Genomic DNA, 57,671 nt, shown 5'->3' with positions numbered 1-57,671 from the left:
ACGGAGCCTTCTTCCACGATCACGCCTTCTACCACTTCAGAACGTGCGCCGATGAAGCAGTTGTCTTCGATGATGGTTGGGTTCGCCTGCAGCGGCTCCAGAACACCGCCGATGCCTACGCCGCCGGACAGGTGAACGTTTTTACCGATCTGGGCACAAGAACCAACGGTTGCCCAGGTATCCACCATTGAGCCTTCATCAACGTAAGCACCGATGTTGACGTAAGACGGCATCAGTACGGTATTACGAGCAATAAACGCACCCTGACGCACGCTTGCTGGCGGCACTACACGGAACCCTTCACGTTGGAAGCGGGCTTCGTCATAGTTCGCAAATTTCATCGGCACTTTGTCGTAATAACGCGTTTCCGAACCTTCCATCACCTGGTTGTCGTTAATACGGAAAGAGAGCAGTACGGCTTTCTTCAGCCACTGATGGGTAACCCACTGGCCGTCGATTTTCTCTGCAACGCGCAGAGCGCCGCTATCCAGCAGGCTGATAGCCTGATTGACGGCTTCACGCGTAACGGTATCTGCGTTTGCCGGAGTGATTTCAGCGCGGCGCTCGAAAGCCGTCTCAATGATGTTCTGTAGTTGTTGGTGCATCCTGATTTCTCTTTCCTGATTGTAAAAATTAACTCAATGGTACTTTATCGTTTGGGTTAAGGGCTTCTGTCAACCGTTCTTGCAATTTAAGGCGTAATTCCGGCTTTAATGCCCGTCTGTCACTGTCGGCCAGAATGAAAAGATCCTCCACCCGTTCACCGATCGTAGAAATGCGAGCGCCGTGCAACGACAGGTTGAGATCGGCAAAAATCTCACCAATACGTGCCAGCAGCCCCGGTTGATCGAGCGCGCTAAGCTCCATATAGCTGCGTCTGTCCGTATGTGTCGGCAGGAAGTTGACTTCTGTTGGCACACTAAAGTGGCGCAGCTTAGGCGACGGTCGGCGTACGCGTGGGTGTTGATAATGCCGCTGTGTCAGCGCCTGTTCCAGCGCGTGGCGTATCATTTCATGCCGATCCTGCGCCAGCGGGCTGCCGTCGGGTTCCAGTACGATAAACGTATCCATTGCCATGCCGTCACGGCTGGTAAAAATCTGCGCGTCGTGCACGCTGAGGTTACGTCGATCTAACTCGCCGGCGACCGCCGCGAAAAGATAGGGTCGATCTGGGCTCCAGATAAAGATCTCTGTACCGCCACGGCTGGCCTGATGACTGATCAGCACCAGCGGTTTGTTGACATCATGCTCCAGCAAGTGGCGCGCGTGCCAGGCAAGTTGGTTTGGCGAGTGGCGTAGGAAATAATCAGCTCGACAGCGGCTCCAGATGTGGTGCAACGCTTCTTCGTCAATGTTATCCATACGCAGCAATGCTAGCGCCTGCAAGCGGTGGTGTCGGACGCGTTCGCGTAAATCCGGCGTATTTTGCATGCCGCGGCGCAGCTGTTTCTCCGTCGCGAAATAGAGTTCACGCAACAGGCTTTGCTTCCAGCTATTCCACAACGTTTCATTGGTGGCGCAGATATCCGCAACCGTCAGGCTGACCAGATAGCGCAAGCGGGTTTCGCTTTGCACTTCCGTAGCAAATTGCTGAATCACGGTAGGATCCTGAATATCGCGACGCTGGGCGGTGACGGACATCAGCAGGTGGCAGCGCACCAGCCAGGAAACCAGTTGTGCTTCGCGTGAGTTCAGCCCGTGTAGTGCGGCAAATTCCAGCACGTCCTGCGCACCCAGTTCAGAGTGATCGCCGCCGCGGCCTTTCGCAATATCGTGGAACAGGGCGGCCAGCAGCAATAATTCGGGCTGAGGCAGGCGAGGGTAGAGTTCTACGCACAGTGGATGCTGTGGCCGCGTTTCCTCGTCGGCGAAGCTTTCCAGCTTGAGTAGGACGCGAATCGTGTGCTCATCCACCGTATAGGCATGGAACAGATCGAATTGCATTTGACCGACAATGTTTCCCCACAGCGGCATGTACGCCCACAGCACGCTGTGGCGATGCATTGGCAGCAGCGCACGGCTCACCGCATGCGGGTGGCGCAGAATATTCATGAATAGCTGACGCGCTTCCGGGATGGTGCAGAGCGGGCTGGCGAGGTGACGACGTGCATGGCGCAATTGGCGCAACGTGGTGGAGTAAATACCGCTGATGTCACGGTTACGCACCATCAGGTAGAACATGCGCATGATGGCTTCTGGTTTTTTAATGAACAGGTTTTCATCACGCAGATCCACCAGATTCCCGCGTAGCTGGAATTCATCGTCAATCGGACGAGGCTTCTCGCTCGCATCCAGTGCCAGAATCGCTTCGTCAAAGAGCTGCAACAGCATCTGGTTCAACTCGCTGACGCGACGCGTCATACGGTAGAAATCCTTCATCATGCGCTCTACTGGCGTGTTGCCTTCGCCCTGATATTGCAACAGCTGTGCGACGTTAAGCTGCCTGTCGAACAGCAGCCGGTTGTCGTAACGCGGCAGGATCAGATGCAGAGCGAAACGGATGCGCCACAAAAAGCTTTGGCATTCGTTCAGCTCTTTACGTTCGGCCTCTGTCAGGAAGCCGAACCCCACCATCTCATTCAGCGAGGTGGCGCCGAAGTGGCGTCTTGCGACCCACAGCAGCGTGTGAATATCGCGTAGCCCGCCTGGGCTGCTCTTGATGTCGGGCTCCAGATTGTAGCTGGTGCTGTGATAGCGTTGATGGCGTTCCTGTTGTTCGGCGATTTTTGCCGGAAAAAACGCGGATGACGGCCAAAACTCATCGCTGAATACGTGTTTTTGCAGCGTGAGAAACAGGGCGACGTCGCCGCATATCATGCGTGATTCGATCAGATTGGTTGCGACGGAAATATCGGCACGCCCTTCCTGTAAGCACTCTTCCAGCGTTCTGACGCTATGACCGACTTCCAGTTTCAGATCCCACAGCAGGGTGATGAATTGGCCGACGCGTTGGGAATGTTCCTCACTCAGCGCCGTCTGGCTTAATACCAGCACGTCGATATCAGAAAGTGGGTGCAGTTCACCGCGGCCATATCCGCCTACGGCGACCAGCGAGGTTTGGGCGATATTTTCAAAACCGTAGAAGTACCACAGCCGCTGCAACAGGCGATCGATGAACAAGGTTCTGGCATCAATGAGCTTTTCCGCGCTAACGCCGGAGCGGAATTCTGAACCGAGCCAAAGCTGAAACAGTTCCAACTGCTGTTTTAGCGTCTGGCAGTTCAGCATGTCATCCGCGTAGGTCAGCGGTGATGCGGGGAGCTGTACGGATGCTATGATGTCTGCAGGGCTGTTTGGTGAGGACACGTCAGGTGGCGTACTGTCTGGCGAAAAGCGGTTATCTGTCATAGCGCAGCCCAAAAAAAAGCCGGCATTGCCGGCTTAGTGTTTACTGTTCATGCGTGATGATGTTGGGGATGGTGTCATCCTTTCGCAACGTCATTATTTCGCAGCCGTTATCGGTTACCACAATAGTATGCTCGTACTGTGCCGACAAGCTGCGATCTTTGGTTTTTACCGTCCAGCCGTCTTTCATCGTACGAATACGGAAATCACCGGCATTGAGCATCGGCTCGATCGTAAATGCCATACCCGCCTGCAGCACCACGCCGCCGTCATCCGCATCGTAGTGCAGAACCTGTGGTTCTTCGTGGAACCCCTTGCCGATACCGTGACCGCAATACTCACGCACTACAGAGAAGTTGTTCCCTTCCGCAAACTGCTGGATCGCTTTGCCCAGCGTGCGCAGGCGAATACCAGGTTTAACCATTTTCAGCGCCAGATAGAGGCTTTCCTGCGTGATGCGGCAGAGGCGCTCGCCCAGAATAGTTGGTTTGCCAGCGATGAACATTTTTGATGTATCGCCGTGGAAGCCGTCTTTGATGACAGTGACGTCGATATTGACGATATCGCCATCTTTTAAAATACGCTCGTCGCTAGGAATTCCGTGGCATACCACTTCATTGATAGAGATGCAGACGGACTTCGGGAAACCGTGGTAGCCCAGGCAAGCAGAAATGGCCTGCTGCTTGTTGGTGATATGATCGTGGCAGATTCTGTCTAATTCAGCAGTACTCACGCCCGGCACCACGTGGGGTTCGATGATTTCCAGGACTTCGGCAGCCAGACGGCCAGCGACGCGCATTTTTTCGATGTCTTCAGGAGTTTTAATTGAAATTGCCATTGGTGGTTGTCCGCAGGTGCCATTTAAGACACGAGAATTAAGATGAATAACTAATAACTTATGTTACCAGTCATGCCGCTGGCTTGCCAAACTATCATTCTGATTCGTGGACTAATGAATAACAAATGTTGGTGTCGTAGGGGGATTTATGGTATAAAGCGCGCCGATGATCCGGCTGGTTATCAGTTATACGGTACCCAACCACATCGACTAAACTCACTTTGTGTAAATAACACACACATGTCGGCACGTTCGCCGGGGTGCTCCTGAGGTGTTTCACCGGATGGGGTCGGCGCAATGGGACATGTGGAGGCATAACCCCATACTTAATTAATAGAGGTAATCATGGCAACTGTTTCCATGCGCGATATGCTCAAGGCTGGCGTACACTTTGGTCACCAGACCCGTTACTGGAACCCGAAAATGAAGCCATTCATCTTCGGTGCGCGTAACAAAGTTCACATCATCAACCTTGAAAAAACTGTACCAATGTTCAACGACGCTCTGGCTGAACTGAGCAAAATTGCTTCTCGCAAAGGCAAAATTCTGTTCGTTGGTACTAAGCGCGCAGCAAGCGAAGCGGTAAAAGATGCAGCCAACAACTGCGATCAGTTCTTCGTGAACCATCGTTGGTTGGGCGGTATGCTGACTAACTGGAAAACCGTTCGTCAGTCCATCAAACGTTTGAAAGATCTGGAAACCCAATCTCAAGACGGCACGTTCGACAAGCTGACCAAAAAAGAGGCGCTGATGCGCACTCGTGAACTGGACAAGCTGGAAAACAGCCTGGGCGGTATCAAAGATATGGGCGGTCTGCCAGACGCGCTGTTCGTTATCGACGCCGATCACGAGCACATCGCAATCAAAGAAGCTAACAACCTGGGTATTCCGGTATTCGCAGTGGTTGATACCAACTCCGATCCAGATGGCGTTGACTACATCATCCCTGGTAACGATGACGCAATCCGTGCAGTTAGCCTGTACCTGAGCGCTGTTGCTACTGCTGTCCGCGAAGGCCGTTCTCAGGATCTGGCTGTGCAGGCAGAAGAAGGCTTAGTAGAAGCTGAATAATAAGTCTGGCTCGCTGAGCCCTTATTAACCAGGTAGTACTAGTTTGGTTAGGGGCCTTTTTATGGCCCCTTTTTCACTTTTAAAGCTGTTTGGTCGTGACGACCGGGCAGAACAAATCTTCCGAGGATTTTAGAATGGCTGAAATTACCGCATCCCTGGTAAAAGAGCTGCGTGAGCGTACCGCTGCGGGCATGATGGAATGTAAGAAAGCGCTGGTTGAAGCTAACGGCGACATCGAGCTGGCAATCGAAAACATGCGTAAATCCGGCGCGATCAAAGCGGCGAAGAAAGCAGGTAACGTTGCTGCTGATGGCGTAATCAAGACTAAGATCGACGGTAACTACGCTGTGATTCTGGAAGTTAACTGCCAGACCGACTTCGTTGCTAAAGATGGTGGTTTCCAGGCATTTGCTGACAAAGTACTGGACGCTGCAGTTGCAGGCAAAATCACTGATGTTGACGTGCTGAAAGCACAGTTCGAAGAAGAGCGTGTTGCGCTGGTTGCGAAAATCGGTGAGAACATCAACATTCGTCGTGTTTCTGCTCTGGAAGGCGAAGTTCTGGGTAACTACCAGCACGGTGCGCGCATCGGTGTTCTGGTTGCTGCTAAAGGCGCTGACGAAGAGCTGGTTAAACACCTGGCTATGCACGTTGCTGCAAGCAAACCTGAATTCGTTAAGCCTGAAGACGTGTCCGCTGAAGTGGTAGATAAAGAGTACCAGGTTCAGCTGGAAATCGCGATGCAGTCTGGCAAGCCGAAAGAAATCGCAGAGAAAATGGTTGAAGGCCGTATGAAGAAATTCACCGGCGAAGTTTCTCTGACTGGTCAACCTTTCGTTATGGATCCAGCCAAATCTGTTGGTCAGCTGCTGAAAGAGCACAATGCTGACGTGACTAACTTCATCCGTTTCGAAGTGGGTGAAGGTATTGAGAAAGTTGAGACTGACTTTGCTGCTGAAGTTGCAGCGATGAGTAAGCAGTCTTAATCAGTAAAAAAAAAGAGCCGCCAGTTGGCGGTTCCTTTTTATCCAGCCCCAATAGTTTTAGTTCGCTTGGCTTCCTGCATTCAGATAGGGAGTCGGGTGGAACAGTTTTGATGTTTACAACCCCCCAATACGACGACAGCCTGTAGGATAAGAACACCATGGCAACCAATGCAAAACCCGTCTATCAACGAATCCTGCTGAAGCTCAGTGGCGAAGCTTTACAGGGAACTGAAGGTTTTGGTATCGATGCGAGCATTCTGGATCGCATGGCTCAGGAAGTGAAAGAACTGGTTGAGTTAGGCATTCAGGTCGGTGTGGTTATCGGCGGTGGTAACCTGTTTCGTGGCGCGGGTCTGGCTAAAGCGGGTATGAACCGCGTTGTGGGCGACCACATGGGAATGCTGGCGACCGTCATGAATGGTCTGGCAATGCGTGATGCGTTGCACCGTGCCTATGTGAACGCTCGCCTGATGTCTGCGATTCCCCTGAATGGCGTCTGTGATAACTACAGTTGGGCGGAAGCGATCAGCCTGCTGCGTAATAATCGCGTGGTGATTTTCTCCGCCGGAACAGGTAACCCTTTCTTTACCACGGATTCTGCAGCTTGCCTGCGCGGCATCGAGATTGAAGCGGATGTCGTATTGAAAGCAACCAAGGTCGATGGCGTCTATTCTGCCGATCCGGTAAAAGATCCTTCAGCAACGTTATACGATTCACTGACCTATCAGGAAGTGTTAGAACGTGAACTGAAAGTGATGGATCTTGCTGCGTTCACGCTGGCGCGTGACCATAATTTGCCGATCCGTGTTTTCAACATGAACAAACCGGGCGCACTGCGTCGTGTTGTCATGGGTGAAAAAGAAGGGACGTTAATCAGCCAGTAACGTCAATTATGGGGTAATATATTGTCAGTATTGCTCCATACGTCAGCCGAGCGCTGGCATTAATTATTCACCGGATCGTGTCCTGACATGGTCCGCCAGGCAACCAGTTTTCAAGGGTTCACAACGTGACTAATGAAATCAGAAAAGATGCTGAAACGCGCATGGACAAATGTGTTGAAGCGTTTAAAAACCAGATCAGCAAAATCCGCACCGGCCGTGCATCGCCTAGCATTCTCGATGGCATCCAGGTTGAATACTATGGCAGCGCAACGCCACTGCGTCAGGTTGCTAACGTTGTCGTAGAAGATTCCCGCACGCTGGCGATCACGGTATTCGATCGTACGCTTGGCCCGGCGGTTGAGAAAGCAATCATGGCCTCCGATCTTGGCCTGAATCCGTCTTCTGCTGGCACCGTAATCCGTGTTCCGTTGCCACCTCTGACAGAAGAACGCCGTAAAGATCTGATCAAGGTCGTCCGTGGTGAAGCAGAGCAGGGTCGTGTTTCTGTACGCAACGTGCGCCGTGATGCTAACGATAAACTGAAAGCGCTGTTGAAAGATAAAGCGATCAGCGAAGATGAAGAACGTCGCGCACAGGACGACGTGCAGAAACTGACTGACAACTTCATCAAGAAAGTAGATACAGCACTGGCAGAAAAAGAAGCGGAGCTGATGGAGTTCTAATCAGCCTGTTAGATATTGCGTCGCAGGAAACGTGTGGGCTTGCCCCTTTTTCCGGCGGCGCTTTATTTTTTGTACAAGGAATGGGTGAAGGCCAGCCCCTCTGGGTAGTAAACAATTTTTTGCTATGTATAAGTCTGCAGCTGTCGTGACTGTGATCGATAGCAGAGATATATCATGGTAATCGTCTCAGACTCGTGTACCTTCCTGTCATCAAATCCGGTTATTCAGAGCATTTTTAATGAAGCAACTGACAATTCTTGGTTCCACTGGCTCTATTGGCGTCAGTTCTCTGGCAGTCATTAAAGCCAATCCCGATAAGTTTGCTGTACGCGCGTTATCTGCCGGGTACAACGTCAAGCTGATGCTGGAGCAGTGTCTCACTTTCCAACCTGCCTACGCCTCAATGGCCGATGAAGTTTCTGCAACAGCCCTGCGCCAACAGTTGGCGGAATACGGTTGCAAAACAGAGGTTTTGGCGGGGGAACAAGCGGCGTGTGACCTTGCTGCATTGGATGGTGTCGATCAGGTCATGGCCGCGATTGTGGGGGCGGCAGGATTATTGCCGACGCTGGCGGCAATCCATGCCGGAAAACAGGTCTTGTTGGCGAATAAAGAATCACTGGTTACCTGTGGACGTCTCTTTATGGACGCCGTAGCGCAAAGTGGCGCACAGCTTTTACCGATTGATAGCGAACATAATGCGATTTTTCAGAGTTTACCTGAGCAAATTCAGCGTCAATTAGGCTACGCTTCATTGTCGCAGCATGGTGTCGAACGGATTATTTTGACTGGGTCTGGCGGACCGTTTCGTGAGACAGCGGTGTCGGCGTTGGCGGACATGACGCCGGATCAGGCGTGTGCACATCCAAACTGGTCAATGGGGCGCAAAATTTCGGTTGATTCCGCCACGATGATGAACAAAGGGTTGGAATATATCGAAGCGCGCTGGTTGTTTAACGCTTCTGCCGAGCAGATGGAAGTCATCATTCATCCGCAGTCAGTGATTCACTCGATGGTGCGTTACCGTGATGGCAGCGTTCTGGCACAGCTAGGATCGCCTGATATGCGTACGCCGATTGCTCATGCGATGGCTTATCCCGAGCGTGTGACATCTGGCGCAAAAGCGTTAGATTTTTGCCAGATTGGTGCGTTGACATTTTTGGCACCGGACTATGCGCGCTATCCTTGTTTGCAGTTGGCAATTGATGCCTGTAATCAGGGTCAGTCGGCCACGACGGCATTGAATGCCGCGAATGAAATTGCGGTAGCTGCATTTTTGCAGTCGCAGATTCGCTTTACGGATATTGCGGCGGTAAATCGACATGTTATTGAACAACTTACATTACCAGAGCCCGACAGTGTTGATGATGTTCTTTACATCGATCGCTGGGCCAGACAGGCCGCAACACAGATCCTGACACACTACGCGCGATAGCCGGATAGACCATGGCACAATTTGTTCATGTGCGGTGGAGGTGGTATAGTCTGCGCCACTCAGTGGTTGATTATGCGAACGATTGTTTAATCGACTAATGAAGCTAAGCCGTGATCGTTCACGGCTTTTTTTGCGCTAACGGGGTCTGATGTTACGGAAGGACTGTTGTATTTCTTGCTTGAGGAAATAAGTACGCGTTATGCCGTCCGATAATCAAAAAAATACTAACGATCTGCCACCCGCCGGGCCGCGGCATGTTGCCATTATCATGGATGGCAATGGTCGCTGGGCGAAAAGCCGGGGGAAAATGCGGATTTTTGGCCATCAGGCTGGTGTAAAGGCTGTTCGACGTTCAGTCAGTTTTGCAGTAAGCCAAGGGCTGGACGCACTAACGCTTTACGCATTTAGTAGTGAAAACTGGAACCGCCCTGCGCAGGAAGTATCCGCACTCATGGAGCTGTTTGTTCGGGCGCTGGATAGCGAAGTAAAAAGCCTGCACAAGCACAATGTTCGCCTGCGGGTGATCGGAGATATCGGTCGCTTCAGCCCGCGTTTACAAGAACGCATTCGCCGTTCAGAGGCGCTGACAGAAAAGAATCAGGGGCTCACACTGAATATTGCCGCGAATTATGGCGGCCGTTGGGATATTATTCAGGGAGTACGGCAACTTGCAGAGCAGGTCCAGGAAGGCATTCTGCGCCCTGATAGCATTAATGAAGCGTCATTATGTCAGTACATCTGTCTGAATGATCTGGCTCCGGTTGATTTGGTGATCAGAACCGGTGGAGAACACCGCATCAGTAATTTTCTTCTGTGGCAAATTGCTTATGCTGAACTTTACTTTACTGATGTCCTCTGGCCTGATTTCGATGAACAAGTCTTTGAAGGTGCGCTGAATGCTTTTGCACAACGCGAGCGCCGCTTCGGGGGAACAACACCTATCGATGCTGATGCATCCTAGGGGGAACTTTTGCTGAAGTATCGCCTGATTACTGCTTTTATTTTAATCCCGATTGTTATTGCGGCACTTTTCTTGCTGCCTCCTCTGGGATTCACGCTTGTTACGTTGGCCGTTTGTATGCTGGCTGCATGGGAATGGGGTCAACTGGCGGGGTTTGCCTCTTATGGTCAACGCCTGTGGCTCGCGATTCTGTGTGGTTTCTTGCTGGCGCTGATGCTGTTATCACTTCCGGCCTACCATTATTCCGTTCATATTCCGCAGATCAGTATCGCACTCTGGTCATCGCTGGCGTGGTGGGGTGTGGCGCTTCTGTTGGTTCTGTTCTATCCGGCTTCCGCTTCATTCTGGCGCCATTCGCGCGCATTGCGGCTGGTGTTCGGCATCATGACGATCGTGCCGTTTTTCTGGGGCATGGTCGCGCTTCGTCATTATAATTACGCGATTAATCCGTTCTCGGGTGCCTGGTGGCTGCTCTACGTCATGCTGCTGGTGTGGGGGGCGGACAGCGGTGCCTACATGTTCGGTAAACTGTTTGGTAAGCGTAAACTCGCGCCAAAAGTCTCGCCGGGCAAAACCTGGGAAGGCTTTCTCGGCGGTCTGGCAACTTCAGCGCTCATTTCTGTGCTGTTTAGCCTTTACGCGCCATTAACGGTGGCACCATCGACGTTGCTGATATGTTCTATCGCTGCTGCGTTGGCCTCGGTACTGGGTGATTTGACGGAAAGCATGTTCAAACGCGAGGCGGGCATCAAAGACAGTAGCCATTTGATTCCGGGGCACGGTGGTGTGCTCGATCGTATCGACAGCCTGACTGCTGCGGTTCCTGTGTTCTCTTGCCTGATGCTGCTGCTGTTTAAAGTGGCTTAGAATAAAGCGGTAGAGCTATTTATGCTGAGTTTTCTCTGGAATCTTGCCGCGTTTATCATCGCACTGGGTGTGCTGGTCACCGTCCATGAGTTTGGGCATTTCTGGGTGGCTCGCCGCTGTGGTGTGAAGGTCGAACGCTTCTCCGTTGGCTTCGGTCGCGCAATATGGCGTCGTCGCGATCGTACCGGTACCGAATTCGTGATTGCGCTGATTCCACTTGGTGGCTACGTCAAGATGTTGGATGAGCGTGTCGACACGGTTGCGCCAGAATTCCGTCACCAATCATTTAACAGTAAAACGGTCTGGCAGCGTGCGGCGATCGTCAGCGCCGGTCCGATTGCCAATTTCCTGTTTGCCATTGTGGCGTATTGGCTGGTGTTTATTCTCGGCGTGCCGGGTGTGCGCCCGGTAGTGGGTGAAATACTGCCCAACTCCATCGCGGCGCAAGCGGAAATGTCGGCGGGAATGGAACTAAAGTCAGTAGATGGTATCGAAACGCCTGATTGGGATACTGCGCGTCTGGCGCTGATCGGTAAAATCGGCGATAGCGAGGTTGTAATCGGAAGCGCACCGTTAGGTTCTGACCGTGTCGTTCAAAAAACGCTGGATTTACGCGATTGGCAGTTCGAGCCTGATAAGCAAGATCCGGCCGCCTCGCTCGGGATTATTCCGCGCGGTCCGCAAATCGAGCCAGTACTGCATCAGGTACAGGCAGGGTCGGCGGCGGAAAAAGCAGGTTTGCAAGTCGGAGATAGGATCGTTAAAGTCGACGGGCAGGTACTAGCGCAATGGCGGGATTTCGTCATCGCCGTGCGTGATAACCCCGGACAATCTATTGCTCTGGAGGTGGAGCGAAACGGTGCCGCAGTACCGTTGACGTTAACGCCGGACAGCAAATCTGTGGGGAGTGGCAGAGTTGAAGGGCTGGCGGGCGTTATGCCAAGTGTGACGCCACTGCCTGAAGAATACAGAACTGTGCGCCAGTATGGGCCGTTTAGCGCAATCTACCAGGCAACAGATAAAACCTGGCAACTGATGAAATTGACCGTCAGTATGTTAGGGAAACTGGTTATGGGTGATGTTAAGCTAAACAACCTGAGTGGTCCCATTTCGATTGCTCAGGGCGCAGGAATGTCAGCAGATTATGGATTGATTTATTACCTGATGTTTTTGGCCTTAATCAGCGTCAATTTGGGGATCATCAATCTGTTCCCTCTGCCGGTATTGGATGGTGGACACCTGCTCTTTCTTGCGGTTGAAAAGCTGAAGGGCAGGCCGGTTTCTGAGCGTGTGCAGGACGTTAGCTATCGCATTGGTACAGTGTTGCTGATGTTGTTAATGGGACTCGCACTTTTCAATGATTTCTCTCGTCTCTAGGCGCGGGATTAGGTTAGGAAAAACGCATAACAACGATGGCGATCAAAAAGTTGCTCATAGCGTCGCTGCTGTTCAGCAGCGCAACCGTATACGGTGCAGACGGGTTCGTAGTGAAGGACATTCATTTCGAGGGCCTGCAAAGGGTTGCCGTCGGAGCGGCACTACTCAGTATGCCAGTCCGCGTTGGTGATACCATCGGCGACGATGATATCGGTAACACCATCCGTGCCTTGTTTGCGACCGGAAATTTTGAAGATGTTCGCGTCCTGCGCGATGGCGGCACCCTGATTGTGCAGGTGAAAGAACGTCCGACAATCGCCAGCGTCACGTTTTCCGGCAATAAGTCCGTCAAAGACGACATGCTGAAAGAAAACCTGGAGGCCTCTGGCGTGCGCGTCGGTGAAGCGTTAGACCGCACCGCGCTCACTAGCATCGAAAAAGGACTGGAAGATTTCTACTACAGCGTGGGTAAATATAGTGCGTCGGTTAAAGCCGTTGTCACGCCACTCCCGCGTAACCGCGTAGACCTGAAACTGGTCTTCACGGAAGGCGTTTCCGCCAAGATCCAACAGATTAATATTGTCGGTAATAAAGCGTTCAGCTCCGACGAATTGATCTCCCGTTTCCAACTGCGTGATGAAGTGCCGTGGTGGAACGTGGTTGGCGATCGTAAATATCAGAAACAAAAACTGTCTGGCGACTTGGAAACTTTGCGGAGTTTCTATCTGGATCGCGGCTATGCGCGTTTCAATATTGATTCCACACAGGTGAGTCTGACGCCAGATAAAAAAGGCATCTACATCACCATCAACATGACGGAAGGCGAGCAGTACAAGCTGTCCGGCGTGACGGTGAAAGGCAATCTGGCTGGTCACTCTGCGGAAATTGAAGGGCTGACGAAGATTGAACCGGGTGAACTCTACAACGGGACGAAAGTGACCCGGATGGAAGAGGACATCAAAAAACTGCTGGGTCGTTATGGCTATGCCTATCCGCGCGTGGTAACACAGCCGGAAATTAATGATGCAGACAAGACGGTGAGATTAAACATCAACGTTGATGCCGGTAACCGTTTCTATGTGCGCCATATCCGCTTTGACGGTAACGACACGTCTAAAGACGCTGTCCTGCGCCGTGAAATGCGCCAGATGGAAGGTGCCTGGTTAGGCAACGATCTGGTTGAACAGGGCAAAGAGCGTCTAAACCGACTGGGATTCTTTGAAAGCGTTGACGTAGAAACGCAGCGTGTTCCCGGCGTGGCCGATCAGGTTGATGTAACGTATAAGGTCAAAGAGCGTAATACGGGTACCTTCAACTTTGGTGTCGGTTTCGGTACCGAAAGTGGCGTGAGTTTCCAGGCTGGGGTTCAGCAGGACAACTGGCTGGGAACGGGTAACTCCGTTGGTATCAGCGGGACGAAAAACGACTACCAGACGTATGTCGAATTGTCACTGACCGACCCGTACTTTACCGTCGACGGCGTTAGCCTCGGTGGTCGCATCTTCTATAACAAATTTGAGGCGTCTGACGCCGATCTGTCCGACTATACCAACGTGAGTTATGGCGTTGGCAGCACGCTGGGCTTCCCGATCAACGAGAATAACTCACTGCGTGTCGGCCTGGATTATGTGCACAACGACCTGTCGGATATGAGACCGCAGGTGGCGATGTGGCGTTATCTGGATTCTGTGGGAGTTAATCCCGCAGTAGTTCAGGAAGGTAATAAATCTAGCGCGGATTTCAAAGCGAACGATTTCTTCCTGAATACCGGATGGTCGTATAACAATCTGGATCGCGGCTACTTCCCGACAAAAGGAACGCGTGCGTCGGCGAATGCCAAGATCGCCGTGCCGGGTTCGGATAACGAATACTACAAGCTGACGTTTGATTCGGCGAGCTACTACCCGTTGACTGACAGCGGTAAATGGGTGGTGATGGGCCGTACGCGTGCGGGCTTTGCTGACGGCCTTGGCGGTAAAGAAGTGCCGTTCTACGACAACTTCTATGCTGGTGGTTCCAGTACGGTGCGTGGCTTCCAGTCGAACACGATTGGTCCTAAAGCGGCGTATTACAAATGTGCTGTGGGCGCAACGTCTTATTCCAATTGCCCGATTGATTCAACCAATCTGGATGATGCGGTGGGCGGTAATGCGATGGCGGTGCTGAGTGCGGAACTGATCGTGCCGACGCCGTTTATCAGCGATAAATACGCGAGTTCCGTCCGTACTTCCTTCTTTGTAGACGGCGGTACGGTATGGGATACCAACTGGGAAAATACCCCTGCAACGATTGCCGCAGGCGTACCGGATTACAGCAAGGCGAGCAACTTCCGTGTTTCCAGCGGTATCGCGTTGCAATGGATGTCTCCGCTTGGGCCATTGGTCTTCTCCTATGCCCAGCCGGTTAAAAAGTACGATGGAGACAAGTCGGAACAATTCCAGTTTAACATTGGCAAAACCTGGTAGTGTGACGTCAATAGGTCGTATGCAGGGAATGTCGCCTCGTTGTTCGTAAATATGAACGGTTGAACATAAGCCGTTCATACTACGACGCGATGCTCATAATAAAGTGTTAAGACACAAATAGGTTAGGTTGAGGAGTTTATAGTGAAAAAGTGGTTATGTGCCGCAGGCCTCGGTTTAGCATTGGCTGCTTCAGCCAGCGTTCAGGCTGCTGACAAAATTGCCGTTGTTAACGTCTCCAGCATTTTCCAACAGCTGCCGCAGCGTGAAACCGTTGGCAAACAGCTGGAAAACGAGTTCAAAGGCCGTGCTTCTGAACTGCAATCTATGGAAAACGATTTACAGACCAAGATGCAGAAGTTGCAGCGTGATGGTTCTACCATGAAAGCGAGCGATCGCAGCAAAATGGAGAAGGACGTCATGGCGCAGCGCGAGCAGTTCTCTACTAAAGCGCAGGCTTTTGATCAGGACAACCGCCGTCGTCAGATGGAAGAGCGCAACAAAATCCTGAGCCGTATTCAGGATGCAGTAAAAGCTGTTGCAACCAAAGAAGGCTATGATGTTGTGATTGACGCTAACGCGGTTGCGTATGTCGCCAATGCGAAAGACATTACTGCTGATGTGCTGAAACAGGTTAAATAATACATGTATTCAATTCGACTGGACGCGTTAGCTCAACAGTTGGATGCACAATTACACGGTGATGGCGATATCGTCATCACCGGTGTTGCTTCTATGCATTCAGCAAAAACTGGGCAAATTACGTTTCTTTCCGACAGTCGTTACCGTGAGCAACTGGCTGGGACGCAAGCGTCAGCGGTTGTGCTGACGGAAGCGGATTTACCTTACTGTCAGGTTGCTGCGCTGGTAGTGAAAAATCCCTATCTTACCTATGCGCGCATGGCACAGCTGCTGGATACCACGCCACAACCGGCAACCGATATTGCGCCGAGCGCGGTTATTGCGCCAGACGCAACGCTGGGGCAGCAGGTATCCGTTGGTGCAAATGCCGTCATCGAATCTGGTGCACAGTTGGGTGATGGTGTTGTCATTGGTCCCGGCTGCTTCATCGGCAAAGATGCCCGCATTGGTGCTGGTACCCGTTTGTGGGCAAATGTAACGATTTATCACCGCGTTGAGCTGGGTGAGCATTGCCTGATCCAGTCGGGAACGGTTATCGGTTCAGACGGTTTTGGTTATGCCAACGATCGCGGTAACTGGGTGAAAATCCCGCAGTTAGGCACGGTTAGAATTGGCGATCGGGTTGAGATCGGCGCAAGCACGACCATCGATCGTGGCGCGTTGGATGATACGGTCATTGGCAATGGTGTTATCATTGATAACCAATGTCAGATTGCGCACAACGTCGTGATTGGCGACAATACCGCGGTAGCGGGTGGCGTTATTATGGCGGGGAGCTTGAAAATTGGTCGTTATTGCATGATCGGCGGTGCCAGCGTAATCAACGGGCACATGGAGATTTGCGATAAAGTGACGGTAACGGGAATGGGGATGGTCATGCGACCAATCACAGAACCTGGGGTATACTCTTCGGGCATTCCTTTGCAACCCAACAAAGTATGGCGTAAAACCGCAGCGCTGGTGATGAATATTGATGAGATAAGCAAACGGTTGAAAGCCGTTGAACGAAAAGTCGATAACGTTTAATCACTCGCGTTTTTATTTGCGGCCTGCCTGAAGACACCTAATTTAGGGTCTGCGCAGGCCGTGTTGTTGATGGCATCAGTTTTTATGGACAGGAAGAGTATTTTGACTACTGACACTCATACTCTGCATATTGAAGAGATTTTAGAACTATTACCGCACCGTTTCCCATTTTTACTGGTTGATCGGGTACTGGATTTTGAAGAAGGGAAGTTTCTGCGGGCGGTGAAAAACGTCTCTTTCAACGAACCCTTCTTCCAGGGCCATTTCCCGGGCAAACCGATTTTTCCCGGCGTGCTGATTCTGGAAGCGATGGCTCAGGCCACCGGTATTCTGGCGTTTAAAAGCGTGGGAAAACTGGAGCCGGGTGAGCTGTACTATTTCGCCGCTGTTGACGAAGCGCGCTTTAAGCGCCCTGTACAGCCAGGCGATCAAATGATCCTTGAAGTTGAATTCATCAAAGAGCGTCGCGGCGTTGCACGCTTTAAAGGTGTTGCCAAAGTTGATGGCGAAGTGGCCTGCGAAGCGTCAATGATGTGTGCTCGCCGTCGGGAGTCCTGATAACGTGATTGATCAAACCGCCTTTATTCACCCAAGTTCGATTGTTGAAGACGGTGCCATCATTGGTGCTGGCGTTCATATTGGCCCGTTCTGCTATATCGGTTCTCAGGTTGAGATCGGTGCAGGTACGGTGCTGAAATCACATGTCGTCGTCAATGGCGTCACTAAAATTGGTCGCGATAACGAAATCTATCAGTTCACGTCAATTGGTGAAGTGAACCAGGATCTCAAATATGCCGGGGAACCGACCCGCGTTGAGATTGGCGATCGTAACCGCATCCGTGAAAGCGTCACGATTCACCGTGGCACGACACAAGGCGGTGGGTTGACTAAAGTCGGTAGCGATAACCTGTTGATGATCAACACGCATATCGCGCACGACTGCGTAGTGGGCAATCGCTGTATTCTGGCGAATAACGCAACGCTGGGCGGCCATGTTTCCGTCGATGATTTTGCGATTATCGGTGGGATGACGGCGGTACACCAGTTCTGCATCATTGGTGCTCACGTCATGGTGGGCGGATGTTCCGGTGTGGCGCAAGATGTGCCGCCATATGTTATCGCGCAAGGTAACCATGCCACGCCGTTTGGCCTGAACATTGAAGGTCTGAAGCGTCGTGGATTCGAGAAAGATACTCTGCACGCGATCCGTAACGCGTACAAACTGCTCTACCGCAGCGGTAAAACGCTGGACGAAGTGAAGCCGGAAATTGAAGCGCTGGCGGCGGAACACCCGGCTGTGCAGGCGTTTACCGATTTCTTTGCCCGTTCTACTCGCGGCATCATTCGTTAATCCATGTCATCACGTCCTTTGACTATTGGGCTGGTCGCCGGGGAAACTTCCGGCGACATCCTTGGCGCGGGTCTGATCCGAGCGCTAAAAGAAAAGGTGCCCGATGCGCGGTTTGTCGGCGTTGCTGGACCGCGTATGCAGGCTGAAGGCTGTGAAGCCTGGTACGAGATGGAAGAGCTGGCCGTCATGGGCATTGTTGAAGTGCTGGGTCGGCTTCCTCGCCTGCTGAAAATTCGGCGGGATTTGACCCAACGTTTCAGCGAGCTTCAGCCCGATGTCTTCGTGGGGATTGATGCACCTGATTTCAACATCACGCTGGAGGGGAACCTCAAGCAGCGCGGCATCAATACCATTCACTACGTCAGCCCGTCCGTGTGGGCATGGCGTCAAAAACGCGTTTTCAAAATAGGTAAAGCGACCAATCTGGTGCTGGCCTTTTTACCTTTTGAAAAAGCGTTTTACGATCGTTTCAATGTGCCTTGTCGCTTTATCGGCCACACGATGGCCGATGCAATGCCGCTGCACCCCGATAAGCAGGCCGCGCGTGCGACGTTGGGCATTGCGCCAGAGGCACACTGTCTGGCGCTGCTGCCGGGTAGCCGCAACGCAGAAGTAGAAATGCTTAGCGCCGATTTCCTCAAGACCGCTGTACTGCTGCGCGAACATTTTCCCGATCTGGAAATTGTCGTTCCGCTGGTGAACAGCAAGCGGCGTGAACAGTTTGAACAGATCAAAAGCAGTGTGGCTCCCGATTTGCGCGTGCATCTGCTGGATGGACAGGCGCGGGAAGCTATGATTGCCAGTGATGCGGCTCTATTGGCATCCGGTACGGCGGCGCTGGAGTGTATGCTGGCAAAATGCCCGATGGTGGTGGGTTACCGCATGAAACCCTTTACCTTCTGGCTGGCACAGCGTCTGGTCAAAACACAGTGGGTGTCGCTGCCGAATTTGCTGGCTGGGCGTGAACTGGTGACGGAGTTGCTTCAGACCGACTGTACACCTGACAAGCTGGCCGCTGCGCTATTGCCGCTGTTTGCAGATTCGGATAAAACGGCTGCGCTGCGTACGACATTTGTGGATTTGCATCAGCAGATTCGCTGTAACGCTGATGAGCAAGCGGCTCAGGCGGTACTGGAATTAGTCAAGCCGCGTTAATAAAACCCTATTCGTAAGACCATGTTAATAAAGCCATGAGTGAAATATTTATCTATCCGCAGGCGACCTGTATCGCTGGCGTTGATGAAGTGGGGCGCGGTCCTCTGGTTGGTGCTGTCGTGACGGCGGCGGTGATTCTTGATCCGACTAGGCCAATTGTCGGGCTGGCAGATTCTAAACAGCTGAGTGAAAAACGCCGACTAGCACTCTATGATGAAATCAAAGAGAAGGCGCTGGCGTGGAGCCTTGGTCGGGCTGAGCCGGAAGAGATTGATCAACTGAATATCCTGCATGCTACCATGTTGGCAATGCAGCGAGCGGTGGCCGGATTGGCTGTTGTACCCGATTTTGTTCTGATTGATGGTAACCGTTGCCCGGCATTGCCGATGCCTTCTCAGGCGGTTGTTAAGGGGGATAGCCGCGTGGCAGAAATCAGCGCGGCCTCGATTATGGCGAAAGTGACTCGCGATCGTGAGATGGTCGAGTTGGATGAACGCTTCCCCGCTTATGGTTTTGCCCAACACAAAGGCTACCCAACGGCTTTCCATCTTGAGAAACTGGCCGCGCTGGGTGCCACTGAGTTTCACCGTCGGAGCTTCGCGCCAGTCAAACGAGCATTAGGGCTGGCGTAAAACATCATCATTAACTCTCGGTGTGGCGTGCGCACGTAGTCGTGCCTGCCATGCTGACTAATCGATAAATTCTGGGATCTGGAGATGGCCGAACCACGTTTTGTTCACCTGCGTGTTCACAGTGACTATTCCATGATCGATGGGCTGGCTAAAGTCGGTCCGCTGGTAAAAAAAGCGGCGGCACTTGGCATGCCAGCGCTGGCGATTACCGATTTCACCAACCTGTGTGGGCTGGTTAAGTTCTATGGTGGCGCGCATGGCGCGGGCATCAAGCCTATTATCGGCGCAGACTTCTGTGTCGAAAGCGACGAATTAGGGGATGAACTCGCGCATCTCACTATCTTGGCCATGAATAATGAAGGCTACCAGAATCTCACGCTGCTGATTTCTCAGGCTTATCAGCGGGGTTATGGTGCTGCCGGGCCGACAATTGACCGGAATTGGCTGATTGAGCATCGTGAAGGACTGATTTTGCTGTCTGGTGGGCGGCGGGGTGATGTTGGTCGATTCTTGCTGCGCGGCAACCAGACACAGGCCGAGCAGTGTCTGGCGTTTTATCAAGAGTACTTCCCCCAGCGTTACTATCTGGAACTTATCCGCACGTCACGCCCCGACGAAGAAAGCTATTTGCACGCTGCCGTCGAGTTGGCAACGAAGCACGGGTTGCCTGTGGTGGCGACCAATGAAGTGTGTTTTATCAGCACCGATGATTTTGACGCTCACGAAATCCGCGTTGCTATCCACGATGGCTACACGCTTGACGACCCTAAACGTCCACGTAATTACAGCCCGCAGCAGTACATGCGTTCCGAAGAGGAAATGTGCGAGCTCTTTGCTGATATCCCCGAAGCGCTGGCGAACAGCGTGGAAATTGCCAAGCGTTGTAACGTAACGATTCGTCTGGGTGAATATTTCCTGCCGCAGTTCCCGACGGGTGACATGACCACGGAAGACTTTCTGGTTGAGTGCTCGAAAAAGGGGCTGGAAGAGCGCCTCGAATTCCTGTTCCCTGATCCGGAAGTGCGCGCTGCGCGGCGACCAGAGTACGATGAGCGTCTGGATATTGAACTGGGCGTGATTAACCAGATGGGGTTCCCCGGTTACTTCCTCATCGTAATGGAATTTATTCAATGGTCGAAGGATAACGACGTGCCTGTTGGGCCGGGGCGTGGTTCCGGTGCCGGGTCGCTGGTGGCCTATGCGCTGAAAATCACCGATCTGGATCCGCTGGAATTCGACCTGCTGTTCGAACGTTTCCTCAACCCTGAACGTGTTTCCATGCCTGACTTCGACGTCGATTTCTGTATGGAAAAACGCGATAAAGTTATCGATCACGTTGCGGAAATGTACGGTCGTGATGCGGTATCACAGATTATTACCTTCGGTACGATGGCGGCGAAAGCGGTTATTCGTGACGTAGGGCGCGTGCTTGGGCACCCATATGGGTTTGTCGATCGTATTTCAAAACTGGTGCCGCCCGATCCGGGCATGACGCTGGAAAAAGCCTTTGCCGCAGAGCCGCAGCTGCCGGAAATTTATGAGGCCGATGAGGAAGTTAAGGCTCTCATTGATATGGCGCGCAAGCTCGAAGGGGTAACGCGTAACGCCGGTAAACATGCCGGTGGGGTGGTGATTTCTCCTACCAAGATTACCGATTTCGCGCCGCTGTACTGCGATGCGGAAGGCAACCACCCGGTTACCCAGTTTGATAAGAACGACGTGGAATATGCCGGACTGGTGAAGTTCGACTTCCTTGGCCTGCGTACGCTGACCATCATCGACTGGGCGCTGGAGATGATTAACGCCCGTCGCGCGAAGCAAGGTCAGGAGCCGATTGATATCGCGGCCATTCCGCTCGACGATAAGAAAAGTTTCGACATGCTGCAACGCTCGGAAACCACGGCGGTATTCCAGCTTGAATCGCGCGGCATGAAAGACCTGATCAAACGCCTGAAGCCTGACTGCTTTGAAGATATGATCGCTCTGGTGGCGCTGTTCCGCCCTGGCCCGCTGCAATCCGGCATGGTGGATAACTTCATCGACCGTAAGCATGGCCGTGAGGCGATCTCCTATCCCGATATAGAATGGCAGCACGAGTCACTCAAGCCTGTGTTGGAGCCGACCTACGGCATTATCCTGTATCAGGAACAGGTCATGCAGATCGCTCAGGTACTGGCGGGCTATACGCTGGGCGGTGCGGACATGCTGCGTCGTGCGATGGGGAAAAAGAACCCGGTCGAAATGGCAAAGCAGCGTGGTGGCTTTGAAGATGGTGCCAAAGCTCGCGGTGTGAACGGCGAACTGGCTGTTAAAATTTTCGACCTGGTGGAAAAATTCGCCGGTTACGGCTTTAATAAATCGCACTCTGCGGCTTATGCACTGGTGTCTTACCAGACGCTGTGGCTGAAGGCGCACTATCCGGCTGAATTCATGGCGGCGGTAATGACGGCCGATATGGACAACACGGATAAAGTAGTCGGGCTGGTTGATGAATGCTGGCGGATGGGGTTAAAAATCTTGCCTCCGGACATCAACAGCGGTCTGTATCACTTCCACGTGAACGACGATGGCGAGATTGTTTACGGCATCGGCGCGATTAAAGGCGTGGGTGAAGGCCCGATTGAGGCGATTATCGAGGCGCGTAATCAGGGCGGTTATTTTAGAGAACTGTTTGACCTCTGTGCGCGTACCGACATTAAAAAGCTGAACCGCCGCGTGCTGGAAAAACTGATCATGTCCGGGGCCTTTGACCGCCTGGGGCCGCACCGTGCCGCGCTGATGAATTCATTGGCTGATGCGTTGAAGGCCGCCGATCAGCATGCGAAAGCGGAAGCCATTGGTCAGGTGGATATGTTTGGCGTGCTGGCCGAGGCGCCCGAGCAGGTTGAACAATCCTACAGCACCGTGCCTCCGTGGCCGGAGCAGGTCGTATTGGATGGTGAGCGGGAAACGCTGGGGCTGTACCTGACTGGCCACCCGATCACGCAATATATTAAGGAAATCGAACGCTATGCCGGTGGCGTGCGTTTGAAAGATATGCACCCGACGGATCGGGGTAAAATGACCACTGCCGTTGGGCTGGTGTTAGCGGCTCGCGTCATGGTAACCAAGCGGGGTAACCGTATTGGTGTCTGTACCTTGGACGATCGTTCCGGTCGGCTTGAGATAATGCTGTTTACCGATGCATTGGAAAAATATCAGCATTTACTTGAGAAAGACCGTATCCTTATCGCCAGTGGACAGGTCAGCTTTGATGACTTCAGCGGCGGGCTTAAAATGACCGTCCGAGAGTTAATGGATATCAGTGAAGCGCGGGAAAAATACGCGCGCGGGCTTGCTATCTCGCTGACTGACAGGCAAATTGATGACCAGCTATTAAACCGTCTCCGCCAATCGTTGGAACCCCATCGATCGGGGACGATCCCAGTGCATCTCTATTACCAGCGTGAAGATGCGCGCGCCCGACTACGTTTCGGCGCAGCATGGCGTGTAACGCCTGCCGATGCGCTACTGAACGAGCTGCGCACATTAGTGGGTAATGAGCAGGTGGAACTGGAATTTGACTAATATAGGAATACTATGAGTCTGAATTTTCTTGATTTTGAGCAGCCGATTGCAGAGTTGGAAGCGAAAATTGACTCGCTGACCGCAGTCAGCCGTCAAGACGAAAAATTGGATATTAATCTGGACGAAGAAGTCCAGCGCCTGCGTGAGAAGAGCGTTGAATTGACGCGTAAAATCTTCGCTGATTTAGGCGCCTGGCAGGTTGCGCAGTTAGCGCGCCATCCACAACGTCCTTACACGCTTGATTATATTAAGCACATCTTTACTGACTTTGATGAGTTGGCTGGCGATCGTGCCTATGCCGATGACAAAGCCATTGTTGGTGGGATTGCCCGTTTGGATGGGCGTCCGGTGATGATCATTGGTCATCAGAAAGGACGTGAAACCAAAGAAAAAATTCGTCGTAACTTCGGCATGCCGGCACCGGAAGGTTATCGCAAAGCGCTGCGCCTGATGGAAATGGCCGAACGCTTCAAGATGCCGATCATTACCTTTATCGATACGCCGGGCGCCTATCCGGGCGTTGGCGCGGAAGAACGCGGTCAGTCTGAAGCGATTGCGCGCAACCTGCGTGAAATGTCGACGCTGCGAGTGCCAATCATCTGTACCGTTATCGGTGAAGGTGGTTCCGGTGGTGCGTTGGCTATCGGCGTGGGCGACAAGGTCAACATGTTGCAGTACAGCACCTACTCGGTTATTTCACCGGAAGGCTGTGCATCTATCCTGTGGAAGAGTGCGGATAAGGCGCCGCTGGCGGCGGAAGCCATGGGTATCATCGCGCCGCGTCTGAAAGAGCTGAAACTGATCGACACCGTGATTCCTGAACCGCTAGGTTCGGCGCACCGTAACGTCCCGGCAATGGCCGAGTCGCTGAAAGCGCAACTGCTGGCCGATTTGCTCGACCTCGGCGGTCTGACGGAAGAAGAACTGCTAAACCGCCGTTATCAGCGTTTGATGAACTATGGTTACTGCTGATAGCGTGATTGTCTGATTGATTGCAGTATTATCAATCAGGCGATTCTGGCGTTACTCTGAAAATCCGTTGTCAGAAATGACAGCGGATTTTTTGCTATGAGGGGTTGAAGCATGCTGAAGTTGCTTGATGTCCATCACATCGCGGTTATTGCCTCTGACTATGAACGCAGCAAGGCGTTTTATTGCGACGTGCTTGGGTTTACGTTGAACCATGAGGTTTACCGTGATGCGCGACAGTCGTGGAAAGGGGATCTCTCGCTAAATGGGCGCTATACCATTGAGCTATTTTCTTTCCCTCATTCACCTGCGCGCGTGAGTCGGCCAGAAGCCTGTGGCTTGCGCCATCTGGCTTTTGCCGTGGCTGACGTTGAACAGGCCGTCGCCTCGTTGGAGCAATCTGGCGTTATTTGCGAACCCGTACGGATCGATCCTGAAACGCAGCAGCGCTTTACGTTTTTCTCCGATCCTGACGGCTTGCCCTTAGAACTGTATGAGATCTGATGTCGTGAACTGCACTGAACCTGATGATGGATTGCTTCGGACGATCGTGGCACAAACGGCGGGATGCGGGTCGATCCTGCTGGCCTACAGCGGCGGTTTGGACTCCAGCGTGTTGCTGCATCTGCTGGTAGCTGTACGCCAGCGTTCTGGTTTGGCTATTCGCGCGGCTTACATCCACCACGGCTTAAACCCGCTGGCAGATAGCTGGGCTGAACATTGTCGTCAGCAGTGTGAACGCTGGAGGGTGTCGTTTGCCTCGCTGCCAGTGGTGGTTGAGGCGCAGAATGGCGGTATTGAAGCGGCTGCCAGAACAGCGCGTTATCAGGCACTGCAAGTGCATCTGCAAGAGGGAGAAACCCTGCTGACGGCGCAGCATCTTGATGACCAGAGCGAAACGTTTTTGCTGGCGCTTAAACGCGGAAGCGGGCCTGCCGGATTGTCTGCGATGGCGGCACAAAGTACGCTGGGCCTGCATCGTCTCATTCGTCCGTTGCTGGGGTTTTCTCGTTTGCAGTTGGAAGCGTATGCGCAGCGGCATCAGCTTCGGTGGATTGAAGATGACAGCAATCAGGATGAGCGTTTCGACCGCAATTTTCTACGCCGCCAGATTTTACCGCGTTTGACGCAGCGCTGGCCGCATTTCTCCTCCGCTGTGGCGCGTAGCGCCGAGCTGTGCGCCGAACAGGAACAACTGCTCGATGAGTTGCTGGAGGAATCATTACAGAGGTTATGTCAGCCGGATGGGGCGCTGAGCATTGATGGTCTGGTTCCGCTAAGCCCGGTGCGTCGTTTTGCGCTGCTGCGTCGTTGGCTGGCGCAGCAAGGGGCGACGATGCCCTCGCGTGAACAGCTGCAACGACTCTGGGATGAGGTCGCGATGAGCCGTCAGGATGCGGAACCGATATTGCAGTTACATCAGCTGCAAATCCGCCGTTTTCGTCAGCATCTCTACCTGTTGCCGCTGATGACCTCGCTACAGGACTGCATTCTGCCGTGGCAGCCGACGTCATGCTCGCTATCGCTCCCCGACAATCTCGGCACGCTGCGGTTGGCCGATAACGGGATGGCGGTTCGTGCGCCGGAAAACGGTGAGGCGGTGAGCATCCGATTTTCGACCCAGGGAACCGTGCATATTGTCGGCAGAGCCCACGGGCGACACATCAAGAAACTGTGGCAGGAACTGGGCGTTCCGCCCTGGTGGCGCGACCATACACCGCTGGTGTTTTACAACGAGCAACTGATTGCGGCCGTGGGACGATTCGTCACGCGGGAAGGGCAGGTGAGAGAACATCAGCCCGTATGGCACGTTGTTTGGGAAAGGTAAGGCTTGGGAAAAAGCTAAAGCGGTCTGGATAAAAGCTGACGCGGACACGTGCTGAAATAAAAACGGACAACCTGTGTTGTCCGTTTTGGAAGCGTTTGTTCAGCGTTTGCCGCTGAATGAAAGGAGAAGCCTGTCAGGATTCGCTGACGACGACCTTCCCGATTTCAGGATGACTGAAACTGACGATGTGGTCGAGGCGCAGTTCGCGCGTTGCACCGGAGGCTTCGATCACCAGATATTCGACCTGCTTACGGGAGATCATGTCACTGGCTTTACCGGTCACAACTTCACCATTGCGTAGTTCCAGCGTCAGCGTCAGATTCTGCTGACAAGTGGCTTCCAGGCTGTCGTAATCATCACAGTTGATGGGTTGATATTCATTACTCATTGACATAATCACTCACCAATAAGTTAGCGGCGGCAAAAGCAGCCTGTTCCCTGACGGAGGATGGCAGCGCATCATTCGCGGCAATGCCATCCAGGGTTTTCAAAACACAACCCAGCGAATCGGGTATATAGCCCAGATCGCCACTGGCGATCTCTGCGTATAAGCGACGTACTAATTCACAGTATTCTTGCACTATATCCTCCCTTGAAAGCTTAGCTCGGTAGATATTCATGCATCATCACCTGTTGCGGTGCGCGATGTTGTAAGCCTACGAAGATAAACTCTATTTATCAAACCGACTATAGCATAGGCACTAACAGGATATCAGTAGTCCTTAGAGGCATAATCTATCAGTTACGTGGCAGATATCACCTTTACTGTGAGGATGGCGCTAACTCAAGTAAACTAAAGGGAATAACGACGAGGTTACTGATGGCACTAAAAGCAACGGTTTACAAAGCAGCAATCAATATTGCCGATATGGATCGGAATTTTTTTCACGACGCGAACCTTACGATAGCGCAGCATCCGTCTGAAACGGAGCAGCGCATGATGCTGCGGCTTTTAGCGTGGATTTGCCATGCTGATGAAAATCTCCGCTTTACCAAAGGGCTCAGTGCCGATGACGAGCCGGAAATCTGGCGACGCAACGATACGATGGAACTGGAATTGTGGATTGAGCTAGGCTTGCCGGATGAAAAACGGTTGAAGAAAGCCTGCAACCAGTCCCGCGCCGTCGTGCTATACGCTTACAGCGAGCGCGCGGCACAGGTCTGGTGGAGTGCGATATCGGGTAAGGTTTCCGGGTACAAGAATCTAGCCATTCGCTTTTTGGATGATAATCAACTGGCTCAGCTTGCCGGACTGGCCGCGCGCACGATGGCATTGCAGGCAACGATACAGGAAGGAACGATCTGGTTGTCTGACGATAAGAATAGTCTGGAAATAGCATTTTCTGAGTGGAAAATTCCTCAGACTCAGGGATGATAACAGACCGGACACGTTCCAGGGCATTGAGTAAGAACGATAAAAACAGGGCAGAGACGGCAGGAAAATAATGATGAAAAAACTGGCTATCGGTGTGCTGTTGATTGCAGGGATTTCTGGGTTGATCGGGTGCCATACCCGTTCACAAGTTCAGGAAGAGCCCCTTAAACCAATGGCGCAAAGTTATCGTGGCGTTTTACCCTGTGCGGACTGCGGGGGGATTGATACGTCACTGTTTTTGGAAAAAGATGGCACGTTTGTTCTGCGCGAGCAGTACCAAACAACGCGAGAGGGTAACAACACGTTTGCCTCCTATGGGCAGTGGCGCCGTACTGCGGATAAGCTGGTGTTGACGGATAGCGCGGGTGAAAAACGTTACTTCCGCCCGGTCGACAGCTCACTTGAAATGCTGGATCAGCAAGGTTTGCCCATTAACTCATCCCTTCCTCGTCAACTGACGGCAACCGAGCAGCCTTTGCCAAACACGCCGATGGTAATGAAGGGAATGTACCGCTATATGGCGGACGTCGCGACCTTCTCTGATTGTGCGACAGGAAAAACCTTTGTGATGGATGATAGCGCGGAGTTGGAGAGACAATATTTTCGCGTGAGAGATAAAGCCGCTGAACCGGTATTACTTGTTCTGACTGCGCACTTTGCCGTGATTCCGTCAATGGAAGAAGGGCAGATGGTGAAGGCTGTGGTTCCTAACGGCAGCGATAAAGCACGTATGAGAGCACGAGCAAACTGTGATACACAAATAGACTAACGCTGCGTTAAAAAGAAAAGGCACTGATTTTCAGTGCCTTTTTTGTATCGATTACGCGTTAGAGCATTTTCTTTAGCTGATAAAGCCAATCGAGCGCCTGACGTGGCGTGAGCACATCAGGGTCGATGGCTTCCAGCGCTTCAATGGCCGGAGACGGCTCATCATTGCCCAGCAGCGCCAACTGCGCACCATCAATATGGCTGGATGACGCATTATTCGATAACGTTTCCAGTTCCTTCAGTTTCTGGCGTGCGCGCTTAATCACTTCTTTCGGTACGCCAGCCAGAGCGGCAACGGCAAGACCATAACTTTTGCTGGCGGCACCGTCTTGTACACTGTGCATGAAGGCAATGGTATCGCCGTGTTCGCGCGCATCTAAGTGAACATTCACCACACCTTCCATTTTTTCCGGCAGGGTGGTCAGCTCAAAGTAGTGTGTTGCAAACAGCGTCATGGCTTTGATGCGGTTCGCCAGATTTTCAGCACAGGCCCAAGCCAGTGACAGGCCGTCGTAGGTTGAGGTTCCACGACCGATTTCGTCCATCAATACCAGGCTGTTTTCCGTGGCGTTGTGCAGAATGTTCGCCGTTTCCGTCATTTCCACCATAAAGGTAGAGCGGCCAGATGCCAGATCGTCCGCAGCCCCCACGCGAGTGAAAATACGATCGACGGGGCCAATAACCGCCTGATCCGCAGGCACAAAGCAGCCGATGTGCGCCATCAGCACAATCAGTGCGGCCTGACGCATATAGGTACTTTTACCGCCCATGTTCGGGCCAGTGATAATCAGCATACGACGATGTGGCGACAGCGACAGCGGGTTCGAAATAAATGGTTCACGAAGCACCTGCTCGACGACAGGGTGACGGCCGCCCGTGATTTTGATACCGGGTTTATCACTCAGCGTTGGGCAGACATAATTCAGCGTATCGGCACGTTCGGCCAGATTCGTCAGGACATCCAACTCGGCCAGCGCGGCTGCGCTTTGTTGAAGCTCGGCCAGATGTGGCAGCAGCAGATCGAAAAGCTCATCATAGAGCGCTTTTTCCAGCGCTAGCGCCTTACCCTTCGAGGTCAGAACCTTATCTTCGTACTCTTTCAGTTCGGGGATGATGTATCGTTCGGCATTTTTCAGCGTCTGGCGGCGTACATAGTGGATCGGCACCAGATGGCTTTGGCCGCGGCTTACCTGAATGTAATAGCCGTGTACGCCATTAAAGCCGACTTTCAGCGTATCGAGTCCCAGTTTTTCTCGTTCACGAATTTCCAGACGATCCAGATAATCGCTGGCGCCATCGGCCAGCGCACGCCACTCGTCCAGTTCCGCATTGTAGCCCGGCGCGATGACGCCACCGTCACGAACCAGCACGGGCGGTGCTTCGACAACCGCGCGTTCCAGCAAGTCGCGTAGTTCATCAAATTGCCCAATCAGGCTGACCAGACGACGAACGGAGTCAATATCCAGCGGTGCAAGCTGCTCACGAATATCGGGAAACTGTTGGAAAGCGTGGCGCATGCGTGCCAGATCGCGCGGGCGTGCCGTGCGCAATGCGAGTCGCGCCAGAATACGCTCCAGATCGCCGACCTGTCGCAAATAGGGTTGCAGATCGGGTGTGATGTCCTGCAACGCGCTGATAGCCTGCTGGCGCTGTTGCAACGCATCAATATCGCGGCTGGGCATATGAATCCAGCGCTTCAGCATCCTGCTGCCCATGGCGGTTACGGTGCAATCCAGCACGGCAGCCAGCGTATTTTCCACGCCGCCGGACAGATTTTGCGTCAGTTCAAGGTTACGGCGGGTGGCCGCATCCATGATGATGCCGTCCTGCTGGCGCTCCATGGTAATTCCGCGGATATGCGGTAGCGAGGTGCGCTGGGTGTCTTTCGCGTATTGCAGCAGGCAACCGGCGGCCCGTAATGCGAGCTTGGCCTGCTCTACGCCGAAACCGGTCAGATCGCGGGTGCCAAATTGCAGGTTAAGCTGCTGGCGTGCGGTATCTGGCTCAAACTCCCACAGAGGACGACGGCGTAGTCCGTGGCGGTTCTCGATCAAATCCATGGACTCAAAGGATTCCGGGTAGAGTAACTCCGCCGGGTTGGTGCGCTGTAGTTCGGCCGCCATGGTTTCCCGATCGGTCGGCTCGCTCACACGAAAGCGCCCTGAGCTGATATCCAGAGTGGCATAGCCGAATCCACGACTATCCTGCCAGATCGCTGCCAGCAGGTTATCCTGCTTTTCCTGCAAGAGTGCCTCGTCGCTGATGGTTCCCGGCGTGACGATACGTACGACTTTACGTTCTACCGGGCCTTTGCTGGTGGCCGGATCGCCGATCTGTTCACAGATAGCGACGGATTCGCCCATCTGCACCAGTCTGGCAAGGTAGTTTTCAACAGCGTGATGAGGGACGCCCGCCATCGGTATCGGCTCCCCAGCGGAGGCGCCGCGCTTCGTCAGCGAAATGTCCAGCAGTTGGGAAGCCCGCTTGGCATCGTCATAGAACAGTTCGTAGAAATCACCCATGCGGTAAAACAGCAGGATTTCCGGATGCTCAGCCTTTAACCTAAAGTACTGCTGCATCATGGGCGTGTGGGCGGTGAAGTCCTTGTCGGTAGAATCTTTCATAGTGATTTTACTCAGTCTTAACGCTTTTGTTTGTTCAGGTGATGGCGCAGGGTTGGATGGTCAACCTTGCTGATGGTTAGCCACCTGAGCATTGAAATTGAATGCCAGAAGTATACTGGCTGGCAGATGAAAAACATCACCCGCGAATGCGCTATCTTACCATTGATAGCCGTTATTTGACGTCAACGCGACGTTACCAGACTGAGGCAGGGATGCGAATCTGATTTTTCCACTATTGTTCGAGTGCGCGAAGCGGTTCGCATGTTTGTTCGACATAGGCGTGATGCCTCGCGCTTGTTCCTTATTCTGCGTTTGCTTCAATATCCTGCACGTTTTGCCAGCTAGGCAGATTTTTCAGGCGCTGGGAGTAGCGCTGAATATTCGGGAAGCGCTCGCCGGGAACGAGTCTCTCCACGACGGTGTTAATAACAAAGCCCAGCATAATATCTGCGCCGCTCAGCTTATCGCCCACGATAAATTCCCGTGAAGATAGCGAATCGTCTAAGAATGAAAAGACTTTCTCGAATTCGTTGTCAGCGTAATCTTCGAGGAAATTCAGTGTGGTGCCCGTATTTTTTTCAAACTCGCCAAAGATCTTCAATAAAACCGGAAGCATGGCGGAGCTTTCTGCAAAGTGTATCCACTGAAGGTAGTCAATGTATTCGGCCGCGCTTGCATCCGGGGCCAGGTGTTTTGCATGGCGATTGATCAGGTATTCAACGATAGCGCCGGATTCAGCGATGATTTTTCCATCTTCTTCAATCAACGGTGATTTACCTAACGGATGTATCGCTCTCAATGAGGCTGGTGCCAGATGCGTTTTTTCATCCCGCTGATATCTGACAAGCTCATAAGGTATCCCCGCTTCCTCAAGCAACCAGAGGATACGAACAGACCGTGAATCATTAAGATGGTGTAATTTTAATCCCATACTACTCTTCCTTAAATTCGGGTGGTTTGAGTTAATCGCCATGATGTTGTTTCCACTACGTGCATTGATTCCATGCCATACACGCAGAGTAGCGGTTTCGGTGGTTCGCGGCTAACAAAGCTATTTTCGAGGGGGCATAAATATTTTTATGAGATGGCCAGCGCTGCTGGTGTGCTTACGAAGCGTCATCGCGAGAATTGCCGACGCAATATTGAGACAGAGATGTGAGAGGTACATTTAAGGTTTTATTGTTTTTAAGCTGACCCAATAAATATTCAACGGTGATTTGCACTCGTGGGGCAATCCATGCCCGGTGCGGATACTGAATGACCATCTCGTAGCTGCCTGCATCATGTTGGTCAAATAGCACAATTTTCAGCTTTCCCGCCGCTAAATATGGTATGGCATTGTGAACACCTACCTGAGCAATACCTGATCCTAACGCGGCTAATCGTGCTAATGATGCTGGCTCGGAGAGCGTAATTTTTGCGCCGGTGGGTTCAATAAAACTCATGCTATTATCTTTTGCTTTAAATCCCCAGGGAGATAGGCGGCCACTAAGGAATTTTCTCGCAATCAGCACGTGGTTTTTAAGTTCAGCGGGAGTGTTAGGGATGCCATATCTATTAAGATAATCGGGGGAGGCAACAAGAATGGTATTCATTTGGCAAATAGGTCTTGATATCAGTGAAGAATCAATAATTCGACCGCCTCGAATAACGATGTCATATCCATCATTGACTAAGTCCGTCACCCTATCATCAAAATCTACTTCTACCGTCAAATTAGAATATTGATTCATTAATGCTGGAAGCTCAGGCACGATAAATTCAGCGCCAAACGCTGCGCTCGTTGAAATTTTTACATGACCGCGCTGTTCCAGCTTTTCGGTGACGATCATATCAACGGCGTTCTCTAACGCACCCAACGCAATGCGGGCTTGCTCAAGAAATACGGTTCCTTCTTTTGTTAATGCCAACCTTCTTGTTGTCCTGTTCATTAGGCGCACCCCAAGAACCTTCTCAAGATTGGCGATATTTTTGCTCACTGCCGCCGGGCTTATTTTTAGCTGACGGGACGCGGCAGCAAAGCTCCCGGCATCAGCAGCTTCGACAAACGATAAAATGGCCCGGATATGCTGAGAGAGTTCCATTTACATTTTACCTTATATTAACTATTTGATATTAATTGAATTTAATTCATCTGGACATAAATTATAACGCGTTATCAGTGCGATCACTAACAACCTTAAGTTAATGATCGTTCAACCCAATGTGGCCTTAACATCGATAAATGACCGTTTATGATACTGAGACAATTATGTTCAAGCGATCGACAGGATGTGAGTGAATCATGAGTGCAAAATTTAATGATAAAGTCGCTTTGGTTACCGGAGGCGGTTCTGGCATTGGGCGCACAATTGCTAAGCATTTGGCCGATCATGGCTGTCATGTCGTGATTCTGGGGCGCAACATCGACGCATTAAAAGAATCAGCAAAACAAAATTCGCGGATTGCTTATATAGCTGAAGATGTCGCGTATGTGGTTTCATTTCTGGCTTCAGAAGAAGCCAGTTTTGTGACGGGTTCTGACTATGCGGTTGATGGTGGGTTTGCCGCATAGTAGGCCAAATATCTATCACTGCTGTACAAGAAGCCCTCTCGCGAGAATAAGGGCTTACTCTATTAAATTTATGAATGTCATTTTGAAAAAGAATGCTATATGAAAAATGTACTGATTATTTCCGGGCATACCGATTTAGATAACTCTTTTGCTAATAAAATTATTCTGGATAATCTGGAACAGACTCTTCCGGATGCGAGACAGATTCACCTGGATAAGCTCTATCCCAGCTATGTTTTCGATATTCCTAAAGAGCAGGAACGATTGATGAATGCTGATATTATCGTCCTGCAATTTCCTTTCTTTTGGTACGGCGTTCCTTCATTAATGAAGAAATGGATTGAAGATGTATTTGTTCATGGTTTTTCACATGGCGCTACTGGCGATAAAGTGAAGGGAAAGAAACTACTCCTTTCCTTTACATCGGGCGCGCCAGAAAGCATGTATCAATATGGTGGAATACAAAACTATCCAATAGAGGATTTCCTTCCGCCGCTCAAGCAGTTTGCTAATCTCTGTAGAATGGAATGGGCGGGGCATATATATACGGGAAATCTCTCTTATATTGCTAAAAACGAAGAGCAGCGCGTTGATATGCGGGTACGTGCGCTAGCGCATGCAGAAAAACTCATCGAAAAAATAAACAGCCTTTGAGGTGGCGATATGTTCCTGATTAATATTTCTCTAAAAGACAGCCATACTGATGACAAGACAGCGGATCAGCGTTTCGAACAGCATCGTCACTGGTTCGCCAAATATTTCAAAGAAGGCAATTTTTTAATTCTTGGCCCTTATCAAGATAAAGAGCACGCGGGGGTCATTATTGCACAGGCGGAAAATCGGGAAGCTTTAGAGAAAATCCTCGCCGAGGATGTCTATTACCCGTTAGATTTAGCTAATTATGATGTCCATGAATTTAACGCTATCTTTGTTGCGAATAATATTAAGCAGTTTGAAGGAAGATAACGTCAGGTTTTCCCCGCCGCATGTCTCAAGTCGGGCGCAAACGCACGTGAAGACCGCAGCGGTGCTGGCCGCGCGGTCTTTTATTTTTACGGTGTAGACTGATTGGGGGCGTTACCGTACCACGCACATCGGCTGTCCTGATACGGGTTCGGCGTGGATCTCTGCATCAATGCTGAACACCTGCTGTAGTAATGCCGGCGTCATGACCTCGTGCGGCGATCCCTGCGCTATCACGCGCCCACCCGCCAGCATTACCAGATGATCGCAGTAGCGGCTGGCCTGATTCAGATCGTGCAGGACGGTTACGACCGTTTTGCCAGCCTGATTGAGTTCACGCAGTAGTTTCATTAACTCAACCTGATGATTGATATCGAGGTAGGTGGTCGGTTCATCGAGCAGGACGACAGGGGTATCCTGTGCCAGCAGCATTGCCAGAAATGCCCGCTGACGTTGTCCCCCGGACAAATCGGTTAATCGTTTGTCGGCGAGGTCGACGATGTGCGTTTTCTCCATCGCACGCTGTACGCGCTGGCGATCGTCCTGTGATAGTCGTCCCCATAGCGATAGCCAGGGGCTACGCCCATAGGCTACCAGGTCACGCACGGTGATCCCTTCTGGCGTCAAGTGCTGCTGCGGCAATAGCGCCAGATGGCGCGAGAGCTGGCGGGCAGAGAATGCAGAGAGTGGTTTGCCGTTGAGTTCAATCGCACCGGATTCTGGGGTAAGCAGTTTGGCGAAGCACTTCAACAGCGTTGATTTGCCGCAGCCGTTGGGGCCGAGCAGGGCGGTAATTTTTCCGGCGGGTAACGACAGTGACAGTTCGTCAAGAATGCGTTTGTCGCCATAGCCCGCCGTCAGGTTTTGTGTTGTCAGTTCCATTTAGCGCATTCTCACAAGAAGCCAAAAAAACCAGGGGGCGCCGATAATGGCAGTGAGTACCCCAGCGGGTAATTCCATCGGCGGGTTTATCGTGCGTGCCAGCAGATCGGCAAGCAGCAGGACCAGTGCACCAGCAATAGCAGAAGCTGGGAGGAGCCAGCGGTGCCGTCCTCCCACTAAGTAGCGAATGAGATGTGGCACCACGAGGCTGATAAAGCCGATGGGGCCGCAAACGGCCACGCTGGTTGCGGCGAGCGCGACGGCGAGCGCCAGTCCCCAGAACTGGATGCGCCTGATGTTGACGCCCAGCGTACTGGCGCGATCGTCGCCCAGTGCCAGAAGATCCAGATCGCGGCAAAATCGCAGGCTGAGCGGAATCAGCACGCAGAGGACAGGCAACGCGACCATGACGAATGACCAGTCGCGCCCCCACAGGCTGCCCGTCAGCCACAACAGCGCGTTGTTGATATCCTGCGGTCGCGAGAGAATCAGGTAATCGGTGACACTTGCCCAAGTGGCGGACAGCGCGACGCCGATAAGCGCCAGCCGCATCGGGGATGACGCTCCCGCGATCAGTCTCAGCAGCAGTAGCCCAGCGATGCCACCGATGAACGCGAGAAGCGGTAGCCAAATCACCGGCAGTGCAGGTACCAGCATCAGTACGCTGACGGTCGTCAGACTCGCCGCGTGGTTCACTCCGAGAATATCCGGTGATGCCAGCGGGTTACGCACAATGCCTTGCACCAGCACACCGGAAATGGCTAGCGCCGCGCCGACAAACAGCGCCAGCAGCACACGTGGCAGGCGATACTGCGTCAGCACATAATGATGTTCGTTGGCGCTGTGCCAGCCGCTCATCAGCGCCGACCACGGCAGCGGAATGGCTCCCAGGCGCAGCGACAGAATGCTGATCGTCAGTAGCAGCAGTGTGATTGAAATAAACACAATAATGGGGCGCATTATCCTCGCCTCCTTGCCAACCAGACGAAACAGGGGGCGCCGATGAGCGCCAGTACTGCGCCGGCTGGCAGCTCGCCCGGCCAGGCGAGTGCGCGGGCGAGCAGATCGGCCAGTAACATAAACGCTGCGCCCATCAACATGCTCATAGGGAGCAGTTTTCTCTGATCGTAACCGATCCAGAAACGCGCCAGATGCGGTATCAACAGGCCGATAAACGCGACCGGACCGGCCACACTCACGCAGGCGCCCACTAAAAGCAGTACTGCCAGATTGAGGATGAGGCGCAGCCGACCTAAGTTGACGCCCAGCGTATGGGCGCTGACATCACCGATATTCAGCAGATTAAGCTGGTTAGCCATCAACAGAACAACGGGCGTGACGGTAATGACAAACGGGAAGAGTTGCCAGAATTCCACCCAGCGCGCGTGCGATACGCCCCCCGCCAGCCAGTAAAAAATGCCATAGGCGTGATCTTCCGCCAGCAGGAGCGTGATCCGCGTTAAGGCCATACACAGGGCGGAAAGCGCAACACCCGCCAGAATCAGCCGATTACGGTCGAGCGTTTGTCGCCAGCCGCCGCCAGCAGCCATGACGACCAGCCAGCACAGGCCGCCACCGCCAGCGGCAACAAAGGCGATAGGATAACCGGAAAGTGAAGAACTGAAGGCGCTGGTCAGTGCCATCGCCAACGCTGCGCCGCTATTAATGCCGAGCAGAGAAGGTGAGGCCAGAGGATTATGAGTCAGGGTTTGGAGCAGAGCGCCGGACAGTGCCAGGCTGGCGCCGATCAGAATGGCAACCAGACTGCGTGGCAGACGCAAGTTGAGCACTAGCGCCTCTGGAAGCGAAGAAGGCGAGCCAGTTATCAGCGCCTTGACGGCGCTCAATGCGGGAATGGGGATCGCGGAATAACAGAACAGGCTGAGCCAGAACACGCCCAGCAGTGCCGCTATCGGCAATCCCCAACGCCAGAACGGATGAAAATCTTGCCTCATTGCTCGCTGCTGACGCTAACGGGCTGATGCTTAAAAATCTTCACCGTGTCGCTGCCGATGCGTTCCGCAGCAAAAATACCGCGCATCCGCGCCCAGGCGTTACTGTCTACGGCGGCAATCTGTTGTTTTTTCTGGGCTTCCAGCATGTTCCAGAGCGCATCCTGCTGCCAGCGTTTAACGATACTTTCTTCGCGGTAGTGCGTCACTATCAGCCACTGCGGGTTAATCGCCAACAGCTGTTCCAGATTGATGGAGGCCATTGGTGCATTATTAATCGGTTTAGGCACGCTCAGGCCGAGTGCGGCCAGCACGCTGCCAGTGTAAGCCTCGCTGGAGTACAAGTTAAACTGCTGCTCGCGCGAAGTACCGAAGGCGACACTTGTCCCTTTGGGAAGCTGGTTGGCGTAGGCTTTCATGGTTTCGCGGTGTTGGGTGAGGCGAGCCTGCATCGCGCTGTCTTTCCCCAGCACTTTGCCGATGATCTCCGCAGAGTGCAGGTTCTCTTCATAGGTTTCGTTACGCGATTTCAGCAGTAGCACGGGCGCAATCGCCTTCAGCGCCGTGTAAATACCGCTATGACGGCTACTGTCAGCGATAATTAAATCAGGCTTCAGCGCGCTGATGGCTTCCAGACTCGGCTGTGCGCGTGTTCCTACGGAATGCCAGGGTTTTAGGTGCTCACGGACTTCGGCCAAAATCCGGTCTGGATCGTTGTCATCGGCGATGCCGACCGGGCTGACGTCTATTGCTGCCAATGCATCGGCAAAAGACAGTTCCAGCACCACAATGCGCTGAGGCGGTGTATCTAGCGTAAAGGAACCTTGCTCATCCTGCACCGTGACGGCATTGGCACGGCCCAGTCCGAACAGACAAAGTGTTGCAATCAGGGCAACGCGAATCAGAGCAAACATAGCGTAACTCCATTAATAGTGAAGCTGGTTTTTTCCCAGCAAAGAGATCGGGGCAGTATTTCGGTGCCCTTTGAATGTAGGAAGCACGGAGTGGTCCGTATTACGGTTTTTATTGGTGAGATGTTGTTCGCGCCAGTGTTGTTCTGTAGTAATGCGAGCGCTAAACCAACAGAGAGAGGAGGTGTAGTCAGACATAAAAAACAGCTATCAATGGCTAAAAGTAGTAATGGGGCGTTATGTTAATATGATAATGGTTTTCATTACAATTAAATCGCAAGGCGATATCGACAGGAAAAAAACAATAGAAAGCAACTAACTGTTTTTTAAAGAAAAGGGAAGGAAAGTAACGATATCGCCTTTGCCCGGGGTGAGTGGTGGGGTGACAGTTACTGAGGTCTTAAAATCAGAATTATTTAGGATATGGCTAGATAGTGGGTAAGGGTTGTGTGCTATGTTGGATTTCTCATGATGATGACGCGTCTCCTCTATGAAAAAAAGCCTGTTAGCCTATTTTCAAACGCTCTATTTTAAGCGCGGTTTTTTCCTGATTTTTTCTGCTTTTTTTTGTCTTTTTGCCGCTATCTGCGCGCTGGTTCTTTTGGTGTATGCGGCTGTGACGTTAAGACAGTTTGAGCATGATGTGGAGAGTTTTTCTGATGTTGCCGTCGGGCATGCTGAAGAAATAATGGCGCAGGCGACCAGAGTGCTGGATGTGTTTGATAAAAACACGTTTCGTTCGTGCTCAAGTGAACATATGGAGCTACTCAGACGTGCCTCTTACTCCAATGATTATGTACAGGATGTGATTTATATTGAGGACAATCAACCCCGTTGTTCTTTGATGATAAGTGATATAAACCGTTCCCCACTACTTTCGCCGGATCTTATTTATAAGAATAAGTACCAGGTTTGGTATAACGCGGATAACACACTTAACAGATATCGCCGGATGATTTATGTCGGGTTGTCGAATTACCTCATCGTCCTCAATCCGAATTCTTTTATGAACATTCCCTCTTATAGCCACAATATAAAATATGCTTTTGTTGAAAAAGATAACGGAATGGTCATCATATCGAATGAGCACCCTTCGAACATCGCTTTAATTCTTTTTGGCCAGTCTCCCGCAACAGAACGATTTTACCACAGCAATAAATATTTTCGTTTGAAGCCGATGCCAAATGGTAACATTGTATTAGTGGTTAACGCTGATGAGCCTAAAGCTTATCGTTTTGCTTTTATGTTATTCCTCTATTTTCTTCCCATTTTTACAGGGCTCTCTCTACTTCTGGCGGGACTTATCTCCAGAACATCGCAGGCAATTCAAAATCCTTACCATCTATTAAATAAGGCACTGGTACAAAAAGAATTTGAATTGCACTATCAGCCGATCATTAAACTGAATACCGCTCAGATCGTGGGATGTGAAGCGTTGATACGCTGGCGTCATTCGGACGGGCAATTAATTTCACCAGATTCTTTTATTCCGATGGCTCGCCAGGTCGGGTTAATGAAAGAGTTAACGCTTTTCGTCATTAATGAGGCGCTACAAACGGCCAGCGTACTGAAGAAAAGCTACCCTGAGATGTTTGTCTCCATCAATCTTGAAGCGGCAGAATTTGAAGATATGTCCGTTTTCAATTATCTCATGGAGCAGATTGCGGTACATAATCTCGCTGGCGCCAATGTGAATGTCGAATTAACCGAATCCTCCATGATAGAACCACAAAAAGCGGCACCGATGGTGGGGCTGTATCAACAAAAAGGCGTTGATGTCGCCATTGATGATTTTGGGACCGGGTATTCCGGGCTGTCGTATCTTGAGCGGGTGAAAGCCAATAAGCTTAAAATCGATAAATCCTTTGTCGGAAACATTAATAACCATTCACCCACCGATATCGTGCTGTCTCATATTGTCAGCATGGCGCACTGTCTGAATCTGCACATTGTTGCCGAAGGGGTTGAGACCCCGATTCAGGAAGCCTATCTGAAAAGCCTTGGCGTCGCTTATGCGCAGGGCTGGCTGTACTCCAAAGCGCTCACGCAAGACACCTTGCTGGCGTTCTTGGCGGCAAGAGGTGAAACGTTATCGGATAGGCAATGAAATCACGATAAAGGCTGCTTCACTATCAAAAATACGCATAAAAGGGTAAAATATAGAAAATATGGCAGTTACCTAATGATATTTATTACTTTTTTATCGTGAATTTTTCAGGAGTTTATCATGCAACAGTTACCTCATTGTCCAAAATGCAGTTCTGAATATACCTGGCAAGAAGGCGAAATGCTTAACTGCCCGGAATGTGGAAATGAGTGGTCCGCAGCAGGCGATGCGGCGGCGCAGGATGACGTTTTAGTGGTAAAAGATGCCAACGGTAATTTGCTGGCAGATGGCGATACGGTCACGGTTATTAAAGACCTGAAAGTAAAAGGCAGTTCGACCCCGCTGAAAATCGGCACCCGCGTGAAGGGCATTCGTCTGGTGGAAGGCGATCACAATATTGATTGTAAAATCGACGGTTTCGGTCCGATGAAGCTGAAATCCGAGTTTGTGAAGAAAAACTGATTTGGGTGTGATGGCGCGTGCTGGCCTTCCATTCGGTCGGCGCGCGGCACTTTTTCACCTCTGGCTGGTTTTTTCACATCAGACAATCCTTTACCATAGCTGATATTGATTTCTTACCTGGCTATACGGATATCTGATGCGTCATTTGGTTCGTTTTCTCCCTCTGCTCGTCTTGCTCTCGGCTTGTAGCAGTCAGCCTGCTCCCCCTCCCGCAGAAGCGCCTTCAGGTAATCCTTTTAAAGGCGGCTTCCTGCTTGAACCTGCACACAACGTCCATCCGTTAGGCGGCGATTTTGCGACCAACCCGGCTACCGCGCGGTTTGTCGATAAAATGGTGCTGGAACACGGCTTTAATCGCCAGCAACTGCATGATGTGCTGGTCCAGGCAAAGAGTCTGGACTGGGTAATCCGCCTGATGGATAAACAAGCCCCGACTTCGCGTCCGCCTTCAGGGCCGAACGGTGCCTGGAACCGCTACCGTAATCAGTTTATTACGCCAGATAACGTGCAGAACGGCGTGGTGTTCTGGAATCAATATCAGGATGCGTTACAGCGCGCCCAAAACATTTACGGTGTTCCGCCTGAGATCATCGTCGGCATTATTGGCGTTGAAACCCGCTGGGGCAGAGTGATGGGGAAAACGCGCATCATCGATGCATTGGCAACGCTGGCGTTTGATTACCCGCGACGTGCCGATTACTTTGCGGGCGAGCTGGAAACGTTCCTGCTGATGGCGCGTAAAGAAGGCAACGATCCGCTCAGCCTGCGCGGCTCTTACGCGGGTGCGATGGGCTACGGACAGTTTATGCCGTCATCCTTCAAGAATTACGCCGTGGATTTCGACGGCAACGGGCATACCAACCTGTGGGATCCGGTGGATGCGATTGGCAGCGTAGCGAATTACTTCAAAGCGCACGGATGGGTGAAGGGCGCCCCTGTGGCGGTGCAGGCAAACGGTCAGGCGCCACTGCTGGCGAATGGTTTTAATACCCGTTACTCGCTCACTGAACTACAGGCCGCGGGATTAACGCCACAGCATTCGCTGGCGGGATACAGTGAAGCCAGCCTGCTGCGGCTGGATATCGGTACGGGGTACCAATACTGGTACGGCTTGCCGAACTTTTACACCATCACGCGTTACAACCACAGCACACACTATGCGATGGCCGTATGGCAACTGGGTGAGGCCGTAGGCCGCGCGCGCCAAGGACAGAGTTACTAAGATATCTGCTGTTTGGTGTTGGTAGCCCCATTCGCCGGGTCTGTCTCTTACATAATGCAGGGACGTAAGTGGGGTTGGCCGTTATCCGGCATAAGAAATTATGCAGCGGTGAGCGTGACCGCCGAGTGAGCGGCATGGATGCCGCGAAAGCCAGTGCCGCGTCGGGAACGCGTCACTGGTGGCTCGATTAGCGGTCATGAACACCGATGGCATCGCGCAGCGACATAATTTAGCCGGAAGCCAGGGTTCGCAGGGCGGCGGCGACTGAGCGCCCTGCGTCGGGCGCGTGCTACGAGGTAGCATGAGAATAGCGCTATTGTGGCGCACGAAACGGTCTCTGAGCCTGCATATGCATTATGCATAAATATGTGACTCCAAGACTCTCAATCCTTCCTTTACCTCCAATTTTCCCTGAATCACCCTCAATACAATCCGCATCGACACCAACAGCCGTCTCATTGGAATATTCATACGTAGGGATCTTCCTATGACGTTGCAAACTGAGGCGATGAATGACGACGATGATGGTGGTGTTCCTGCTGGCTGGTGTGGTGAAAGGCGTAATTGGTCTGGGGTTACCGACAATCGCCATGGGGTTGTTAACGCTGGTGATGCCAGCGGCCAGCGCGGCGGGGTTGTTGATTGTTCCGTCACTGGTGACCAACATCTGGCAGCTTGCCTGCGGCCCCGCCTTTCTTAGCCTGATTAAGCGGTTCTGGACGCTGTTTGCCGGGATTATTATCGGGACGCTCTGGAGTGGCCTGCCGACGCTGACTTCGTCATCGTCATGGACGAGCGCGGCGCTCGGCGGCATTTTGGTGGTTTACGGCCTGTGGGGGATTCTGGCAACCACCTTGCCGCAGCCTGGCCGTCATGAAATCTGGCTGTCGCCGTTGGTGGGTTACATCACAGGTGCTATCACGGCGGCAACGGGGGTCTTCGTGATTCCTGCCGTGCCTTACCTGCAATGCCTGCGACTCAATAAAAACGATCTGGTACAGGCGCTGGGGCTGGCGTTTACCGTTTCCACGCTAGGGCTGGCGTTACAATTGATGCAGGGAATCGGGCTACAGGGCATCGACCTCTGGCAGTCGATGCTAGCGCTGATCCCCGCGTTACTGGGCATGATGATGGGACAACGCCTGCGCCACGCGATTAGTGAGCAGGTTTTCCGGCGCTGTTTCTTCATCGGGCTGATAGCGCTGGGTGTATACATGGCCATGCGCGGGCTGCTTTAAGCGGCGTTCTCGGCTGTAATAAACGCCACGAAATCCTGAACATAACCGGGCAGCGCGGAAAACTGACGGGCGCAGACAACCAGATTACGCGTTGCCCAGTCGTCTGCGAGCGGGATCGTGCGGATAGCCAGCCGCTCCATCATGCGCTGCGCCGCATGTCGCGGAAGAATGCCAATGCCGATACCGCTGTGAATCACCTGAGTAACAGCGTCGAAACTGGCAAGGCGCACGCGGTAATTCAGACGTTTCCCCAGCCTTTTGGCGTGCTCGTCGATGTGCTCCTGTAAAGCTGCCCCTTCGCTAAGCCCGATAAATTCGGCGTCGGCAATATCGGAAAAGGTAAGCTGCGATGCGTCAGACCAGAGGCTGGCGCGAGGAACCACCGCGACCAGTTCGTCCTGACGGAACGGGCGCGTTTCCAGCCCGTCGAGCGGTACGGAATCGGCCACAATGCCGAGATCGGCGGTTTGATTGCGAATTGCATTAACAATGTCACGGCTGAGTTTTTCATTCACCGTTACGGATATCTGCGGACAGACCACCAGATAGCGACCCAGCAGGGCGGGTAAATATTCATTCAGCGCCGCAGAGTTGCACAGCAGCGGAATATGGCCGCGCAGCCCTTTACTGTATTGGTGTAATTCACTGCGCATATGTTCTACCTGACGCAGGATGATGTGGGCATGGTGCGCGAGTGAAAATCCCGCGTCAGTGAGTGAAACGCCAGCCTTTGACCGCAGCAGCAGCGGTACGCCAAGTTCCTCTTCCATACCGCGGATACGTTCGCTGGCGGCTTGAACGGTCAGGCTGGACGCTCCTGCGCCACCGGTAATGCTGCCTGCTTTCTGAATATTGAGAAACAGCCGGAGATCGGTTAAATCGAATCGCATAGCGGGAATCTGTCTCGGAGAAGCCGATACCCACTATTATGGTCGCGAGTCAGGGCGACGGCAATCGCCCGGCACGCGACTTACTGAAATTCCACTCTATTTCTGCCTTTTTCCTTGGCCTGATAGAGTGCGGCATCCGCTGCGCTATAGAGCGCATCGAAACGGGTTTTTTGTGGTGCCCAACTAACGCCAAAGCTGGCGGTAACGCGCTGTTGCGGCAGTACGCTGAGCGGCATTCTGTTGAGATCCTGATGAAGGCGGCTGGCGAGCGAGACGGCCTGCATGAGCGTATGTCCTTCGAGCAGAATGGTGAACTCTTCACCACCAACGCGGCCAATGCTGCTTGTGGTATTCAGCACGTTCTGTACGCGTGATACCAGATCGCAAATGACGGCGTCGCCAGTAGGGTGACCGTAGGTATCGTTCACCAGTTTGAAGTGATCGATATCCAGCACGATGAGCGCCGCCTGATTGCGTTCGAGCGCGTGGTTGATGCGTTCAATAATCGCGCCACGATTATACACGCTGGTCAGCGGATCGTGGCTGGCCTTGTACTCCAGTTCGACCGCCAGTTGATTGAGCTGGGCGTTCAAGCGGTTCAGCTCCTTCTCTGCGCGATCGCTGCGTGAAATCAGGCGGTGCGATTCTCGTACCAGCCGCTGGTAGTGGTCGGTTAACGCCAGCAGCGTGTCGCGATAAACTTCAGCAGGTCTTTCCTGCTGGTTAGCGATGTTGCGCGCGGCGAGCAGAATGTCGTATTCCGGTGTAAACAATTCAATTGTGCTCATGGTTATCACTCAAAATCGTGCTGTGAAAGGTCAGGGCAGGGAAGTCGATGTGCAGTTCTTCACCAAATTCTTCCGCAATGTCGTCGTCTTTGTCGTAATACCAATACAGTGCAATCGATAGCGACTGTTCCGCCGCCTGATTAAGCAGGTTGAATAAACTGAACAGCATCTTGGTGCTGGAGCTGTTGAAATAAATCAGGGAGACGTGAATCTCGATGCTCGGCAGTGCCTCATCCGGTGGCATCGTTTCCGCGCAGGTCGTCAACGCGAGCAGATACGCCTCAATCTCTGTAAGCAGCGGACGGTAAAACGCCGCGGCATTCTCAGGATAAGATTCGCCGGAAAGATAAAGACGGTGTGTGTCAAAGTGAAAATCAACGGCCGGGGTACAGGATGTCCCCGAAATATGGAGGTTGCTTAAGGTTGTTATATTTTTCATGTCAAATGATTGCCTTCAGATAAAACGTAGATAGCCCCGTTGATGCGTCGGCCCGAAACGTAAACTGGAGTGGCTCACTGGCATCACGCGCGACGGTTAACAACCCCATATCCGCGCCTTTGCTTGATGACGGGGTTTCATCACGCAGAGAGGCCTTGTACGCGAGTCGGATTTCATCAAGCGTCATGCCACGCAGCGGCTCAAGGCGTCCCCGCAGCGTCTCGACATCGTCGGGGTGTATCGGGTTAGCGCACAGCAGGAAGTATTTGCCATTTTCGTAACCCAGACAGACGGAGCCATGACGGACCTCGACGGGTTGATCGAGCGCCGTTAGCGGGGCGGCGGAATAGCGGGTAATGTTCTGCACCATTTCGACGAAGGTAGAGAACAGTCGACGGCGGATACCGGCAGGAAGCTGCTTTTTCTCCAGCTGTAGCCGCATGGTTTCAGCCAGTGAACTGATGATGTTTTGTGAAAAATAGCCCACGTAATACAGCGTGATGTCATGCTGGTGCGAGGGCGAAAAAAATTCAGTGTATTTGATGTTTGGCATCATTCTGCCTGCCTGATTAAACAAAAGTCGAACAATGTCGGAAGCCCCAAAAAGTTAAATCGTCTCGTCGGGTCTGATCGCCCTGGTAGATCTTGTGTGCCGACAGAAGCTGGTTAGCCAGTTCACGCATCGGCTGGTGTTGATAGTGCTGGAGATGCTCCTGTAGCCGGCGTTTTCCAAACATAATCCTGCGTTCTCCGCCGATTTGGTCCGTCAATCCGTCCGTGGTGGTAAAAAACATATCGTTATCATGGAGCGGCAATTCATAGCTCGACCACTGGTAGTCATAAGGCGTTTCGGTATAACCGATTCCCATTCGATCGCACTGGAGTGGCGTCAGCTGTCCGTTCTGGCGTTGCAGCATGAAGGCTGGCATCCTCGCGCCGGCAAACGTCAGCGTATTGCGCGTCATATCGCAGAACACCAGCATGGCGTCGCAGCCGTCGTTAGAGCTAGAGAGCTGGCGCGTTTCGTCACGCTGCCCCAGCGTATCTTTAATATGGCGGTTGATTGCCTGTAATAGCTGCGCTGGCAGCATCGGACCGTGTTGTGTCAGCGCCTGCTCTAATGCGGAAGAGAAAATCAGCGTCATAAATGCGCCGGGCACGCCGTGTCCGGTACAGTCTGCGACGGCAGCAAACCAGCCGTTCTGGTAGGTTTTAAAGGCATAGCAGTCGCCGCCGACACAGTCTCGCGGTTCCCAGGCTAAACACCAGTCGGCAAGCGTGCGGGACATCGCCTGCGTTGATGTCGTCAGCATCGCGGCCTGAATCACACTGGCATATTCGATGCTCTGCATAATCTGCTGATGCTGGCGCAGGTGCATATCGGAGACGGCCTTGATCAAATCGATGCCCAGTCCGATACCGATATAACGCCCATTCTCGGTGATCATAAAGCCATCCGTCAGCGATTTATCACCGGTGATCACCGTTTGATCGGCAACGTCGTTTAACGACGCCAGCGCATCAACAATCAGCGGATTTTTATCCATAAACGCGATGCAGCTCTTTTTATCGTACAGTTCGCGATAAAAAGGCCGCGACATCTGTGAGAGAAAAATGTGGCGGTTGATTAAGCCAAAAGGGCGTCCATCCTCAACGACAGGCAGGCTGACCCACTCTTTATTTTTACTGAATAACTGCAATACGGTGGCGTTGTCGGTGTTAGGAGAAACGTCCGGCAAGGGAATGCAAAGATCTCGCGCCACCGGTGTACCCCGGAGGAGCGGTCGGGCGCAAGGAACGGGCATGGCGATCATGGCTAATCTTTGGGCGGATTTGTCTTTAAGTCAAAATACCCGACCTTGATGACCAAATGATGACAACTCCCGTCATACTTCGAGCCGCAGATGCGTTGGCAATACTCGGCTCATCTTTGAGCCTCGACCTAAAGGGCCACCGCAAGCGGCGTTTAAATCGGCTAAGCCGATTTGTCCTTACTCACCCCAGTCACTTACTGGTGTAAGCTCCTGGGGATTAATGAACCTCATAAATGAGGTTCCCCCTTCGGGCTAGCGCTAGCGCTGTTCAAATCGGTTTAAAACCGATTTGTCGCGCGGTTGCCGCGTTACGAGGCGCATAAATGAGCCTCGCCCTAAAGGGTCAACACTTCGTGTTGTTCAAAACGATAACGTTTTGTCCTGCAACTCGAATTATTTAGGGAGACACCTGTGCTATTGCGCGTCCAATACGTTGGCCATGATCTGATTTTGCCAGTCGAAATAGGGGTTAAAGGTCAGGCGCACGTGGGTTTTGCCGTTTTCCACGTATCCCCAGTCGGAATACCACAGTGTACTGCGATCCGCACAGGCCGCCAGGTCGCTATTGGTTTGTCCATTAGCGCAAATGACAATCGCACCGGTTTTGCCGTATTCCTTATTGTCTGGCGAAAACAGGAGCGACATGTGCGAGAACTGGCTGATGCGCCAGTCTGGCAGCGAACCCGTACGCACCAAAACGCGCGAGGAGTGGACACCGGCAGGGCGATCACCATACCAGATCAGTCGGCTGCGCGGGTGGGTAAACTGGGTATCGAACATATTGACAATATAGGCCGTATCGACGACGGAATCATGCTCTGCCAGCACGATTAATACCGGTTTGTCATAAGGCTTTTTGGCGAGCTGTGAACGAACACCGCTACTGGAATAATAATATTGGGCGAAGCCGTTGGTCGGCACGCGCATATAGCGGGTTGCTAACTGCTGTGGGTAGCCGGGGCGAGGCGGCATCAGCCAGTCGGTAAACACCGACAGCAGCGGCGTCATGAAGTCATATTTTTCATTGGATTTAATCGCGGGCGAAAACAGCACCAGCCCTTTGATTTCAGGGTGTTGCAACGCGTATTCCAGCACCAGATTGCCACCGGTGGAAAAGCCGCCCAGATAGACCTCATCGACTTCTTTACTGAGAATAGCGGCCTGCTCGGCGACGACTTCGCGCCAGTCATCGACGGTGACGTGCAGCAGATCGGATGGCTGGGTGCCATGCCCCGGTAGCAGCACGGTTCTGACCAGAAATCCCTGTTTGACCAATTGCGGCGTGACGTCAATGAATGAGCCGGGTGAATCTCCCAGCCCGTGCACCAGCAAAATCGCTTTATGCGGCTGACCCGCAGGGCGCGTTTCGCTGGGGGTGTTCCAGCGTAATTCCAGCTGTTTATCCGTGGTTTGGAAGGCGCGGTGTTGTTCTACCCAACGCGTCGTGTCTTGCTGATAACGCTCGAATGACGCTTGTCCTAATGGTGTGATATCACGCGGATTGCTATTGCACCCCACAATAAAAAGCACACCGATCAGAGCGAACAGGCTCGCCATCACCTGCTTCCAGGTGGTCCACGAAACGAACCGGAATACGTTTATTGTCATTTATGCTCCTTGCCGATTGGGCAACATCAACCTGATCGCGAACGGGGTAATGGCGTTTCGACAACACTATATCTGAAATTATTTCGCGTGCAGATTGCTCAACGTGCGGCGTAGTGGGGCTTCATGTTATACTTCAGACAAATTGGGCATTTTTCTGTCTTTTGGTCAGGCCAATATTGCGATGGCCGATGTTGAATAAAGGGATGGCGGTATGCGTTTATATCAGCAGATTGGCGACAATCTTCGCGCGGAAATTCTGAAGGGCAACTATCAGATTGGCGATCGCTTGCCTCCCGAGCGTGATATTGCTGAAACCTATAACGTCAGCCGTAGCGTGGTGCGTGAAGCGCTGATCATGCTGGAGCTGGAAAAGCTGATCGAGGTGCGTAAAGGTTCTGGCGTTTATGTCATGCAACTGCCGACCACGCAGGGAAAGGAGGGTGTAGTGGACAGCGGCTATGGCCCCTTTGAGTTGATGCAGGCGCGTCAACTGCTGGAGGGCGAAGTTGCTGCGTTTGCCGCCATGCAGGCGACCAAAAGCGACATCGTGAAAATGCGGCAGGCCATTGAACAAGAAAGGGCGTCGCTTGAGAACGGCAGCGTGGATGAAAGCGCCGATGAACAATTCCATTGCCTGCTGGCGCAGTCTACCCAAAACAGCGTCTTAGCCAACATGGTGTATGAGGTGTGGCAGGCGCGTAAACGCAGCCCGATGTGGCAGGGCATCCACTCCCATACCGAAGATTTCAGCTATCAGCGCCAGTGGCTGGACGATCATGAGCAGATCCTGCGCGCCGTGTCTCGTCGTGATGTAAATATGGCGCGTCAGGCGATGTGGCAGCATCTGGAGAACGTAAAAATCAAACTGCTGGAAATCTCGAACGTGGACGATCCGGCGTTCGATGGTTACCTGTTCGAGTCCGTTCCCTCCCGTCTGGAATCCTGATTCCCCCGATATTTCCTTTCTGCGTACACTTGCTCTCCTGCATCACATCGGTGCACGGAGAGAGAGATATCAGACCAAAAAATCAATTTCCTTATTTTATCTTCACATTTATAGCTTTTTTTACAGGTATTAGGCCAAAAAACGGTTTTTTTGTGTAATTGGTCAATCAATTTGTGTGTTTCGTTTGACACTTTGTTCTGGTGAGGTAGGCTTTTCCTCATTATTGATGAAACAACTATCTTGGCGAAAAAGGTAACTCGGTATGGAACAAACCTGGCGTTGGTACGGCCCGAACGATCCTGTCTCACTGGATGATGTTCGGCAGGCGGGAGCGACCGGCGTGGTGACGGCGCTGCACCACATCCCCAATGGCGAAATCTGGTCGATTGAGGAGATTGAAAAGCGCAAAGCCGAATTGAAGGCGAAGGGGCTAGTGTGGTCGGTGGTGGAAAGCGTACCGGTTCATGAAGAGATCAAAACCCAGACGGGGAATTATCAGCAGCATATTGCCAATTACCAGCAATCGCTGCGCAACCTGGCGCAGTGCGGGATTGATACCGTGTGCTATAACTTCATGCCTGTATTGGACTGGACGCGAACCGATCTGGAGTATGTTCTGCCGGATGGTTCAAAAGCGCTGCGTTTCGATCATATTGCCTTTGCGGCTTTTGAGCTGCACATCCTAAAACGCCACGGTGCCGAAAAAGATTACACGGCAGATGAACAGGCACAGGCTGCCGATTACTTCCGAACGATGAGTGAAGAAGAGATTGCGCGTCTGACGGGGAATATTATCGCGGGTCTGCCGGGGTCTGAAGAGGGCTATACGCTGGAGCAATTCCGTAGCCGTCTGGCAGAGTATGATGGCATCGACCATGCCAAACTGCGTGAGCATCTTGGGCATTTCCTGCGTGAGATTGTGCCTGTTGCGGAAGCGGCAGGTATTCGCCTTGCAATTCACCCTGACGATCCGCCGCGTCCAATCCTTGGGCTACCGCGGGTGATGTCCACCATTGACGACATGCGCTGGCTGAAACAGACGGTCGATAGCCTGCATAACGGCTTTACCTTCTGTACAGGTTCTTACGGCGTACGGGCCGATAACGATTTGGTTACGATGCTGGAAACGTTTGCCGATCGCGTGCATTTCACTCATCTGCGTGCGACCTGTCGCGAAGACAATCCCAATTCCTTCCACGAAGGAGCGCATTTGCAAGGGGATGTGGATATGGTGGCGATCATTAATGCCATTCTGGCGGAGGAGCTACGTCGTCAGAAGGCGGGCGATCGCCGTCCGATCCCGATGCGTCCGGATCACGGGCACCAAATGCTGGACGATCTGAAGAAGAAAACCAATCCCGGCTACTCGGCCATTGGTCGTCTGAAAGGGCTGGCGGAGTTGCGTGGTGTTGAACTGGCGCTGAAGCGCACGCTGTTTACCGAATTGCAGCAAGGGCAATGAAATAGAACAGACCGTGCTTGAATAAGCACGGTCTGTTGAGGACTGATGCGTCAGAACCCCAGAGGATATAGCAACTTAGACGTGAACTTTGCTGGCAGAATTACAGAGCTTTAACGTTTGAACGGCTGACTTTGCAGTTCTTGGTATCCCAGAATTCACCGTGTTTAGGAGAGTTACCTTTGCCTTTTTCTACACCGGTAAACTCTTCACATACAGGCGGTTTGCCTTCTTTGTAGTTTTTAATACGCAGATCGCGGATTTCAGCGACATCACCAAAGTTACGGTTTACGCCCGCGATGCTATCAATGGTGCCGTTAACGGTTGCGCTAATAATGGTGAGGTTGCGTGGACCGCCGTTGTTGGTGCAGTCACCGCAAGAACGCCACAGTTTGCCGTGTTGACCCGTCAGAGTGAAGTTGCCCTGTACGATAGTGTGGCTGTTTTTGGCATTCTGTTGCAGTACTTTGTCCGGCTTGCCGCCAGGGCCATTGGTGGTGTTATGTGCGACACCGCCGACGATGGTCAGGGTTTTGCCGTTGTTGGTCGCCGCATCTTCACAGATATCTTCCCAGATTACGTTTTCGATACGGCAGTTGCCTGATTTACAGTGGATACCGTCAGAACCGCCTTTTTCGGAGATGCGCAGGTTTTTAATGGTGGCATTTTCCAGCGTGATAACGGGAGGTTGCTTATCACTGTCGCCCTTACAGCTCAGACCCAGAGTAATTCCCCCGCAGTCGACGGTTTTATCTTTAATTACCGCTCCCGCTTTACATTCTGAACTGGCTGCTTTAAGTGAAGCAGCGCGCAGTGGTGCTGGCTCCAGGCTTGGGTTGGTCGGTGCCGCGTTGGACTTCAGTACATTATTATTGCCGCTAACGGTATCCACCCAATACCAATAATCCGACTTTGGATTGGCGGTTAAATCGGTAAAGGTTCTGTCGGTGGAATTGAGCTCTGCAATTTTTTCGCTGCTCGCCTGATTATTACTGGTGCTGCGATACACATCCTGGCGAACAAGGTTGCCTGCATCGGTAGACCAGCTTAAATAGGTGGCATTATCTTTTTTCAGCAGCATCAGCATGGTGTCATCAGCTTGAGCCTGAAAAGAAAAAGCAGCAGTACATAAAAATATCGGTGTTAAATACTTAAACATGTGTTTTTCCTTGTAAATTAAACGGATATTTTTTCTCTTCATTTATTCTAAATAAAGAGGGAGTCCTTGCGCATCGAAAAGGATTATATAGCAGAGAATTTGAAATGAATAATGATTCGTCAGAATTGTTGAGATTAATCAGATTATTTAATTTACTCTGTGATTATTTTATATTTAATTTTATCTTTTGTTTATTATATTTTATTTAATTATTTGTTATGAACTAATAAATATTCGGAAGGTTCTTATTAAAGAAATAAGAAAAGTGAATGGCTTGAAGAGATAAAAATCTTACCACTCCCCCTTTACTGCTCGTGACAGGATTCGGTTTCTTTCCACGTTCTGTTGATACTTCATTTAATTTTCTGGTGATAATTTAATCACGCATAAAACAGAATGCCTTTTCTAAAAAATAGACAACTTTTTATGTAAATGGACTTTTTATTAATCTACATATGCATGTTCGACAATTTTTAGTTTCTATAAAGGCGTTTTATTTTTCCTATTAACCCAAAGGAAAATGGAATTCCTTTTTAGTCACGATAACGTTGCGGATATCTACACCCTAAATAATTCGAGTTGCGGGTAGGCGGCAATCGCACGAGTCCCCAAGAGCTTACACCGGTAAGTGACTGGGGTGAGTAAGAGAAGCCAACGCACCTGCGGCTTGAAGTATGACGGGAATATAAGGGAAGGTTTGACATGGAATATCAATCAGGTAAGCGAGTTTTATCACTATCACTGGGTCTTATCGGTCTGTTCAGCGCATCGGCATTTGCTTCTGACTCACGAACAGTGAGCGAGCCGAAAGCACCGTCCTCCTGTACGGTACTGAAAGCGGACAGCAGCACGGCCACCAGCGCCATTCAAAAAGCGTTGAATAACTGCGGACAAGGCAAAGCGGTCAGGCTGAGCACGGGGAGTTCCTCCGTCTTTCTGAGCGGTCCACTTTCTCTGCCTTCGGGCGTCAGCTTATTAATCGATAGCGGGGTGACGCTACGAGCTGTGAATAACGCCAAGTCTTTTGAGAATGCGGCGTCATCTTGTGGCGTAGTGGATAACAACGGTAAAGGTTGTAATGCATTTATTACCGCCACGAGTACGACGAACAGCGGAATCTATGGGCCGGGCATCATTGATGGGCAAGGGGGCGTGAAGCTTCAGGATAAAAAGGTGAGCTGGTGGGATCTGGCTGCTGACGCCAAAGTGAAAAAGCTAAAACAGAATACCCCGCGGCTGATTCAGATTAATAAGAGTAAGAATTTCACACTGTATAACGTCTCTCTCATTAACTCCCCTAACTTCCACGTCGTGTTCAGCGATGGTGATGGTTTCACCGCGTGGAAAACCACGATCAAAACCCCGTCCACCGCGAGAAACACCGACGGTATCGATCCGATGTCATCAAAAAACATCACGATTGCCCACAGCAATATTTCGACGGGTGACGATAACGTGGCGATCAAAGCCTATAAAGGCCGTGCCGAGACACGCAATATTTCCATTTTGCATAATGAATTCGGAACGGGTCACGGTATGTCGATCGGCAGCGAAACGATGGGGGTTTACAATGTCACCATCGATGATCTGAACATGAATGGCACCACGAATGGCTTGCGCATTAAGAGTGACAAATCGGCTGCCGGGGTGGTCAACGGCATTCGGTATAGCAATGTGGTCATGAAGAATGTGGCGAAGCCGATTGTGATTGATACGGTATATGAGAAGAAAGAGGGAAGTAATGTGCCTGACTGGAGCGACATTACGTTTAAAGATATTACCTCCCAAACCAAAGGTGTGGTTGTGCTGAACGGCGAGAACGCGAAAAAGCCGATCGAAGTGACGATGAAGAACGTCAAACTGACGAGCGATAGCACATGGCAAATCAAGAACGTCACTGTTAAGAAGTAGTGTGATCACTACGTTGTTTTGTCATTACAGCGCCGCACGGGAAACCGGCGGCGCTGTTTTTTGTCAATAACGCTCGTTCTACCATGCGTGAGTTTAACGTTCACGCAGCGCTTCATTGACCTTGTTCAACGGCTTAATCAGATAGTCCAGCACGCTCTTCTGGCCAGTTTTTATCTCCACGCTGGCGACCATACCGGGCACGATGGGGAATTTCTCCCCGACTTTATTGGTCAGCTCCGCCTGCGTGGTGCGCACATAGACCCGATAATAAAACTGATCGCGCCTGACTTCGTCCTGAAGGGTATCGGGCGATACGCTTTCGACTTCACCGGTTAAGTTGCCGTAGATGGAGGAATCATAAGCGGTGATTTTTACCGTGGCAGGCAAACCCGGCCGGATATAGGCAATATCACGCGGGTTGATGCGCGTTTCGATCAGCAACTGATCTTCCAGCGGTACGATTTCCATCAGCTTTCCGCCCGGTTGCAGCACGCCGCCAACGGTCGTTACCTGAATGTCTTTCACAATCCCGCGTACTGGTGACGTAATGGTGGCACGCTTGAGCTGGTCGGCTTTCCCGCTGACCACTTCCATTTGTGCTTCCAGATCGGCGTTGTTCTTGACCTGTTCTTCACGCGCCCGTACGGCGTATTGGTTGCGGGCTTCATCGATTTTGCCGCGGATTTCGCTAATCTGGCGGCGTAACCGAATCACCTCGACGGCGCTGGCGGCACCTCGCTGCACCAGCGGCTCTGTCATCCGCAGTTCTTGCTCCACCAGCCGCATCGATTGTTGCAGATTGGCGACCGTTTCATCGCGATTACGCAAGCGTGATTCATAAAGCTGGCGCTCGCGTGCAGCCAGCGCCGGTTCCTTCAGGGTTTCCGCGCTGAATTTGAGCGGTTCACCGCTGAGCTCGGCGTGCAGACGTTCGGCGGACGCCCGCAGCGTCTGCACGCGGGAGAAGGCTTCACCGTAGACCGACTGGAAGCGGTTGACGTCCAACTGCGCCAGCACCTGACCTTTCTCGACGACATTGCCCTGCTGCACATACAGTTGGCCGATGATCCCGCCGTCCAGGCTTTCAATCACCTGCGCGCGGGTCGACGGTGTCACTTTGCCGCTCCCGACCGAGACTTCATCCAGCACGGCGAAGGTGGCCCAGATAAAAAACACGACCAGCCCCAGCAGGCTGAGCCAGATAATGACGGAGACGCGCCGCCCCTGACGTTTCAGGTCATCATGGATAGTGATGCTACTCATTGTGCTCCCCTTACGCCACGCTCTGTGCGCTGTCTGCCGGTTTACTGACGGCCTTCAAAATCTGGTCACGTGGGCCATCTGCCACGATGCGCCCGCCATCCATCACGACCACGCGGTCAACCAGCTTGAGCAGCGCCGGGCGGTGTGTCACCAGCACCAGCGTGCGCCCCGTGAGCCAACTGCTTAACTGGTGGATAACGTGGCTTTCCAACTGTTCGTCCATCGAGGCGGTGGGTTCATCCAGCAGGACGATCTGGGGATTACGTAACAGCATCCTGCTGAGCAGAATCATCTGCCGCTGCCCGCCGGACAAACCGCGTCCACCTTCATGAATGATGCGATCCAGACTGGAAGCATCCTGTTGGATCAGGCTGAGCGCGCCGCTAATACGCAGCGCCTGCAACAGCTCCTGCTCGGTCGCGTGCGGGTTGCCGAGCATCAGGTTTTGCCGCAGGCTGCCGAAAAACAGTCGCGATTCCTGGGACAGAAAACCTAACTGGCGGCGGACATCCGCCGGATCGATCTGACTGATGTCGACACCATCAATGATGACTTTGCCGCGCGTCGCGGTCGCCTGATTGGCAAGCAGCTTGAGCAGGGTGGATTTACCCGCGCCAACCTTACCGAGCAGAGCCACTTTTTCGCCCGGTTTGATCTCCAGCTTGCCGACCTGCAAGGCAGTATCGCCCTGTTCAGGATCGTAGCTGTATTGCACGTTGTGGAGCTGGAAGTGGCCCTGAAGGATCGGGCAGTGCGCCATTTTGCCCTCTTCCGGCCGATCCAGTGGTTTTTGCAGAATGTCATCCAGCCCGGTCATGGCGGTTTTGGCGTGCTGCCAGCGGGAAAACACCATCGTTAGCTGCATGAGTGGCGCGATGGTGCGTGAGGAAAGCAGACTACAGGCCACAAGCGTACCGGTGGTGATATCGCCCGCTAGCACCAGATAGCTGCCGAACACCAGCATGCCGGCATAGGTGAGCTGTTGGACGGTTGACGCCCAACCGCTGAGCCGTGCGCCCCAGACGCGCTGTTTCATCCCGATGGCGGCGCTGACTTCGTGCGTTTGCTCCCACTGGCGCTGAAAGTAGGGTTCGGCCTGTAACGCTTTGATATCTTCGATCCCTTCGATGGACTCGACCAGCACCGCATTCCGCAACGCGCTTTCGCGCATCCCTTCCTTGGCGAGCTTCGCCATCGGCCATTGCAGCATTAGGCCGGGGATCACAATCAGCGGGATCGCCAGCATGGGGATCAGCACCAGTGGCCCGCCGATCATCGCCATGATGCCGAGAAATAAAAAGACGAACGGCATATCGGCGGCTGCCCCGACGGTGGTGGACGTCAGCAGTTCACGTACCTGATCGATTTCTCGCAGCTGTGAAATAAACGAGCCGGTGGATTTCGGTCTGGCCTCATTTTTGATCGCCAATGCGCGGGCGAACAGCATCCCTGATACGTGCAGATCGATGCTTTTGCCCATCAGATCGGAGACGACGGTGCGTGATAAACGGATGGCGTACTCTAATGCGGCAGCCAGCAGTACGCCGAAAAACAACACCCACAGGGTGGGAATCGACTGCGCTGGGATCACGCGGTCATACACCTGCATGGAGAACAGAATCCCCGCCAGTGCCAGAACGTTACCAACGATAGACGCGAGAGAAATTTCCCCGATCTGCCGTTTTGCACCGCGAAAATGTTGCCAGAACCAGTGCTTGCGATACGGTTTGACGAAATCATCGATGCGGGTATCGCGGCCACGCTCGGCGATGCCGACCAGCACGATAATCCCCTGACTGTGTTTGATGAGTTCCGTCAGTTCGGCTTCGCGTTGAAGGTCGCCCCCGTCATTCAGCCAGTAGGTGGCGATGCCCTCATCATTTAACGACTCAATGACGATGACGCCGCCGTCGTCGGTTTCTGCCAGCACGGGCAAGATCTTGTTGCGCCAGCGGAGCTTCTCCGTGTGTCGCAGGCTGATGCTTAATCCCATCAGATGGCTGATTTGTTCTAGCTGGCGGGCAATGGGCTGCTGTTCGTACCAGCGCATCTGCTGGCGTACCGACTGGATATCGACCACCTGTCCATAGTGGGCGGCGGCGCGGGCCATGGCGGCAATCCAGATTTCAGTTTGGGTTACGTGTGTCATTCACATTCCTGCATGTTCTTATCCGGCAGGTGAGCCGGCTTACAGCGACGGTAACGTCTCGCCAGTGGCTTGATGACGCTCAATACCCAGCATATCCAGCAGATTATC

At 52.3% G+C, this 57,671-nt stretch carries 54 protein-coding genes (2 of these 54 running past the window's edge); 32 read left to right on the top strand and 22 right to left on the bottom strand.

All coding sequences use genetic code 11. From position 1 onward, the window contains the following. The 3 genes in view from dapD to map are tightly spaced (at most 40 nt apart) and all read right to left on the bottom strand, a layout consistent with a single transcriptional unit that may run on beyond the window. Positions 1–605, bottom strand: the 5' portion of a protein-coding gene (gene dapD / locus AB8809_RS17975; protein ID WP_012773627.1) for a 2,3,4,5-tetrahydropyridine-2,6-dicarboxylate N-succinyltransferase. 223 nt of this gene lie to the left of the window's left edge; only the first 605 of its 828 coding nucleotides appear in the window; the start codon lies at positions 603–605; its stop codon lies beyond the left edge, outside the window. Positions 606–633: 28 nt separating this feature from the next. Then, positions 634–3,348, bottom strand: coding sequence for a bifunctional uridylyltransferase/uridylyl-removing protein GlnD (gene glnD / locus AB8809_RS17970; RefSeq protein WP_349855157.1), 2,715 nt, complete (start codon positions 3,346–3,348; stop codon positions 634–636). Between the two features lie 40 nt (positions 3,349–3,388). Next, on the bottom strand, positions 3,389–4,183 hold the full coding sequence (gene map, locus AB8809_RS17965; protein WP_012773629.1) for a type I methionyl aminopeptidase: 795 nt from the start codon (positions 4,181–4,183) through the stop codon (positions 3,389–3,391). A gap of 345 nt (positions 4,184–4,528) precedes the next feature. Between map and rpsB the strand changes: the two genes are divergently transcribed. From rpsB to tilS, 19 genes are all read left to right on the top strand, one after another. Further along, positions 4,529–5,254, top strand: coding sequence for a 30S ribosomal protein S2 (gene rpsB, locus AB8809_RS17960; RefSeq protein ID WP_010284816.1), 726 nt, complete (start codon positions 4,529–4,531; stop codon positions 5,252–5,254). 134 nt (positions 5,255–5,388) lie between these two features. Then, positions 5,389–6,240: a translation elongation factor Ts gene (gene tsf, locus AB8809_RS17955; RefSeq protein ID WP_012773630.1), complete on the top strand. Its 852-nt coding sequence runs from the start codon at positions 5,389–5,391 to the stop codon at positions 6,238–6,240. Positions 6,241–6,398: 158 nt separating this feature from the next. Further along, a complete protein-coding gene (gene pyrH, locus AB8809_RS17950; protein WP_012773631.1) occupies positions 6,399–7,124 on the top strand; it encodes a UMP kinase in 726 nt (241 codons plus the stop codon). A 125-nt stretch (positions 7,125–7,249) separates the two neighbouring features. Continuing rightward, positions 7,250–7,807, top strand: a complete 558-nt coding sequence (frr, locus tag AB8809_RS17945) for a ribosome recycling factor (RefSeq protein WP_012773632.1) — start codon at positions 7,250–7,252, stop codon at positions 7,805–7,807. 238 nt (positions 7,808–8,045) lie between these two features. Next, the gene (ispC, locus tag AB8809_RS17940) at positions 8,046–9,242 is read left to right on the top strand and encodes a 1-deoxy-D-xylulose-5-phosphate reductoisomerase (protein WP_180778213.1); all 1,197 of its coding nucleotides are present in this window, start codon (positions 8,046–8,048) and stop codon (positions 9,240–9,242) included. A 199-nt stretch (positions 9,243–9,441) separates the two neighbouring features. After that, positions 9,442–10,203 (top strand): (2E,6E)-farnesyl-diphosphate-specific ditrans,polycis-undecaprenyl-diphosphate synthase, encoded by a 762-nt coding sequence (gene ispU, locus AB8809_RS17935; RefSeq protein ID WP_180778214.1) that lies wholly within the window; start codon positions 9,442–9,444, stop codon positions 10,201–10,203. Between the two features lie 9 nt (positions 10,204–10,212). Next, on the top strand, positions 10,213–11,070 hold the full coding sequence (gene cdsA, locus AB8809_RS17930; protein WP_012773635.1) for a phosphatidate cytidylyltransferase: 858 nt from the start codon (positions 10,213–10,215) through the stop codon (positions 11,068–11,070). Positions 11,071–11,091: 21 nt separating this feature from the next. Continuing rightward, positions 11,092–12,447 (top strand): sigma E protease regulator RseP, encoded by a 1,356-nt coding sequence (rseP, locus tag AB8809_RS17925; protein WP_012773636.1) that lies wholly within the window; start codon positions 11,092–11,094, stop codon positions 12,445–12,447. Positions 12,448–12,482: 35 nt separating this feature from the next. Then, positions 12,483–14,912, top strand: a complete 2,430-nt coding sequence (gene bamA, locus AB8809_RS17920) for an outer membrane protein assembly factor BamA (protein WP_012773637.1) — start codon at positions 12,483–12,485, stop codon at positions 14,910–14,912. Between the two features lie 141 nt (positions 14,913–15,053). After that, positions 15,054–15,551: a molecular chaperone Skp gene (gene skp, locus AB8809_RS17915; RefSeq protein ID WP_012773638.1), complete on the top strand. Its 498-nt coding sequence runs from the start codon at positions 15,054–15,056 to the stop codon at positions 15,549–15,551. A 3-nt stretch (positions 15,552–15,554) separates the two neighbouring features. Beyond that, positions 15,555–16,577, top strand: a complete 1,023-nt coding sequence (gene lpxD / locus AB8809_RS17910; protein WP_012773639.1) for a UDP-3-O-(3-hydroxymyristoyl)glucosamine N-acyltransferase — start codon at positions 15,555–15,557, stop codon at positions 16,575–16,577. A gap of 102 nt (positions 16,578–16,679) precedes the next feature. Beyond that, positions 16,680–17,135: a 3-hydroxyacyl-ACP dehydratase FabZ gene (fabZ, locus tag AB8809_RS17905; RefSeq protein WP_010284842.1), complete on the top strand. Its 456-nt coding sequence runs from the start codon at positions 16,680–16,682 to the stop codon at positions 17,133–17,135. A 4-nt stretch (positions 17,136–17,139) separates the two neighbouring features. Further along, a complete protein-coding gene (gene lpxA, locus AB8809_RS17900; protein WP_012773641.1) occupies positions 17,140–17,928 on the top strand; it encodes an acyl-ACP--UDP-N-acetylglucosamine O-acyltransferase in 789 nt (262 codons plus the stop codon). A 3-nt stretch (positions 17,929–17,931) separates the two neighbouring features. Then, positions 17,932–19,083, top strand: coding sequence for a lipid-A-disaccharide synthase (gene lpxB / locus AB8809_RS17895; protein ID WP_180778216.1), 1,152 nt, complete (start codon positions 17,932–17,934; stop codon positions 19,081–19,083). Positions 19,084–19,118: 35 nt separating this feature from the next. Then, positions 19,119–19,715 (top strand): ribonuclease HII, encoded by a 597-nt coding sequence (rnhB, locus tag AB8809_RS17890; RefSeq protein WP_012773643.1) that lies wholly within the window; start codon positions 19,119–19,121, stop codon positions 19,713–19,715. Positions 19,716–19,799: 84 nt separating this feature from the next. Continuing rightward, positions 19,800–23,282, top strand: coding sequence for a DNA polymerase III subunit alpha (dnaE, locus tag AB8809_RS17885; protein ID WP_012773644.1), 3,483 nt, complete (start codon positions 19,800–19,802; stop codon positions 23,280–23,282). A 12-nt stretch (positions 23,283–23,294) separates the two neighbouring features. Continuing rightward, positions 23,295–24,254, top strand: a complete 960-nt coding sequence (accA, locus tag AB8809_RS17880; protein ID WP_349855155.1) for an acetyl-CoA carboxylase carboxyl transferase subunit alpha — start codon at positions 23,295–23,297, stop codon at positions 24,252–24,254. A 111-nt stretch (positions 24,255–24,365) separates the two neighbouring features. Further along, positions 24,366–24,755, top strand: a complete 390-nt coding sequence (locus AB8809_RS17875) for a VOC family protein (protein WP_012773646.1) — start codon at positions 24,366–24,368, stop codon at positions 24,753–24,755. Continuing rightward, positions 24,745–26,079, top strand: a complete 1,335-nt coding sequence (gene tilS, locus AB8809_RS17870; protein ID WP_369986537.1) for a tRNA lysidine(34) synthetase TilS — start codon at positions 24,745–24,747, stop codon at positions 26,077–26,079. Before AB8809_RS17875 ends, tilS begins: the two co-directional genes overlap by 11 nt. A gap of 133 nt (positions 26,080–26,212) precedes the next feature. Here tilS and rof read toward each other — a convergent pair whose 3' ends face one another. Then, positions 26,213–26,473 (bottom strand): Rho-binding antiterminator, encoded by a 261-nt coding sequence (gene rof / locus AB8809_RS17865; RefSeq protein ID WP_012773648.1) that lies wholly within the window; start codon positions 26,471–26,473, stop codon positions 26,213–26,215. Beyond that, positions 26,460–26,660 carry a YaeP family protein gene (locus AB8809_RS17860; RefSeq protein ID WP_010285748.1) on the bottom strand — a complete coding sequence of 67 codons (201 nt, stop codon included), beginning with the start codon at positions 26,658–26,660 and terminating at the stop codon, positions 26,460–26,462. Before AB8809_RS17860 ends, rof begins: the two co-directional genes overlap by 14 nt. A gap of 239 nt (positions 26,661–26,899) precedes the next feature. On the opposite strand from AB8809_RS17860, the gene AB8809_RS17855 reads away from it, so the two are divergent. Both AB8809_RS17855 and nlpE read left to right on the top strand, forming a co-directional pair. Continuing rightward, a complete protein-coding gene (locus tag AB8809_RS17855) occupies positions 26,900–27,454 on the top strand; it encodes a YaeQ family protein (protein WP_012773649.1) in 555 nt (184 codons plus the stop codon). Positions 27,455–27,527: 73 nt separating this feature from the next. After that, complete coding sequence (gene nlpE, locus AB8809_RS17850; protein WP_349855490.1) at positions 27,528–28,223, top strand: envelope stress response activation lipoprotein NlpE; 696 nt, start codon at positions 27,528–27,530, stop codon at positions 28,221–28,223. Between the two features lie 58 nt (positions 28,224–28,281). Here nlpE and mutS read toward each other — a convergent pair whose 3' ends face one another. From mutS to AB8809_RS17835, 3 genes are all read right to left on the bottom strand, one after another. Beyond that, entirely contained in the window at positions 28,282–30,846 is a 2,565-nt protein-coding gene (gene mutS, locus AB8809_RS17845) for a DNA mismatch repair protein MutS (RefSeq protein WP_181829860.1), read from the bottom strand. Between the two features lie 301 nt (positions 30,847–31,147). After that, complete coding sequence (locus tag AB8809_RS17840) at positions 31,148–31,777, bottom strand: glutathione S-transferase (RefSeq protein WP_349855489.1); 630 nt, start codon at positions 31,775–31,777, stop codon at positions 31,148–31,150. A gap of 175 nt (positions 31,778–31,952) precedes the next feature. After that, on the bottom strand, positions 31,953–32,930 hold the full coding sequence (locus tag AB8809_RS17835) for a LysR substrate-binding domain-containing protein (protein WP_349855151.1): 978 nt from the start codon (positions 32,928–32,930) through the stop codon (positions 31,953–31,955). 200 nt (positions 32,931–33,130) lie between these two features. Here AB8809_RS17835 and AB8809_RS17830 point away from each other — a divergent pair, with 200 nt between their 5' ends. The 3 genes from AB8809_RS17830 (at position 33,131) to AB8809_RS17820 (ending at position 34,366) form a co-directional block, all read left to right on the top strand. Continuing rightward, entirely contained in the window at positions 33,131–33,400 is a 270-nt protein-coding gene (locus AB8809_RS17830) for an SDR family oxidoreductase (protein ID WP_205946974.1), read from the top strand. Positions 33,401–33,499: 99 nt separating this feature from the next. Then, on the top strand, positions 33,500–34,054 hold the full coding sequence (locus AB8809_RS17825) for an NAD(P)H-dependent oxidoreductase (RefSeq protein ID WP_205946973.1): 555 nt from the start codon (positions 33,500–33,502) through the stop codon (positions 34,052–34,054). A gap of 9 nt (positions 34,055–34,063) precedes the next feature. Beyond that, positions 34,064–34,366 carry a YciI family protein gene (locus AB8809_RS17820; RefSeq protein ID WP_349855149.1) on the top strand — a complete coding sequence of 101 codons (303 nt, stop codon included), beginning with the start codon at positions 34,064–34,066 and terminating at the stop codon, positions 34,364–34,366. Between the two features lie 111 nt (positions 34,367–34,477). Here the strand turns inward: AB8809_RS17820 and fecE are convergent, their stop codons facing one another. From fecE to AB8809_RS17800, 4 genes are read right to left on the bottom strand one after another with little or no spacing between them, the layout of a single operon-like run. Then, entirely contained in the window at positions 34,478–35,245 is a 768-nt protein-coding gene (gene fecE, locus AB8809_RS17815) for a Fe(3+) dicitrate ABC transporter ATP-binding protein FecE (RefSeq protein WP_012773658.1), read from the bottom strand. Further along, positions 35,246–36,205 (bottom strand): Fe(3+) dicitrate ABC transporter permease subunit FecD, encoded by a 960-nt coding sequence (fecD, locus tag AB8809_RS17810; protein WP_181829864.1) that lies wholly within the window; start codon positions 36,203–36,205, stop codon positions 35,246–35,248. Then, positions 36,205–37,200, bottom strand: coding sequence for an iron-dicitrate ABC transporter permease FecC (fecC, locus tag AB8809_RS17805; protein WP_181845424.1), 996 nt, complete (start codon positions 37,198–37,200; stop codon positions 36,205–36,207). The genes fecD and fecC overlap by 1 nt, the downstream gene beginning before the upstream one ends. Next, positions 37,197–38,111 carry a Fe(3+) dicitrate ABC transporter substrate-binding protein FecB gene (locus AB8809_RS17800; RefSeq protein WP_349855147.1) on the bottom strand — a complete coding sequence of 305 codons (915 nt, stop codon included), beginning with the start codon at positions 38,109–38,111 and terminating at the stop codon, positions 37,197–37,199. Before AB8809_RS17800 ends, fecC begins: the two co-directional genes overlap by 4 nt. A 487-nt stretch (positions 38,112–38,598) precedes the next feature. On the opposite strand from AB8809_RS17800, the gene AB8809_RS17795 reads away from it, so the two are divergent. The 5 genes from AB8809_RS17795 to AB8809_RS17775 all read left to right on the top strand — a co-directional run bounded on the left by AB8809_RS17795 (position 38,599) and on the right by AB8809_RS17775 (position 43,137). Continuing rightward, positions 38,599–40,215, top strand: coding sequence for an EAL domain-containing protein (locus AB8809_RS17795; protein WP_349855145.1), 1,617 nt, complete (start codon positions 38,599–38,601; stop codon positions 40,213–40,215). Between the two features lie 120 nt (positions 40,216–40,335). Next, on the top strand, positions 40,336–40,677 hold the full coding sequence (locus tag AB8809_RS17790) for a zinc ribbon domain-containing protein YjdM (RefSeq protein ID WP_010285776.1): 342 nt from the start codon (positions 40,336–40,338) through the stop codon (positions 40,675–40,677). A gap of 136 nt (positions 40,678–40,813) precedes the next feature. After that, entirely contained in the window at positions 40,814–41,899 is a 1,086-nt protein-coding gene (gene mltB, locus AB8809_RS17785) for a lytic murein transglycosylase B (RefSeq protein WP_349855143.1), read from the top strand. Positions 41,900–41,967: 68 nt separating this feature from the next. Then, complete coding sequence (locus tag AB8809_RS17780) at positions 41,968–42,090, top strand: hypothetical protein (protein WP_256599569.1); 123 nt, start codon at positions 41,968–41,970, stop codon at positions 42,088–42,090. A 321-nt stretch (positions 42,091–42,411) separates the two neighbouring features. Next, a complete protein-coding gene (locus AB8809_RS17775; RefSeq protein ID WP_349855141.1) occupies positions 42,412–43,137 on the top strand; it encodes a sulfite exporter TauE/SafE family protein in 726 nt (241 codons plus the stop codon). On the opposite strand, the gene AB8809_RS17770 is transcribed toward AB8809_RS17775, so the two are convergent. The 6 genes from AB8809_RS17770 to AB8809_RS17745 form a co-directional block, all read right to left on the bottom strand. Further along, positions 43,134–44,027 (bottom strand): LysR family transcriptional regulator, encoded by an 894-nt coding sequence (locus AB8809_RS17770; protein ID WP_256542229.1) that lies wholly within the window; start codon positions 44,025–44,027, stop codon positions 43,134–43,136. The two genes, AB8809_RS17775 and AB8809_RS17770, sit on opposite strands and share 4 nt — an antisense overlap. A gap of 80 nt (positions 44,028–44,107) precedes the next feature. Beyond that, on the bottom strand, positions 44,108–44,815 hold the full coding sequence (locus AB8809_RS17765; protein WP_012773667.1) for a GGDEF domain-containing protein: 708 nt from the start codon (positions 44,813–44,815) through the stop codon (positions 44,108–44,110). Then, positions 44,802–45,254, bottom strand: coding sequence for a DUF1987 domain-containing protein (locus AB8809_RS17760; protein ID WP_012773668.1), 453 nt, complete (start codon positions 45,252–45,254; stop codon positions 44,802–44,804). The genes AB8809_RS17765 and AB8809_RS17760 overlap by 14 nt, the downstream gene beginning before the upstream one ends. 1 nt (position 45,255) lies before the next feature. Continuing rightward, entirely contained in the window at positions 45,256–45,810 is a 555-nt protein-coding gene (locus AB8809_RS17755; RefSeq protein ID WP_012773669.1) for a SiaB family protein kinase, read from the bottom strand. A gap of 13 nt (positions 45,811–45,823) precedes the next feature. Next, positions 45,824–47,068 carry a SpoIIE family protein phosphatase gene (locus AB8809_RS17750; RefSeq protein ID WP_180778253.1) on the bottom strand — a complete coding sequence of 415 codons (1,245 nt, stop codon included), beginning with the start codon at positions 47,066–47,068 and terminating at the stop codon, positions 45,824–45,826. 414 nt (positions 47,069–47,482) lie between these two features. After that, a complete protein-coding gene (locus tag AB8809_RS17745) occupies positions 47,483–48,676 on the bottom strand; it encodes a carboxylesterase (RefSeq protein ID WP_181845421.1) in 1,194 nt (397 codons plus the stop codon). 211 nt (positions 48,677–48,887) lie between these two features. On the opposite strand from AB8809_RS17745, the gene AB8809_RS17740 reads away from it, so the two are divergent. Both AB8809_RS17740 and uxuA read left to right on the top strand, forming a co-directional pair. Beyond that, positions 48,888–49,622: an FCD domain-containing protein gene (locus tag AB8809_RS17740; protein WP_349855140.1), complete on the top strand. Its 735-nt coding sequence runs from the start codon at positions 48,888–48,890 to the stop codon at positions 49,620–49,622. 262 nt (positions 49,623–49,884) lie between these two features. Further along, entirely contained in the window at positions 49,885–51,084 is a 1,200-nt protein-coding gene (gene uxuA, locus AB8809_RS17735; RefSeq protein WP_349855139.1) for a mannonate dehydratase, read from the top strand. 100 nt (positions 51,085–51,184) lie between these two features. Here uxuA and pelI read toward each other — a convergent pair whose 3' ends face one another. After that, positions 51,185–52,240, bottom strand: coding sequence for a pectate lyase PelI (gene pelI / locus AB8809_RS17730; protein ID WP_012773674.1), 1,056 nt, complete (start codon positions 52,238–52,240; stop codon positions 51,185–51,187). A gap of 702 nt (positions 52,241–52,942) precedes the next feature. Between pelI and AB8809_RS17725 the strand changes: the two genes are divergently transcribed. After that, positions 52,943–54,151, top strand: coding sequence for a glycosyl hydrolase family 28 protein (locus AB8809_RS17725; protein WP_349855138.1), 1,209 nt, complete (start codon positions 52,943–52,945; stop codon positions 54,149–54,151). 93 nt (positions 54,152–54,244) lie between these two features. On the opposite strand, the gene AB8809_RS17720 is transcribed toward AB8809_RS17725, so the two are convergent. The 3 genes in view from AB8809_RS17720 to AB8809_RS17710 are tightly spaced (at most 39 nt apart) and all read right to left on the bottom strand, a layout consistent with a single transcriptional unit that may run on beyond the window. Then, positions 54,245–55,414 carry an HlyD family type I secretion periplasmic adaptor subunit gene (locus AB8809_RS17720; protein ID WP_181845418.1) on the bottom strand — a complete coding sequence of 390 codons (1,170 nt, stop codon included), beginning with the start codon at positions 55,412–55,414 and terminating at the stop codon, positions 54,245–54,247. A gap of 10 nt (positions 55,415–55,424) precedes the next feature. Then, a complete protein-coding gene (locus AB8809_RS17715) occupies positions 55,425–57,563 on the bottom strand; it encodes a type I secretion system permease/ATPase (protein ID WP_180778257.1) in 2,139 nt (712 codons plus the stop codon). A 39-nt stretch (positions 57,564–57,602) separates the two neighbouring features. Further along, positions 57,603–57,671 carry the 3' portion of a TolC family outer membrane protein gene (locus AB8809_RS17710; RefSeq protein WP_012773678.1) on the bottom strand. It continues 1,359 nt past the right edge of the window, so only the last 69 of its 1,428 coding nucleotides appear in the window; the start codon falls outside the window, past its right edge; its stop codon occupies positions 57,603–57,605.

It is taken from the genome of Pectobacterium aroidearum (assembly GCF_041228105.1).
GTDB lineage: Bacteria > Pseudomonadota > Gammaproteobacteria > Enterobacterales > Enterobacteriaceae > Pectobacterium > Pectobacterium aroidearum.
Note: the sequence above shows the minus strand (reverse complement) of the source record. Positions and strands in the feature narration are given on the sequence as shown.

What these genes read in the sequence shown, in the direction of transcription:
- AB8809_RS17770 (WP_256542229.1), bottom strand. Translation starts at nt 44,027, where the DNA reads ATGCGATTCGATTTAACCGATCTCCGGCTGTTTCTCAATATTCAGAAA.
- rseP (WP_012773636.1), top strand. Translation starts at nt 11,092, where the DNA reads ATGCTGAGTTTTCTCTGGAATCTTGCCGCGTTTATCATCGCACTGGGT.
- ispC (WP_180778213.1), top strand. Translation starts at nt 8,046, where the DNA reads ATGAAGCAACTGACAATTCTTGGTTCCACTGGCTCTATTGGCGTCAGT.
- rpsB (WP_010284816.1), top strand. Translation starts at nt 4,529, where the DNA reads ATGGCAACTGTTTCCATGCGCGATATGCTCAAGGCTGGCGTACACTTT.
- AB8809_RS17820 (WP_349855149.1), top strand. Translation starts at nt 34,064, where the DNA reads ATGTTCCTGATTAATATTTCTCTAAAAGACAGCCATACTGATGACAAG.
- fecE (WP_012773658.1), bottom strand. Translation starts at nt 35,245, where the DNA reads ATGGAACTGACAACACAAAACCTGACGGCGGGCTATGGCGACAAACGC.
- AB8809_RS17830 (WP_205946974.1), top strand. Translation starts at nt 33,131, where the DNA reads ATGAGTGCAAAATTTAATGATAAAGTCGCTTTGGTTACCGGAGGCGGT.
- AB8809_RS17790 (WP_010285776.1), top strand. Translation starts at nt 40,336, where the DNA reads ATGCAACAGTTACCTCATTGTCCAAAATGCAGTTCTGAATATACCTGG.
- AB8809_RS17795 (WP_349855145.1), top strand. Translation starts at nt 38,599, where the DNA reads ATGAAAAAAAGCCTGTTAGCCTATTTTCAAACGCTCTATTTTAAGCGC.
- AB8809_RS17750 (WP_180778253.1), bottom strand. Translation starts at nt 47,068, where the DNA reads ATGATCGCCATGCCCGTTCCTTGCGCCCGACCGCTCCTCCGGGGTACA.
- AB8809_RS17760 (WP_012773668.1), bottom strand. Translation starts at nt 45,254, where the DNA reads ATGAAAAATATAACAACCTTAAGCAACCTCCATATTTCGGGGACATCC.
- lpxD (WP_012773639.1), top strand. Translation starts at nt 15,555, where the DNA reads ATGTATTCAATTCGACTGGACGCGTTAGCTCAACAGTTGGATGCACAA.
- AB8809_RS17835 (WP_349855151.1), bottom strand. Translation starts at nt 32,930, where the DNA reads ATGGAACTCTCTCAGCATATCCGGGCCATTTTATCGTTTGTCGAAGCT.
- AB8809_RS17825 (WP_205946973.1), top strand. Translation starts at nt 33,500, where the DNA reads ATGAAAAATGTACTGATTATTTCCGGGCATACCGATTTAGATAACTCT.
- accA (WP_349855155.1), top strand. Translation starts at nt 23,295, where the DNA reads ATGAGTCTGAATTTTCTTGATTTTGAGCAGCCGATTGCAGAGTTGGAA.
- AB8809_RS17875 (WP_012773646.1), top strand. Translation starts at nt 24,366, where the DNA reads ATGCTGAAGTTGCTTGATGTCCATCACATCGCGGTTATTGCCTCTGAC.
- AB8809_RS17855 (WP_012773649.1), top strand. Translation starts at nt 26,900, where the DNA reads ATGGCACTAAAAGCAACGGTTTACAAAGCAGCAATCAATATTGCCGAT.
- mltB (WP_349855143.1), top strand. Translation starts at nt 40,814, where the DNA reads ATGCGTCATTTGGTTCGTTTTCTCCCTCTGCTCGTCTTGCTCTCGGCT.
- mutS (WP_181829860.1), bottom strand. Translation starts at nt 30,846, where the DNA reads ATGAAAGATTCTACCGACAAGGACTTCACCGCCCACACGCCCATGATG.
- tsf (WP_012773630.1), top strand. Translation starts at nt 5,389, where the DNA reads ATGGCTGAAATTACCGCATCCCTGGTAAAAGAGCTGCGTGAGCGTACC.
- glnD (WP_349855157.1), bottom strand. Translation starts at nt 3,348, where the DNA reads ATGACAGATAACCGCTTTTCGCCAGACAGTACGCCACCTGACGTGTCC.
- AB8809_RS17775 (WP_349855141.1), top strand. Translation starts at nt 42,412, where the DNA reads ATGACGACGATGATGGTGGTGTTCCTGCTGGCTGGTGTGGTGAAAGGC.
- AB8809_RS17840 (WP_349855489.1), bottom strand. Translation starts at nt 31,777, where the DNA reads ATGGGATTAAAATTACACCATCTTAATGATTCACGGTCTGTTCGTATC.
- bamA (WP_012773637.1), top strand. Translation starts at nt 12,483, where the DNA reads ATGGCGATCAAAAAGTTGCTCATAGCGTCGCTGCTGTTCAGCAGCGCA.
- fecD (WP_181829864.1), bottom strand. Translation starts at nt 36,205, where the DNA reads ATGCGCCCCATTATTGTGTTTATTTCAATCACACTGCTGCTACTGACG.
- AB8809_RS17725 (WP_349855138.1), top strand. Translation starts at nt 52,943, where the DNA reads ATGGAATATCAATCAGGTAAGCGAGTTTTATCACTATCACTGGGTCTT.
- ispU (WP_180778214.1), top strand. Translation starts at nt 9,442, where the DNA reads ATGCCGTCCGATAATCAAAAAAATACTAACGATCTGCCACCCGCCGGG.
- rnhB (WP_012773643.1), top strand. Translation starts at nt 19,119, where the DNA reads ATGAGTGAAATATTTATCTATCCGCAGGCGACCTGTATCGCTGGCGTT.
- map (WP_012773629.1), bottom strand. Translation starts at nt 4,183, where the DNA reads ATGGCAATTTCAATTAAAACTCCTGAAGACATCGAAAAAATGCGCGTC.
- AB8809_RS17765 (WP_012773667.1), bottom strand. Translation starts at nt 44,815, where the DNA reads ATGAGCACAATTGAATTGTTTACACCGGAATACGACATTCTGCTCGCC.
- pyrH (WP_012773631.1), top strand. Translation starts at nt 6,399, where the DNA reads ATGGCAACCAATGCAAAACCCGTCTATCAACGAATCCTGCTGAAGCTC.
- AB8809_RS17720 (WP_181845418.1), bottom strand. Translation starts at nt 55,414, where the DNA reads ATGAGTAGCATCACTATCCATGATGACCTGAAACGTCAGGGGCGGCGC.
- rof (WP_012773648.1), bottom strand. Translation starts at nt 26,473, where the DNA reads ATGTCAATGAGTAATGAATATCAACCCATCAACTGTGATGATTACGAC.
- AB8809_RS17755 (WP_012773669.1), bottom strand. Translation starts at nt 45,810, where the DNA reads ATGATGCCAAACATCAAATACACTGAATTTTTTTCGCCCTCGCACCAG.
- lpxB (WP_180778216.1), top strand. Translation starts at nt 17,932, where the DNA reads ATGTCATCACGTCCTTTGACTATTGGGCTGGTCGCCGGGGAAACTTCC.
- tilS (WP_369986537.1), top strand. Translation starts at nt 24,745, where the DNA reads ATGAGATCTGATGTCGTGAACTGCACTGAACCTGATGATGGATTGCTT.
- AB8809_RS17800 (WP_349855147.1), bottom strand. Translation starts at nt 38,111, where the DNA reads ATGTTTGCTCTGATTCGCGTTGCCCTGATTGCAACACTTTGTCTGTTC.
- pelI (WP_012773674.1), bottom strand. Translation starts at nt 52,240, where the DNA reads ATGTTTAAGTATTTAACACCGATATTTTTATGTACTGCTGCTTTTTCT.
- AB8809_RS17745 (WP_181845421.1), bottom strand. Translation starts at nt 48,676, where the DNA reads ATGACAATAAACGTATTCCGGTTCGTTTCGTGGACCACCTGGAAGCAG.
- nlpE (WP_349855490.1), top strand. Translation starts at nt 27,528, where the DNA reads ATGAAAAAACTGGCTATCGGTGTGCTGTTGATTGCAGGGATTTCTGGG.
- AB8809_RS17715 (WP_180778257.1), bottom strand. Translation starts at nt 57,563, where the DNA reads ATGACACACGTAACCCAAACTGAAATCTGGATTGCCGCCATGGCCCGC.
- AB8809_RS17740 (WP_349855140.1), top strand. Translation starts at nt 48,888, where the DNA reads ATGCGTTTATATCAGCAGATTGGCGACAATCTTCGCGCGGAAATTCTG.
- fecC (WP_181845424.1), bottom strand. Translation starts at nt 37,200, where the DNA reads ATGAGGCAAGATTTTCATCCGTTCTGGCGTTGGGGATTGCCGATAGCG.
- dnaE (WP_012773644.1), top strand. Translation starts at nt 19,800, where the DNA reads ATGGCCGAACCACGTTTTGTTCACCTGCGTGTTCACAGTGACTATTCC.
- uxuA (WP_349855139.1), top strand. Translation starts at nt 49,885, where the DNA reads ATGGAACAAACCTGGCGTTGGTACGGCCCGAACGATCCTGTCTCACTG.